Genomic DNA, 54672 nt, shown 5'->3' with positions numbered 1-54672 from the left:
CGATGCATGTAAAACTTTGCCGTCGCTGTCACAAATGCCTTGCATTCGCGGGGGCTTCGACATAGGTAGACCGCACCGGAGAGGTGGCCGAGTGGTCGAAGGCGCTCCCCTGCTAAGGGAGTATACGTCAAAAGCGTATCGTGGGTTCGAATCCCATCTTCTCCGCCATTTCATGGCCCACCGGGACGGCCCCGGGCCCTTTCAGACCTTCCCCCGACGAAACAAGGCGCCGCGCGAATACGTCCAGGCGCGCCTGCGAATCTTCCGGCCGTGCGATTCTCCCCGGGGAGCCGGTTTCAGCCGCTAAGTGGCTGCATGATAAGCTCTTTCTTAACAAAGCGTAAAATAATGGCCGGGGTCGGGGCCGGCTTTGTGTCCTTTCGGCAACAGGCCTTGGGGAAGCGGGTTTCGGAACTGCGTCCGGCTGAAGTTCCAGATTGCATGGCCTTTGCCGTCTTGTATTTTCACATTCGGAAGCGAGGCGGTGGATCGTCCTTCTTCTGGCAATCGACGGGGATGGGGCAGGGAACGCTGTCCTTCAGCAAAAAGAACCCAAACCCACACGAAACTTTGACTGGAGGTCAAAAATGAACATCAAGAGCCTTCTTCTCGGCTCCGCTGCTGCCCTCGCAGCAGTAACCGGCGCTCAGGCTGCTGACGCCATCGTAGCTGCAGAACCGGAGCCCCTGGAATACGTTCGCGTTTGCGACGCTTTCGGCACCGGCTACTTCTACATCCCGGGCACCGAAACCTGCCTCAAGATCGGCGGCTACGTTCGTTTCCAGGTTGATATCGGCGACGCTACCAACAGCTACAACGGCAACGATTGGGATGCGTGGACCCGTGGTCGTCTCGAAGTGACGTCCAAGAGCGACACCGAGCTCGGCACGCTGACCGGCTTCATCGCCATCCATGGCGAATCTTCGCGTGACAACTCCGGTGCTTCCAGCTCGGATCGTTTCTACTTCGACGAAGTCTACCTGTCGCTCGGCGGCTTCAAGGCTGGTACCTACCTCAACTGGTGGGATAAGGGCATCAACGGTGAAACCGATGCCAATGCTGGCGGCGCCAACACTCGTTGGACCTCTGTTGCCTACACCTACACGGGCGATGCCTTCTCGGCTGGCCTTCAGCTTGATGAAATCACCGACACTATTGCTGGTCCCGGCGATAGCCAGGGCGTTGGTGTAGAAGCTATCGTAAGCGCCAAGTTCGGCTCTGTTGCTGTCGACCTCTTGGGTAGCTACGACATCGAAGCTGAAGAAGGCGCCGTCCGCCTTCTCGCCAGTGCGCCGGTTGGCCCGGGCACCTTGCAGGGCTTCGTGATCTGGAGCTCTGATGTGTCGGCCTACTACAACGGTAACCTCTCTGGCGAGTGGGCTGTTGCAGCTTCTTACGCTATCAAGGCGACCGACAAGCTCACGATCACCCCCGGCTTCCAGTACGTTTGGGATAGCTACCGCTTCAACGACGATGACTGGCGCGCTGGTGTGACCCTCGACTACGCGATCACTTCTGGTCTCGCATTCAAGGGCACGGTTAACTATCAGGATCAGCCGGACGCTTGGACCGGTTTCGTCCGCCTGCAGCGTACCTTCTAATTCTGCTTAGGCGAGAGCCTGACTTGAAGCCCGGACCTCGGTCCGGGCTTTTTGCTTTTTCAATGAGCGATTCGTTTGATTTCCTCTGTAGCCGGATATTCCGAGACGTTCGCAACCTTAAGAGTTGATTAACCAATGGGTTAAACCTTGCGGTTCGGTATCGATTTTGTGACAAAAAAGAGACTGCCGGTTTGCAATCGCACGTCTAACTGGTGTCCGTATGGGTGAACTTGCTTGTCACTCCACAGGAACGGCGGATAATCGGCCGGGTACTGGGGTTCACTTGCTTTTTTGATTTCTGACTGGAGGTCAAGTAATGAAGATCAAAAGCCTTCTCATTGGTTCGGTTGCCGCTCTTGCGGGTGTATCTGGCGCTCATGCTGCTGACGCGATCGTGGCTGCGGAACCGGAACCGCTGGAATATGTTCGCGTTTGCGACGCTTTCGGCACTGGCTATTTCTACATTCCTGGGACCGAAACCTGCCTGAAAATTGGCGGTTACGTTCGTTTCCAGGTTGACATTGGCGATAGCGTCAATGGTTTCAATGGCGGCGACTGGGATGCATGGACCCGCGGCCGCCTTGAAGTAACGTCCAAGAGCGACACCGAACTCGGCACGTTGACCGGCTTCATCGCCATCCATGGTGAAGCTTCCCGTGACGGTTCCAACAGCACCAGCAATGATGATTTCTACTTCGATGAAGTCTATCTGCAGCTTGGTGGCTTCAAGGCTGGTACCTACCTTAGCTGGTGGGATAACGATCTGGCCGGCGAGTCCGATCTGCTGAGCAACAATACCCGCTACACCTCTGTCGCTTATATCTACGAAAACGATGCGTTCCTTGCAGGCTTGCAGGTCGATGAAATCACCGACAGCATTGCTGCTCACGGCGACAGCCAGGGCGTAGGTATCGAAGCGATCGTCCGTGGCAAGTTCGGTGCCGTCAGCGCCGAGTTGCTCGGTTCTTACGACATCGAAGCCGAAGAAGGCGCGATCCGCGGCATGCTTTCGGCTGATGTCGGCCCGGGTTCGCTCCAGCTTGCCGCTCTCTGGTCCAGCGCGCCGAGCACTTATTACGAGGCAGCTGAATGGGCAGTCGCCGCGCAGTATGTCATCAAGGCAACCGACAAGCTCGAGATCATCCCGGAATTCAACTATTTCTGGAACACCGATCTTGACATTGATGGTGACTACACCGGCGACGACTTCTGGACCGCTGGCGCCACCATCAACTACCAGATCACCGAAGGCCTCAAGTCCAAGGTTGCCGTTGCTTATTCCGACGGCAGCGAAGACTGGGCTGGCTTCGTCCGCCTGCAGCGCGACTTCTGATCTGACCGAAGTTGAAATTAAGGAGCCCGGCGTTCGCGCCGGGCTTTTTTGTTTGAGGGAGCGGAGCGTTGGGAGAAGGCCTGCTTATCGTGCTCGCGTGGCGCTGATGATCGAAACCGCGCTTGAGGTGGATGTGCTTCCTCGAAGGTGGGACGCGGTTCCGGGATAGCGGGAAGAGACAGATCCCTGAAGCGCGTCGCTCCCCCTCGACTAACGGAATTGACGCGTGGGTTCCTCAGCCTCGGCGGTCATACCGGTGCAGCGAGCTGCGTCATATGTTTCCACGTTGTCGCCGGGAGATCGGGAGCGGGACCCACTACCCGTCAACGCCCTCTCGGACGGCTATTGCCGTCCGAAGCGCAGGTCCGTCTCGATATCGGCCTTCTGGCCGAGCCGGGTTTTGTAGACCTGATAGTTTTCCATCACGCGCTGCACGTAGTTGCGGGTTTCGGGGAAGGGGATGCGCTCGATCCAGTCGACCACGTCATCCAGCGATCTGCCGCGCGGGTCTCCGTAGCGGCCGATCCATTCCGGCACCCGCTTTGGGCCGGCATTGTAGGCGATGAAGGTGAGGATGTAGGAGCCGCCGAACGTGTCGATCTGCTCGCCGAGGTAATGCGCGCCGAGCGTGGCGTTGTAGCCGGCGTCGGTGGTGAGTTTCGTTGCGGCATAGGAAAGGCCGTGCCGTTTGGCGACGCCCTGGGCGGTGCCGGGCAGGAGTTGCAGGAGGCCGCGCGCATTGGCGGCGGAGACCGCAGCCGGATTGAACGCGCTTTCCTGTCGGGCGATGGCATAGGCAAGCGCCTTGCCGGAGCCGGCGATATTGGCGCCCGACGGAATGACGCCGATCGGGAAGGCCAGCGCCGCGACCTCGATGCCGCGGCCGAAGGCGGTCTTGCCGATCTGCAGCGAAAGGGCGTGGTTGTCTTTCGCCTCTGCACGGGCGGCGAGGATGGCGAGTTCACCGGGGCTGGTGATCTCGTCGGCCAGCGCCCGGTAAAGCGCGCCGGCCCGCTTCTCGTGGCCGGTAACCTCCAGCCGGGCGATGGCTTTCACGGCCTCGCGGTTTTCGAAATTCTGCCGGTCCGTGGAAGAGGGCGAGGGGTAGGTGACGTCGAGCGTCCTGATGTTCAGGCGGGCGGCGGCAAGCTGGCCGTAGAACGTGCCGGGATGGCTCGCCGCCTTGGCGAAGAACTCGCGTGCGTTGCCGGGACCGCCGTCTTCCGCGGCACGGCCGAGCCAGTACCAGGCGCGTGAGGCCGAAAGGGGCCGATTGGAACTGTCGAGGATCTTGCGGAAATGCTTCTCCGCGGCGGCGGGGTCGCGTAGCGCCCGCAGCGCATACCAGCCTGCGTGGAATTCCGCATCGACGATATCGGTGGAGGAGGTGGCGACATAATCCGCTGCGGTCCTGTAGGCGAGCTTGAAATCGCCCTGATCGGCAAGCCCGCGCGCCACGATGCGCCGTTCGTTCCACCATTCGGTCACGTTGACGAGTCTGGACGCTTCCCGGGGCGCTTTTCCGAGGAGGTCGGCGGCGTCGCGGTATTTGTCCTGCCGGCGGAGGTATTCGATCCGGGCGAAGAGATAGCCCGCGTCGCTCTTCCAGGAGCCATCCGCCGCATTGAGAAGAGTTTCGGCATTCTTTGCGTTGCTGATGACGGCGGCCCAGGCCTTGTAAAGCGACTGGGCCTTGCCGAGGTCGCCGAAGCGCTTCGCCTGAGCCGCGCGGCCCTTGTACATCAGGTAGTCCATGCGCGCCTTGTGGTCGGCGGGCGAGAGGAGCGACGGAAACTCGGCGAGGATCTTGTCTTCCGTCGGCTTGTCGAGCGGCTCCGAAAGCCAGAGCTGGCGCAACGGGCGGGCAGCTTCGGCCGTTCTGCCCGTGGCGGCCAGCGCCCGGGCAAGGATGATCGCGCCCTCGGTGGTTTCCGGCCGGGTCGGGCCGAAGGCCGCAAGCACGGCGGCGGCCGGCGGGTTTTCCCTATAAAGGGCACGTTCGGAATTGGCGCGCAGGTTTTTCAGGCCGGGCCAGCCCTTCAGTTCCCGCTGGGCGAAGGCGATTTCGCCTGAAGGCACGCCCGGTGCGCCCGAGGTGGCTATCGCCCAGGTGAGGATATGGCGGTCCAGCGAGCCTTCCGAAAGGCCGTTCCGGATGGCGAGCGCCGTTGCGATATCGTTGTCGGAAAGGGCATCGAGACCTTCCTTGAGCACGATCGCGGGCTGCAGCCGTCCGGTGCGGGGAATGGCGCCGGTCACGTCCGGCGAAGGCGCTGGCATGGGCATGGGCATGGCGGTGGGCACGGGTGTGGAGACCGGGTTTTCCGGCTTCACGAACGGCAGCGGGACGGCGCCGTCGGAAGGCGGCGCGGCAAGGCTCTGCATGCTCGCGGCGCCAAGCCCCAGAGCGGCGAGGATGAGAACGGACCTGTTCATCCGGAAACTCGCGAAAAAGATGTCTAACCCCTATTAGCCGCTGCGCAGATTAATGAAACCTTACCACCATTATGAAAATGCGCGATTTCTTATATGGAATTCCGCATGAAATCCCTTGCTGCCGCGCTTGTCGCCGCTTTCCCGCCGCTTTATGGTGCGCGACCTTATAGTCACGGATTGCGGCAGCAGAATGAAACGCTGCCGATTGGGAGCTTTGCATGTTCAAGGGATCAATGCCCGCGCTCGTCACCCCTTTCGCTACCGATGGTTCGGTGGATGAGGATGCCTTTGCCGCGCATGTGGATTGGCAGATCGGCGAAGGCAGCAGCGGCCTCGTGCCGGTCGGCACGACGGGTGAATCGCCGACGCTGTCCCATGACGAGCACAAGCGCGTCGTGGAACTCTGCATCGAGGTGACGAAAAAGCGCGTGCCCGTGATCGCCGGCGCCGGCTCCAACAACACGAGGGAGGCGATCGAGCTTGCCGTGCATGCGGAAAAGGCCGGCGCGGATGCCGTTCTGGTCGTCACGCCCTATTACAACAAGCCCACCCAGAAGGGCCTGATCGCGCATTTCTCGGCGATTGCCGAAGCGACGAAGCTGCCGATCATCATCTACAACATCCCGCCGCGTTCGGTCATCGACATGCTGCCGGAAACGATGGGCGCGCTTGCGAAGGCGCACAAGAACATCGTCGGCGTCAAGGATGCGACCGGCAAGATCGAGCGTGTCTCCGAACAGCGCATCACCTGCGGCAAGGATTTCGTCCAGCTCTCCGGTGAGGATGCGACTGCGCTCGGCTTCAACGCCCATGGCGGGGTCGGCTGCATTTCGGTGACCGCCAATGTCGCGCCGCGCCTCTGTGCCGAATTCCAGGCCGCGACGCTCGCCGGCGATTACGGCAAGGCGCTGGAATATCAGGACCGGCTGATGCCGCTGCACAAGGCGATCTTCATGGAGCCCGGCCTCTGTGGCGCGAAATACGGCCTTCACAGGACGCGCGGCATGAACCGCACCGTCCGCTCGCCGCTCATCTCGACGCTGGAGCCGGCAACCGAGGCGGCGATCGATGCGGCCCTGCGCCATGCAGGCCTCTTGAACTGACGTGAAGCAGGGCCTGTTGCCCCGCTTCACATTTTGCGCCTTGCGCATTACATAGTCGTCAACCCCGCTCATCGCCCATGGGCGGGGATTTGTTTTCGGATAAGGGCGGAACGGAATTCGGTCATGGCACCCAAAGGCAGCCAGCGCACGGTGAACAAGATTGTCGCGGAAAACCGCAAGGCCCGCTTCAACTACGAAATCGTCGATACCTACGAGGCCGGCCTGGTGCTGACGGGAACCGAGGTCAAGTCCCTGCGCGACGGCAAGGCGAATATCGCGGAATCCTACGCTTCGGACGAAGGCGAAGAGATCTGGCTGATCAATTCGCATCTGCCGGAATATCTGCAGGCGAACCGCTTCAACCATGAGCCGCGTCGCCGCCGCAAGCTGCTGCTTTCCAAGCGCGAGATCAACCGGCTGCGCGCCGCGATCAACCGCGAGGGCATGACGCTCGTGCCGCTGAAAATCTATTTCAACGAAAAGGGCCGCGCCAAGCTGGAACTTGCGCTCGCCAAGGGCAAGAAGCTGCATGACAAGCGCGAGACGGAGAAGGAACGCGACTGGAACCGCCAGAAGTCACGACTTCTGAAGGCGAACTGACCATGTCCTCGCCGTCTCCTGCCGTGGCCTTTTCGGTCGCCTGCGTCGCGGGTTCGACCTTTCTCAGGATGCCGCAGCAGCCAAATGGCCTTCCCGGCGGGCGGCCATGCGTCGCTCGTGTTCGATGAGCCAGCGCTTGCGCCACAGTCCGCCGCCGTAACCGGTGAGGCTGCCATCGGCCGAAAGCACCCGGTGGCAGGGGATGACGATGGCGATCTGGTTGGCGCCGTTTGCGCCCGCGACCGCGCGGGTGGAGGAGGGCAGGCCGAGTTCGGCCGCGATCGCGCCGTAGGTTCGCGACGTGCCGACCGGAATGGCGCGCAATGCGTCCCAGACCTGCCGCTGGAACGGCGACCCGTGGCCCGCGAGCCGCGTCCTGAAGCCGAGATCTTCTCCGGCGAAATAGGCTTTCAACTCTGCCTCGATCTCGTCGATCGGCGGGTGGCGGCCCATGACGATGCCGCTGCCGGTGAACGTCTGCAGCTTCCTGATTTCCGCCGGCAGGGCCTTGCGTTCGGCGAATTCGAGGAGATGCAGGGCATGCTGGTCGGCGATCGCCATCATCGGCCCGATCGGCGTCTCGATCCAGTCGGCCCGGAGCAGGGGCTTGTCGCGCAGGCTGGCGGGAGCCGCGCCGAAGAGTTTCGTCACCGCGCTGCGGAATCCGCTGCCGGATTCGTAACCCGCGTCGATCTGTGCGTCGATGACGCTGGCGCCGGATGTCAGCGTTTCGGCCGCCTTGCCCATGCGCCTCAGCCGCGCGACCTCCAGGAAGCTCATGCCGAACTGCCGCTTGAAGGCGCGCCGCGCGGTCGATGGATCGATGCCGAGGAAGCCCACATCCTCCTCGCTCCAGCGGCGGTGCGGATCGGCATCGAGCGCGGTGAGAAGCCTGGTCACCATCGGATCGGCCTCGCCGAGCTTCAGCATGGGCCGGCAGCGGCTGCAGGGGCGGAAGCCCGCCTCCAGGCATTCCGCGATGGTCTCGTAGAAGGTGGTGTTCTCGCGCTTCGGCTTGCGGGCCGGGCAGGTGAGGCGGCAGAAGACGCCGGTCGTCCTCACGGCCGCCCAGGCAAAACCTTCATAGGCTGCGTCGCGGGCGACCAGCGCGTCATAGAGGGTGTCGTCGGAAGGGCGTTCGAATAGCATGTCGCAAGTTCTAGCCCAAAATGAAGAAAGGCGCCGCCGAAAAACGGGCGCCTATTCTTCACCGCATGTCATGCAAGGTTGCGTGACGGTTTTCAAGACGGAATATGGAGACGGATCGCCGCCCGAAGGCTCACAGATCGGCCGGCTCCGTGTGCTCCGCCGGGCGGGGCGGGCGTTCGGAAGGATCGCGGCCGACTTCGGCTTTGAGCGTCATCAGGTCGATGAAATGATCGGCCTGGCGCCGCAGGTCGTCGGCGATCATCGGCGGCTGGGTCTGCATCGTGGAGACCACGGAAACCTTGCGTCCCTTGCGCTGCAGGGCCTCGACCAGCGTGGTGAAATCGCCGTCGCCGGAGAAGAGCACGAGATGGTCGACCGTTTCCGACTGCTCCATGGCATCGATCGCGAGCTCGATATCCATGTTGCCCTTGATCTTGCGGCGCCCCATGGAATCCGTGAATTCCTTGGCGGGCTTGGTCACGACCTTGTAGCCGTTGTAATCGAGCCAGTCTATCAGCGGGCGGATGGACGAATATTCCTGATCTTCGATCAGCGCCGTGTAATAATAGGCCCTCAACAGGTAGCCGCGCTTCTGGAAAGCCTTCAGCAGTTTACGATAATCTATGTCGAAGCCGAGGCTTTTCGATGCAGCGTAAAGATTGGCGCCGTCTATGAAGAGAGCAATCTTCTCTCTTGGATCAAACATATGGTCTCCATCCCCTTGTTCTTATGAGCCTGCTCGGCAGGTGGAGCCTCGGTCAATATAAATTGAACGAAAACTCCGGAATAATCCACTACATTACGAACTATTCATATATCTGTCATTTATGGCACGATTCGCAATAATCCAAGCATCTAGCGGTTGAATTTGTTTCCGTCCCCGGAAGACCTTCGTAGGGGGCAACGAAGGGCATCGTCAGGAAAAACTTGAATTTGCCGCACAATGGCTGTATCGGGCGTAGCAATCCCGGAAATCCATGACAAAGGACAGGCAATGGCCCGTGTCACAGTAGAAGATTGCATTGACAAAGTCGACAACCGTTTCGAGCTGGTGCTGCTTGCCAGCCACCGCGCCCGCCAGATCTCGCAGGGCGCGTCGATCACGGTCGACCGCGACAATGACAAGAACCCGGTCGTCGCCCTGCGTGAGATCGCTGACGAGACGCTTTCCCCCGACGACCTGAAGGAAGACCTCATCCATTCGCTGCAGAAGCATGTGGAAGTGGACGAGCCCGAGCCCGATCCGGCTTCGCTGATCGCCGCGGGCGGGGTTGCCGTGGCGTCCGACGAGGAAGAGGATCTTCCGGAAACCGTCACGTTCGACCAGATGTCGGAAGAGGAACTGCTGGCCGGCATCGAAGGCCTCGTGCCGCCGGAAAAGAGCGACGACTACTAAGAGCGGGGTACACCGGACGAAATCTTCATTTGGCAAGTTTTCGTTCATTCTCTCGCCCTAATCTGTTTGAATGTTTTATGATGGCTGCGCCAATCTGACGGTTGGCGCGCCATTTTCTTTTCGCCCGGAGCCGCTGCCTGCCATGGGAAAGCGGGTGGGAACCGGTCCCGGGCATCCCTGCATGTGTCAAGACGAGCGGTATCGAGGACTTTTTTCAGGATGATGCGGCAATACGAGCTCGTGGAGCGGGTTCAGAAGTACAAGCCCGACGCCAACGAAGCTCTTCTCAACAAGGCTTATGTCTATGCCATGCAGAAGCATGGCCAGCAGAAGCGCGCAAGCGGCGACCCCTATATCTCCCACCCGCTCGAAGTCGCCGCGATCCTGACCGACATGCATCTCGACGAGTCGACCATCGCCGTCGCCCTGCTGCACGACACGATCGAGGATACGACCGCCACCCGCGCCGAGATCGACGAGCTGTTCGGCGAGGATATCGGCCGCCTCGTCGAGGGCCTGACCAAGCTGAAGCGGCTCGACCTCGTTTCCAAGAAGGCGAAGCAGGCGGAAAACCTGCGCAAGCTGCTGCTCGCCATTTCCGACGACGTGCGCGTGCTCCTCGTCAAGCTCGCCGACCGGCTGCACAACATGCGCACGCTGGAGCACATGAAGCCGGAGCAGAAGGCGCGCATTTCCGAAGAGACCATGGATATCTATGCGCCGCTCGCCGGCCGCATGGGCATGCAGGACATGCGCGACGAGCTGGAGGAACTGTCCTTCCGCTACATGAACCCGGAGGCCTACGAGACGGTCACCAAGCGGCTCGTCGATCTCGAAGCCCGCAACGAAGGCCTCATCAAGAAGATCGAGGACGAACTGCGCGAACTGCTGATCGCCAACGGGCTGCCCGACGCCTTCGTCAAGGGGCGCCAGAAGAAGCCCTATTCGGTCTTCCGCAAGATGCAGTCGAAATCGCTTTCCTTCGAGCAGCTTTCGGACGTCTACGGTTTCCGCATCATCGTCGGCGACATCCCGTCCTGCTACCGGGCGCTTGGCATCGTCCACACCCGCTGGCGTGTCGTGCCGGGCCGCTTCAAGGATTATATCTCCAACCCGAAGCAGAACGATTACCGCTCGATCCACACGACCATCGTCGGTCCGTCGCGCCAGCGCATCGAGCTGCAGATCCGCACCCAGCTCATGCAGGAGATCGCCGAATACGGGATCGCGGCGCATGCGCTTTACAAGGACGGCCGGGCGGGGGAGCTCCTGCCGCGCGAATCCAACGCCTATTCCTGGCTCCGCCACACGATCGAATCCCTTGCCGAAGGCGACAATCCGGAAGAATTCCTAGAGCATACCAAGCTCGAACTCTTCCAGGACCAGGTCTTCTGCTTCACCCCCAAGGGCAAGCTGATCGCGCTGCCGCGCGGCGCCACGCCGATCGACTTCGCCTATGCGGTCCACACCAATATCGGCGACACGACGGTGGGGGCCAAGATCAACGGCCGCATCATGCCGCTCGTGACGCGGCTCAACAACGGCGACGAAGTGGAGATCATCCGCTCCGGCGTGCAGGTGCCGCCGGCGGCCTGGGAAGAGATCGTCGTCACCGGCAAGGCGCGCTCGGCGATCCGCCGCGCCACCCGCATGGCGATCCGCAAGCAATATGCCGGCCTCGGCCACCGCATTCTGGAGCGCACCTTCGAACGGGCGGGCAAGGTCTTCTCCCGCGAGGCGCTGAAACCCGCCCTGCACCGCCTGGCGCACAAGGATGTCGAGGATGCGATTGCCGCCGTCGGGCGCGGCGAGCTGTCCTCGCTGGATGTGCTGCGGGCCGTTTTCCCCGACTATCAGGACGAGCGCGTCACCGTGAAGCCGGCCGCCGACGACGGCTGGTTCAACATCGGCAATGCGTCGGGCATGATCTTCAAGCTGCCCCACCAGCGCTCCGTCACGCCGGAAGAGGCGGAGGCGGGACCGGACCCGCTGCCGATCCGGGGGCTTTCCGGTAACATGCAGGTGCGGTTCGCGCCGAGCGGGGCCGTGCCGGGCGACCGCATCATCGGCATCATGGAAGAGGACAAGGGCATCACGATCTATCCGATCCAGGCTCCTTCGCTGCAGCGCTTCGACGACCAGCCGGAGCGCTGGATCGACGTGCGCTGGGATCTCGACGAGGCGAACAAGTCGCGCTTCCCCGTGAGGATCGAGGTCAACACGCTGAACGAGCCCGGCACGCTTGCGACCGTCGCCCAGACGATCGCCCGTCTCGACATCAACATCCGCACGCTGGCCATGGGCAGCAACCGCGCCGACGATTTCTCCGAGATCACCATGCAGGTCGAGGTCTGGGACCTCAGGCAACTGAACCAGCTCCTGTCGCAATTGAAGGAGCTCGACTGTGTGGCGAACCTGAAGCGGGTGTATGATTGAAAGATGGCCGGTCCAGGCTCTCGGATTGAATGACTGCCTTTGGGCCGGAAGCAGTCGCAGACTCCCCGCCCATTTCCCTGCCATGCTCCCGATGCAACCCTGGCCGGCGCTTGTCGCGTTGGTAAAACATGAGGCCCTGTCTTATATTGCTGCAGTGCAATATGAGAAAGAAGGAAGAAACCCATGTTTGACTCTGTCCGCAGGATCGCCCGTGCGTTCCGCGTCCCGACCGTTCAGGACCGCGAGATCGCCTATCTGAACGAAGCCCGCGACCGGATCGACCTCGAATACCGGATGCGCCAGATCGACCGCGGCATGTTCCGCAAGTCCGGCTTCTGAGGCTTCGACCGTTTCCGCCGCGCAGGAAAAGAGCTGCGCGGCCTGTGCAAGGCTTTGCGCCCGTCGTGCAACGAAAGAGGGCGTTTCCCCGGTGGAAGCCGGTCCGGTCGGGGGCCGGGCCAATTTTCGCCATCATCTTCGGCTTGGGCTATGGCTGCTTGATTGATCGAAGAGTCCCGCAGCCGGCTGGATGAAAACCGGACTGCCGATGAACCAGATAGCCCCATGCCGTTCCGCCGCCGTACCCCGCCTGGATTTCGCGAAAGACTGCGCCATGCCCTCCTGCCCCGGAAGGGGTTCCGTCGCGTCCTCGGCTATTATCGTCTGAAAGTGATGCGCATCGGCGGTTCGCCGCATGCCGTGGCCGCCGGTCTGGCGGTCGGCGTCATCAGCGCCTGGACGCCCTTCCTCGGGCTGCATATCCTCCTGGCGATCCCGGTCGCCTATCTGCTTGGCGGCAGCGTGATCGCCGCCGCGTTGGGCACGACCTTCGCCAATCCGCTGACCTGTCCGTTCATCTGGCCGCTCACCTGGAAGATCGGCGAGATGATTCTCGGCAACAGCACGACCGGTCACGACCGTCTCGATCTCGGCGCGCTTTTCCACCATCTCGACGTTTCGCAGCTCTGGCGCCCGATCCTGGAACCGATGCTGATCGGCTCCATCCCGCCCGGGCTCTTATGCGGCCTTTTCTTTTATGCCGTCACCTATTGGGGCGTGCGCAGTTTTCGCCGTACGCGGCTGCAGCGCTTGACGGCGCGCGCCGGAACGCTCAAGTCAGTGTGAAGACTGACCGCGTTGGGAACCAGACTGCATGATCATCGGCTTGGGCAGCGACCTGATCGACATCCGCCGGGTGGAGAAATCCATCGAGCGCTTCAGCGAGCGCTTCACCCACCGTTGTTTCACGGAGATCGAGCGGGCGAAATCCGACCGCCGCAAGAACCGCGCCGCGTCCTATGCCAAGCGGTTCGCCGCCAAGGAGGCCTGTTCCAAGGCGCTCGGCACGGGGCTTGCGAACGGCGTGTTCTGGAAGGACATGGGCGTCGTCAACCTGCCCGGTGGCAAGCCGACCATGGTGCTGACCGGCGGCGCGGCCGAAAGGCTGGCCGAAATGGTCCCGGCCGGCCATGAGCCGGTGATCCACGTCACCATCACCGACGAATACCCTTACGCGCAGGCCTTCGTGGTCATCGAGGCAAGGCCTGTCCCGGCCTGATCAGCCACCCGTGACCCCATGGGCCATTGCCGCGGGTTCGCGAAGGGTTTAGAAAGCGGCACTCCGCCGGAAAGAGAAAGAAATTTGAACGTGTCCGAAAAAGCCGAGACGAAGCAGCAGAACAGCCTCTGGGAAAACATCAAGGTCATCATCCAGGCATTGCTGCTGGCAATGGTGATCCGCACGGTTCTCTTCCAGCCGTTCACCATTCCGTCCGGCTCGATGATGCCGACGCTGCTCGTCGGCGACTATATCTTCGTCAACAAGTTCGCCTACGGCTATTCGAAATATTCGCTTCCCTTCTCGCCGGATCTCTTCTCCGGCCGGATACTGGAATTCAACGAGCCGAAGCGCGGCGACGTCATCGTCTTCCGCCTGCCGAGCCATCCGGACGTCGATTATATCAAGCGCCTGATCGGCCTGCCGGGCGACCGCGTGCAGATGATCAACGGGGTCCTCCACGTCAACGGCAAGCCGGTGCCGAAGCAGGCTGACGGCACTTTCACGTCCGACTACAGCCTCGATCCGGGCACGGATGTGCCCGTCTTCCGCGAAACGCTGGACAACGGCGTCACCTATGACACGCTGGACCATTCGCCGGTCTCGCGCGGCGACAACACCCAGGAATTCGTGGTTCCGGAAGGCCATTATTTCTTCATGGGCGACAACCGCGACAATTCGCTCGACAGCCGCTTCGACGTGGGCATGGTGCCCGCCGAAAACCTCGTCGGCCGCGCCAGCGTCATCTTCTTCTCGCTCGGCAACGACACGTCCTTCCGTGAAATCTGGAAATGGCCGACCAACATGCGTTGGGATCGGATTTTCAAGGTCGTCGAGTGATGAAGGCAAGGGCGCTTTCGGCGGAGGAACGCGGCCAGCTTGAAAAAGCCATAGGTCATGAATTCGCCGACAAGCAATGGCTCGACCGCGCGCTCACCCATGCGAGCACCGGTTCGGCCAAGGGTGCCAATTACGAGCGGCTGGAATTCCTCGGCGACCGCGTGCTGGGGCTCTGTGTCGCCGAACTCCTGTTCAAGACGTTCCGCACCGCGACGGAAGGCGAGCTTTCCGTTCGCCTGAACCAGCTCGTCAGTGCCGAAAGCTGCGCCACCGTGGCGGACGAGCTGGAACTGCACCGGTTCATCCGCACCGGGGCCGACGTCAAGAAGCTCACCGGCAAGCGCATGATGAACGTGCGCGCCGATGTGGTGGAAAGCCTCATCGCCGCGCTCTATCTGGATGCGGGGCTGGAGGCCGCGCGCGCTTTCATCCTGAAGCACTGGGAAGGCCGTGCGACCCGCGCCGATGGCGCGAGGCGCGACGCCAAGACCGAACTGCAGGAATGGGCGCACGCGAAATTCGGCCTCACGCCCTCCTACAGGGTCGATGACCGTTCCGGGCCGGATCACGATCCGCGTTTCACGGTGACGGTGGAAATCCCGGGCGTCGCGCCGGAAACCGGCGTCGACCGCTCCAAGCGGGCCGCCGAGCAGGTGGCCGCGACGAAAATGCTCGAACGCGAAGGCGTGTGGCAGAAGCCCGCCCAACAATGATTGGATATCATGACGGAAAATGAGAACATCGCCGGCGACGACACCGGGGCCGGCGCGACCCGCTCCGGTTTCGTCGCGCTGATCGGCGCGACCAATGCCGGCAAGTCGACGCTGGTGAACCGCCTTGTCGGCGCCAAGGTGTCGATCGTCAGCCACAAGGTGCAGACGACCCGCGCCATCGTGCGCGGCATTGCGATCCACGACAACGCGCAGATCGTCTTCATGGATACGCCCGGCATCTTCAAGCCGCGCCGCAGGCTCGACCGTGCCATGGTGACGACCGCCTGGGGCGGGGCGAAGGACGCCGACCTCATCATGCTCCTGATCGACAGCGAGCGGGGCATCCGGGGCGATGCCGAGACGATCCTCGAGGGGCTGAAGGAGGTCCATCAGCCCAAGATCCTCGTCCTCAACAAGATCGACCGGGTGAAGCCGGAAGACCTGCTGAAGCTTGCCGCCGCCGCCAACGAGTTCGTGACCTTCGAGCGCACCTTCATGATCTCGGCCACCACCGGCTCGGGCTGCGACGACCTGATGGACTATCTGGCGAAGACGCTGCCGGAAGGGCCGTGGTATTATCCCGAGGACCAGATATCCGACCTGCCGATGCGCCAGCTCGCGGCCGAGATCACCCGCGAGAAACTGTTTCTCAGGCTGCACCAGGAACTTCCCTATTCTTCGCATGTCGAGACGGAGAAATGGGAGGAGCGCAAGGACGGCTCGGTCCGCATCGAGCAGGTGATCTACGTCGAGCGCGAGAGCCAGAAGAAGATCGCGCTCGGCAAGGGTGGCGAGGCGATCAAGGCGATCTCGACCGCGTCGCGCAAGGAACTGGCCGAAATCCTCGAACAGCCCGTGCATCTCTTCCTGTTCGTCAAGGTGCGCGAAAACTGGGGAGACGACCCGGAACGCTTCCGCGAGATGGGACTGGAATTCCCGAAGGGCTGATTGCCAGATTTGCCCCATTCGTCCCGGTGAGGGCCGGATAGCCGCATATGCCGGTCTGTGGTCAGATCCTCGGACCCGTTACTTCTTCGCCCGGTCCATCAGCGCCTTGACTTCCTGATAGCGCCGCCGGTTCTCCGGTTCCTGCTCGTTCGGGCCGTAGCAGGTTCTCGATATGCAGAAGCGCAGCAGGCTGAAGGGCGGCTGCGCCTTGTCGAACTGGCATTCGATCTCGTTGCTGAAATCGGTCGGCTTGGCGTCCTCGCGGGTGGAATAGGTCAGCCGCGCGCCCGGCGGGTCGAGTTCGGGGAAGGACTGCACGATGCCGGTCTTGATGACCGGCGCCAGCAGGAAATTCCTGGCGACCGCGATGCAGGCCTGTTCGAGCTGCGGCGACTGGGCGGCCGCGGGGGAAGCGGTGAGAAGCGCGGCAGGCATGGCCGGAAGAATGGGGGCGGCAAGGGTGAGGGCGGCGAGAAGGGCGTGTTTCATGGGGGCTCCCGGGCGCGTCGTGCGGCATTGTGAACTTTCCGCACAGGAATCCAGATGGAGCCCTTTTTGTTCCAGGCAAGCCGGCGCATCGTCACGTTTGCGGGAAGGACCGCGGGAGCAAAAAGCGATTCAGTCTGAACCCCTTATGGGGTAGTGTTGAATCGTTCCGGAAGGATGTTGAATCATCACATGCAGTGGCAGGACGAAGGGATCATCATCGGCATCAAGCGCCACGGCGAGACGAGCGTCATCGCCGAACTGATGACCCGTGAGCGCGGCCGGCATCTGGGCCTCGTGCGCGCCGGCCGGTCGCGGGCCATGCAGCCCGTCCTGCAGGCGGGAAACCGGGTGGAGGCCGTCTGGCGGGCCCGGCTCGACGAACATCTCGGCGAGTTCAAGCTGGAGCCGATCCGGCTGCGTGCGGCAAAGCTCATGGAAACCGCGACCGCCGTCTACGGCGTGCAGGCGATGGGCGCGCTTCTGCGGCTTCTTCCCGAGCGCGATCCGCATCCGCATCTGTTCGAGGCGCTCGACGTCATCCTCGATGCGCTGGACGATCCGGCCGACGCAGGCGAGCTTTTCGTGCGCTTCGAGCTGGCGGTCCTGAACGATCTGGGATTCGGCCTCGATCTTTCCGAATGCGCCGCCACGGGGGCGAGGGAAGAACTCGTCTACGTCTCGCCGAAGACTGGCCGCGCCGTCTGCCGCGAGGCCGGGGCTCCCTATGCCGACCGGATGCTGGCTCTGCCGGCCTTCCTGGGAGAAGGGGCGGCGCGTGCGGCGGATCGGGAAAGCATGGCGTCGGCCTTCCGCCTGACCGGCTTTTTCCTGCACCGGCATGTCTACGAACCCCGTGGCCTGACGGAAAACGCCGCCCGCGACGGTTTCGTGCAGGCGGCGTTGAAGGCCCTGTCCCGGGCGGCCGAGCGTCAGGCGGGGTGATTTCCTATTCGGCCGGCTGCGCGGCGATGAGCGCCGTCCTGTCGACCGGCCTTTCCTGGATCGGCCAATGCACGACCGCGGCGAAGACGCCGAGCGCGACGCCCAGCCACCAGACCGGATCGTAGGAGCCGAACCGGTCGTAGAGGAAGCCGCCCATCCATACGCCCAGGAACGATCCCACCTGGTGCGACAGAAAGACGATGCCGCCGAGAAGCCCGAGATGCCGCGTGCCGAACATGATGGCGACGAGCCCGTTGGTCGGCGGCACCGTGGAGAGCCAGAGCAGCCCCATGACGATCGCGAAAACGATGACCGAAAGGGGCGTCTGCGGCAGGACGAGGAAGACGGTCACCGCGACCGAGCGGGCAAGGTAGATATAGGCCAGGAAATAGGGCTTCGAATAACGCTGGCCGATCATCCCGGCGCTGAACGAGCCGATGACGTTGAAGAAGCCGATCAGCGCCATGGCGATCACCGCGTAGCGGGCGTCTATGCCGATATCGCCGAGATAGGCCGGGAAATGCGCGGTGATGAAGGCGACCTGGAAGCCGCAGACGAAGAAACCCGATGTGAGCAGAAGATAGCTCTGGTGGCTGAAGGCCTCGCGCAGCGCCTGGCCGACGGTCTGGTCGACCTCGCTTCTGGACTGCGTGCCGGAGCGGGCGTTGCCGCGCAGGGGCCAGGCGAGCAGGGGGATGGCGAGCATCATGAAGCCCATGATGACCAGGCTGTCCGACCAGCCGTAGGTGCTGATCAGCGCCTGGCTCAGGGGCGCGAAGAGGAACATGCCGGCGGAACCCGCCGCCGTGCCGATGCCGAAGGCCACCGAACGCTGTTCGGGCGTCACGTTGCGGGCGAAGGCGGAAAGGATCGTGCCGAAGGAGCCGGCGCCCACGGCAAGCCCCACCATCACGCCGCCGGAGAGATGCAGGATGGGGATCGAATGGGCCGAGGACATCAGGAAAAGGCCGGCGGCATAAAGCAGGCCGGAGAATGTCAGCACCCGTCCCGTGCCGTATTTGTCGGCGAGCGCCCCGAAGAAGGGCTGGCCGAGGCCCCAGGCGAGGTTCTGGATCGCCATGGCAAGGCCGAATGTGGAGCGGTCCCAGCCGGTATCGGCGAGCATCGGAAGCTGGAAGAAGCCCATTGCGGAGCGCGGGCCGAAGGTCAGCATGGCGATCAATGCGCCGGCGGTGATGATCAGCCAGGGCATGGAAGCGCGGGCAGCCAGGGGCTTGGATTGGCTCATGGGTTTCCTCCTCTACACGATTGGGGCGCCGTGCGTCCTTTGGGGCGCACAAAGGATGCTTTAATCTATTGAAGCGACGTATCGTGCTTTCCGAAAATCGATTCCGGTTTTCGGGCCGATGCTGTGGGAAATCATACTGTCTGCGCGGCGATTCATAAAACAAGTTTTGCTCAATCAACCCATCACCGCATTTGATGTGCGGATGGCGGTCACGGCGTGCCGGGCGGGTCGATGGCCGGCGGCGGCGTGCGTCCGAGCCGGGCCTCGCGCCAGATGGTGAAGATGCCGGCGCCGATGACGATGGCGCTGCCGGCGATCATGTTGACGGTCATGACCTCGCCGAAGACGAAGACGCCGATCAGGCAGACCAGCACGGACTGGATGTAGGACATCGGCTGCACGACGACCGCGTCGAGCAGGTCGAAGGCGCGGATCAGGAGGTAGTGGCCCGTCATGCCGGTTATGCAGAGCACGAGCATCCAGAGCCAGTCGCCGGGCGTGATGTTCGTCCAGTAGAACGGGCCGATGAGCGTGATGGCGGCGGCACCCGCCACGCCGGTGTAGAAGAAGGACGTGTCCGCCGTGTCCGTGCGGCTCGCAAGCCGGGTCATCACCGAATAGAGCCCGAACATCAGCGTGGCGACGATCGGAATGACGATCTTCGCATCGAACGTCGCATGCAGCGGATTGACGATCAGCAGGATGCCGACGAAGCCGATGCCGATCGCCGTCCAGCGGCGCCAGCCGACCTTTTCTCCGAGCAGCGGCACCGAGAGACAGGCGACGACGAGCGGCGTCGCGGCGAAGATCGTATGGCTGGCGGCCAGCCCGACCCGGGAGAACGAGGTGATCGACACGACGATCTGCAGGGCCAACAGAACGCCGCGGGCGATCTGCAGCCAGAGCCGCTTGGCCGTGACCGCGCCTTTGAGGCCGACGGGCGAGCGGCTGGCGAGAACGAGCGCGAAACCGGCAAATGCCCAGTAGCGGACCATCGTCACGAAGATCGGCGGGTAGGCGGTGCCGAGATGTTTCGAAATGCCGTCCTGCACGGAGAAGATGGTCACGGCCGTCAAGGCGCACAGGAGGCCGGTGGACCGAGATGTCATGTGGGCAGTCTCTTTCGGGGCGCGTGTGCGGCCGGCCGTAGGGCAGGCCGGCTGGAGCAGGGATGGACAGGAGGGATGCTATGCTTCGTTTTGACTATTCGCAAACTGGGCGGACAACCGGTTTTTGGGAATAGCTGCCATGCGTGACGCGGGAGTGTCGCGGCGAGGGAGGCCGGCGGGGCGGCTCCCGGCGGAAATCTCAGGAGGCGTCATCGTCGGCGGCGATATAGCCGCCGGTCTGCCGTCTCCAGAGACGGGCATAAAGGCCATCGCGCGCAGCCAGTTGATCGGGCGTTCCCTCCTCTATGATGCGTCCCTTGTCGAGAACGATGATCCGGTCCATCTTCGCGATCGTCGACAGGCGGTGCGCGATGGCGATCACTGTCTTGCCTTCCATCAGCATGGCCAGTTTCTCCTGGATCGCCGCTTCCGACTCGCTGTCGAGGGCGGAGGTCGCCTCGTCCAGCACGAGGATCGGAGCATCCTTGAGAAGCACCCGCGCGATCGCCACGCGCTGCCGCTGCCCGCCGGACAGCTTCACGCCCCGGTCGCCGACGAAGGCGTCATACCCCTTGCGCCCTTCGCTGTCGGCGAGGTCTGCGATGAAGCCATCGGCCTGTGCGGCCTTCGCGGCCTGTTCGATCTCCTGCTGCGACGCGGCCGGCCGGCCGTAGCGGATGTTGTCGCCGACCGAACGATGCAGCAGGGCGACCTCCTGGGAAATGACGCCGATATTTTCCCTGAGGCTTGCCTGCGTCACCGACCGGATGTCCTGGCCATCGATCAGGATCGAGCCGCTCTTCAGGTCATAGAACCGCAGCAGCAGATTGACCAATGTGGTCTTGCCCGCCCCGGAAACCCCGACCAGTCCGACTTTCTCGCCCGCTTGAACGGTCAGGGACAGGGCGTCGATCACCTTTCTCTCCGGCCGGTATGCAAATCCGGCATTCTCGAAGCGTATCTCGCCGCGTGAAACGGCGAGCGGTGCTGCGTCCGGCGCGTCCGTAATCGCTGGCGGCGTGGTCATCACCGGCATGGCGTCGCGGATGGTGCCGACGGCCTGGAAAACCTGCTGGCCCATCTGCAGAAATGCCCGGGCGTTCCCAGACAGGCGCTGGGTGATGTAGAGCGCGGCGACGAACTGGCCGGTGCTGATGAAGCCCGCCACCATGCCCCGGAAGCCGATGGTCAGCATGGCAAGCCACAGGAGGACGTTGAGCATCAGAATGCCGGTGTCGGTCGTCAGGTAGATACGCCGCTCCTTCTGCTGGGTTTCCACCGCCTTCGCGAAAGCGTGGCGCAACGCACCGGCTTCGCTGTCTTCCGCGGCGAACTGCTTCACCATCTGGATGTTGCTGTAGAGGTCGGTCATCGAACCGACCAGAAGGCTGCGCTGGCGAGCCGAACGGCGGGATCGTTCGGTGAAGTGCGGGACCGCTACGACGGCGATGACGATGCTCGCGATCACCCAGATGAAAACCGGCAGCGCCAGTGGCCAGGCGACCGTCCCCAGCAGGAACAGCGACCCGGCGAACTGAACCAGGAAATGCGGGATCGTGTGAAAGGCGACGACTACCTGCTGCTGGACGGCTGAGGCGACCTGTGACAGGCGCGAGGCCACCTGGCCGGCGAAAAGATCATGAAAAAAACCAAGATCCTGTCGTTCGACCGCCTTGTGCCCCTGCCACTGGATCGCCGCCGGCATGCACACGGCAATCGCCTGTGAGGCAAGCGCATTGGCGAGAAATGCGAAGAGGGGCAGGATCGGAAACAGCAGGGCGGCCATGACGGCGAGCAGATGCCAGTCGTCCTGCAGGAAGGCCGCCGCGCCCTTCGCGACGACCCCGTCGACGATGATCGACAGGCTCCAGATCAGGAAAAGGTTGATGCCTTCCACCAGCATGGCAAAGACCGCGATGGAAACGAGAATTCCCCGGAACATCCTGATGAAGTGCAGGAGAAGCGTGAAGGGACCGCGGGAAGGCAGGCGCCGAAAGGGAATGTCGAGCGGACGGATCAGCGTTTCGAAGGGGCGATAGACGAAATCTGAAAAGGACATGGCAGATGAAAAACCGGCATCGGATTGAATCGTGAAAGGGAATCCGTCAGCCATCTAACCACAGATTGACGACGGCCGGCACGAAATCTTCCCGACGTTGCGGTCCGGTCGTTCGCGGCGCCCTCAATCCTCCGCCTTCTCCTTGAGCAGTCCGGAGACCATCACCAGAAATGTCTCGACCGCCTTTTTCGACACCGCTTGCGGATTTTCGGCGCCGGCGATCCACAGCGCGGCGCTGAGCGTCGTGCCGTTGATCAGCCGCGCAGCCGCTTCCGGGTCGACCTCGCGGATCGTATTCTCGTCGATCAGCTTCTGGATGCTGGCGGTCATGGTGCGGACGCAGGCGTTCTGGTTCGGCCATTGCGACGGATCGCCGAGCACGGCCGGCCCGTCGAGCAGCATGATGCGCTGGATCTCGGGCTCCAGCGCCATCTCGATATAGGCCACGCTTTCGTCGAGCAGACCCTGCCATGCGGTTTTCGCCTGGCCGGAAATGGCGCAGAGCCGGGCTGACATTTCCGCGTCGATCTCGGCGATCACCGCCTGAAGCAGGCCCTTCTTGTCGCCGAAATGATGGTAGAGGGCGCCGCGCGTCAGCCCCGCTTCCGCGGTGAAATCGTCCATGGAAGCGTCGGCATAGCCTTTGGCGGCAAAAGCGTGCCGTCCGGCGGCAATCAGCTTGGCCCGGGTTTCGGCGATCATTTCCTTGCGCGGCCTGGGGAGGGTCTTGGGCGCCATGTGGACTCCGGAAATATTGGCATACGCGACGTATGTGAATTGACATACGTCGCGTATGCGTCTATTCAACTCTCATACGCGGCGTATGTAAAGGTCATCCCAAGATAACGCAAGGAATCCGACATGCCCAATCCCTACCGTGAAATATTCCGGCGACCGGGAACCAGGGGTTTTTCCGCTGCAGGCTTCGTAGCCCGTCTCCCATTGCCGATGACGACGATCGGCCTTGTCGCCATGCTGTCCCAGACCCACGGCGAATACTGGATCGCCGGTGCGGTTTCCGCCACGTTCGCGCTTGCCAACGCCTTCATCGCGCCCCAGGTCTCGCGCTGGGTGGACAGGAAGGGCCAGTCGGCGGTTCTTGTGCCGACGACGGTCGTCACCTTCGTCGCCATGCTCGGGCTTGCGGCGGCCGCCTGGCTGCGCTGGCCCAACTGGATGCTCTTCGTCTTCGCGGTGATCGCCGGCCTGATGCCGAGCATGATGGCGCTGGTGCGCGCCCGCTGGACGGAAATCTATCGCGACCGGCCGGAACTGCACACGGCCTTCGCCTTCGAATCCGTGCTGGACGAAGTGGTCTATATCTTCGGTCCGGTGCTGGGCATCGGTCTCAGCGTCACCTTCTTTCCCGAGGCGGGCGTGCTCGCCTCCGCGGCCTTCCTGGTGATCGGGACTGCGCTTTTCGTCGCCCAGAAATCCACCGAGCCCCGGGTCGATCCGCGGCGCCAGACGGGCGGCGGCTCGGTCATGCGGCTTGTTCCCATGTGGTTCGTGGTCGCCGTCTTCGCCGGCATGGGCGCGATCTTCGGCACGGCCGAGGTCTCCGTGGTCGCCTTCGCGGAAGCCATGGGCAACAAGGGAGCGGCGAGCTATGTCCTGTCGGCCTATGCCGCGGGCTCTTTCATCGTCGGCCTCGTCGTCGGCGCCATCAGGTTCGAGACGCCGCTGGCCCGCCGCCTCGTCTTCGTGAGCCTCATCGCCGCCGTCACCACGCTGCCCATGCCTTTCGTCGGCAATCTCTGGACGTTGACGCTGGTGGTCTTCTTTGCCGGCGCGGCGATCTCGCCGACCTTCATCACCGGCATGAGCCTGATCGAGCGCATCGTGCCCGCCTCGCAGCTCACGGAAGGCATCACCTACGCGATGACTGGCGTCGGCATCGGCTTCGCGGCCGGCTCCTCCGTCGCCGGATGGACGATCGATGCCTATGGCGCCTCGAACGGCTTCTGGGTGGCGGTCGCCGGCGGCGCGGTGGCGTTTGCGACCATGCTCATCGGCCACGGCCGCCTGAGCCGCCCGTCGCGGCAGGTAGATACCCCGTCTGCCGCCCCAACTGCGACATTGAATCCGGCGGAGTGACCCGGATCAGACCCCGCCGGGTTCTCCGAAGCGGCATTTTCCGGCAGTTGCAACAGGAGAGGTGATCGGGGCTCCATGCGAAGGCGATCAAGATCGCCTGATCCGCTTATCCCCGCCGCTTGATCGCCCAGGCCTCGCGCTCCGCGATGACCGTTGCCCCGTCTCCGATCCTGATCCGCCCGGTGCTGCGCGGCACGGCGTTCCAGCCGAAGAGGGGACCGGGCACCCGCCGGTCCGCCGACATGCGGATGCGGCCCATGGCCGGCATCGGGCTCGGCACCTCGCGCGAGCCCGTCTTCTGGTCCTGCGTCGTCATGATGCAGCGGGCGCAGGGTTTGGCAAAGTCGAAGCGGATGCCGGCGATCTCGATGCCTTCCCAATTGTCTTCCGCCCAGGCCTCGTCATGGTCGAGCACGATGTTCGGCCGGAAGCGCTCTATGCCGACCGATCCCTCGCCGTGTTTCGCCATGTCCGCATTGAGCGCCGCGAGCGATCCGGTCGTGGTGACGAGAACCTGATAGCCGTCGGCAAACGTGACGGGCATGTCCGGCCCGGCCCATTCGGGGCTGGCCGTGCGCTCTGCCTGCCGGTCGAAAAAGACGAGCCGCACGTCGCGGCCGAGCCACCCGGACAGGGTGTCGTTGACCGCTTCGTCCGCCACTGCGGCATTCACGATCGATCTCCACACCGCCACATCCATGCGCCGGTCAGCCGGCGGCTGCGCCACATGGAGCTCACCCCTGCCGTCCATGGCAAAGCGGAAGCCGCCGTCTTCCGGCGTCACCTGGATCTGCGCCAGGGCCTGCAGTTCCCGCTGGGTGATGAAATGGCCGGATGCGTCGGTCACCATCATCCGCCGGTCGCCGGGAATGCCTTCCGGGGCGATCTCGGCCTCGGCAAGCGCGATGCCGCGGCCGCTCTTCAGGGGATAGAAGTTCAGTTCACTGACGCGCATGAGGGTATCCTTCAGATTTCGTCGATGAAGAGGTCCCGGATCTGTTTCAGCCGCTCATGCCGCTCGGCCGCAAGCGTCCGGCCGGTCGCGGTCCCGAACCCGTCGGCGAGCTTGAACAGCTTCACCTCGAAATGGTCGATCGCAAAGCTCTTGTCGTCGAGCGGCCGTTCCCTGGCAAGCGGATCGGCCGGATCGTAGAGGCTCGATCCCATGCGGCCGGCGATATAGAAGCACCGCGCCGCGCCCACGATGCCGATCGCATCCAGCCGGTCCGCATCCTGCAGGATTTTCGCCTCCAGCGTTTCGGGCGTTATGTTCGCCGAAAAACTGTGAGCCGCGACCGCGTGGGCGACGGCGGAGACATCCGCCTCCGGCCATCCGAGTTCGGCGAGGATCGCCGAGGCCTTTTCCGCGGCGAGCCGCGAGGCCTGGGACCGCAGCGGCGAATTCTTCTCCACCGCGACGCAATCGTGCAGCAGGACGGCTGCCGCCAGCACCGTGCCGTTGCCGCCTTCGCGCGCGTGGATGCGCATGGCGTTCTTGAAGACGCGCAGGATATGGGCGATGTCGTGCGAGCCGTCGTCGCCTTGCGTCGCGTGGGGGATCAGGGTTCCGGCAAGCGTTTCGAAGGGCGAGAAGGCGGCGGCGAGCGATGCTGTCACGAGGCTGGTTCCTCAGAATCGGTGGTGGCGGGTGCGCCGTTCTTCTTTACCAGAATGCGCTGGTAGAAAAGCCCGATCCCGATCAGCACCGCGCCGAGTCCGATGAAGGACAGCGCCCTCAGGATTCCTTCGAGGTTCGACATGTCGATGAGGAACACCTTGACCACGGCGATCAGCACGAGGCCTGCCGAGGCAAGCCGCAGGCTGCGCGCGTCGAGCCGCGAGCCGAGCACGAGCAGCGCCACGCCGATCAGCAGCCACACGACCGAATAGGTATAGGTCTCTCCCTGCAGGAAACCCTTCCAGTCGGCGATGTTCTCGCCCTGCCAGAAACGGCGCACCGACAGCGTCGCCCACAGGAAGCCGAGCACCGCGCCGGCCAGCGCCAGCATGACGACATAGGGCATCGGCCGGCGGCCGCGCGCATGAAAGGCGACGAGGCCATAGGCGAGTGCCGGCAGGAGATAGCCGAGGAGCAGCAGGTTGAAGAAAGGCCAGGGGCCGGTGTTCTCGCCGCTGAAATAGGGGTTGAGCGCGAAGAGATGCAGCGACAGGACGTTGATGGTCGCGATCACGCCGGCGATCATCGAGCCGAAGCGGAGGACCGGGCTCGGCGACCTCAGGTCGAGTGTCATGAGAACGCCCGAGAAGCCGACGGTGACCAGCGTGTAGATCGACTGCTCGCCGAGCGTCGGAACCCGGCTGTCCAATACGCCGCCGTTCATCGCGTGGCGGATGAGCACGGCGATCGTCATCAGCGCCGCCAGCGAGGCGAGCGCCTGCATGACGTTGCGGATGCGGAAATCCGGGGAATTCCGGAGTATCCAGGCGGTGGCGATCGCAAGCAGCGTCGGAATGCCGTAGCCGGGCAGGAGCGCGTTGAGGAAGGGCGTCGTGCCGAGGCTGTTCGGGCCGATCAGCGTCGGTTCCCAGGCGATGCGGCCGAAGACGATGAGGGTCGCCGCCGCCATCGCCCACGGAAGGGCCGGCCATGGCCTGACCCGCATCGCCAGCACATAGGCGAAGCCGAGCACCGAGACGAGGATGGTGGTGACGATGCCGTTGCTGAGCGCATGCAGCGCCAGCGTGAAGCCCGCGAAGGAGCCGGCAACGATGAGGTTGGCGGGCCAGTCGATCCGCCCCTGCGCCGTCTCGTCGCTCCGCCGGAACAGCCATTCGGCGCCGGCGAGCAATGCGAGGCCAAGCCCCAGTCCGTAAAGCCCGTGCGTCCAGTCGCGGCCGAGATTGCCGAAGTTGAGGAAGCTGATCGTCGCAAGCGCCACCGGCACCGCAGGCATCAGCACGGCCCAGACGGTCGAAAACTCGGGCTCTGCCCTGCGGAACCGCTTCAGGAAGGCGAAGCCGAGAAGCGTGAAAACGGCGCCGAGAAGCAGGGCGACGATGATTTCGTTGGTGAAAGCGAGGGTCTGGATCGGCTGGCCGTCGGTTTGTTCGGGCAGGACCGACGGCACGACATAGTCGAGCCAGGAAAGCGCGGTCAGCGTGATGCCCAGTACCGCGCCGGCCGCCGCGATCATCGCCGGCCAGACCGCATAGGCGCGGCTGGCCCCGAGCGCGCCGAGCACGGCGGCAAGCGCTCCGAAGGCAAACAGCGCCATGCCGGAGCCTTCGGTATGGCGCAGCACCATGGCAAGCGCCGGCAGCAGCGTCATGATCGAAACCGACAGGGTGATCTGCAACGGCGGCCGGCCGAGAAGCCCGCTCCAGCCGGAAGCGGCCGGCCGCTCGGCGCCATGGCGCGCTCCCGGCCAGAAGAACCCGGTGCCGCCGATCATGACGATCAGGGCGAGCGTTACAGGCATGGCGGAGAAATCGTCCGAGCCGAATATATAGGCAAGCGCCCAGAGCCCAACGCCGACATTGGCGAGCGTCGGCACGATAGTCCACTGACGGAAGCGCGAGGCGGCGTTGACCGCGAGCCAGGTCAGGCCGAGGAAGAGGAAAAGCGCGTTGGCGTTCGGTTCCTCGGTCGCCACCAGCGCCGGGGTGACCAGCGAGGCGAGCAGGCCGAGGCCCGCCAGCGCCTGCCCGTGCAGGAGCGACAGCGCAATCGTCGCGAACGAGACGAGTGCGAGCAGCAGGAAAGCCGTCGTGGGGCCGATGAATTCGTAGATGGCATAGGCGGCATAGGTCGCGCCGAGCAGCGTCACGGCGCCGGCCGCCGTCAGCGCGCCGGGGATCATCGCATTGCTGAAGCGTTCGGACATCTGCGGCATGGCGCGGCGGCGCACCAGTTCTCCCGCAGTCAGCAGGATCAGGCCGAACAGGGCGGCGAGCGTCAGTCGCGCGGCAGGCCCGAGCAGCCCGGCCTCGATCGAATAGCGCACCAGGAAGATGCCGCCGAAGGCGAGCGCCACGCCGCCCACCCAGACCGGCCAGCGGGCGCCGAGATAGCTTTCGAGGCTCTCGCGCGGCCTTTCCGCCGCCGCCGGCTGGAGAACGGGACCGGGCGCCACGGTCTCGTGGCCGGTGCCCGCATCCTTCATGGCCTCTGCCGTTTCGGTCTTCGCCAAAGCGGGTTCCCCGGCCGCCTCGCGCGCCGCAAGCTCGACGGGCGGCACCGGCTCCTCCCGGCTCGTCTCCGCCAGAGCCTCCGCCCGGACCGCTTCCGTCGATGCCGCCAGAGGAATGGCCGGCCGCCTGAGCAGATCGGCCTTGACCGCTTCCACTTCCTTTTCGAGCGCGGTCAGCCGGTTCGCCGTCTTGCGGTTGATGCCGATCATCACGACGACAAGGACGAGGAGTAGGATTTCGATCATCGGCATGCTCTGGGGTCCAAAGGGCGATCTTGCGGTTATACAATTGCCGGAGGAGGAAAGGGAAGGGCCTGCGGCCTGCGGTTCAGCGCTCGGAAGTATTGGAAACCATTGCACTTAATGCTTACGCGTCCCGGGATTTCCGGCTGCCCGGCCGGATCGGCGCCGCAGGCGGGTCCCGGCGGACGGTCCACCGGTCGTTTCCGCTGCCGAAAACGACGGCAGTTTTTTGTGTGCAAAACAGGCTTTTGATTATTTATTGATCAATACTAAAATATGATGACTTTATGTGCAATTTTGGCTTGCGTGGGGGCTGAAGAAAGGTTTGGATGCAACTCATCCGAACAAGAAACCGTTGAGGGGACGACCTTTCATGATCTCGCGCAGACGATTGCTTTCGAAACTTTCGGCCGTGGCGGCGCTGGCGCTGGCCTCCGGCTTCTCGATGCCCGCCGGGCCGGCGCTGGCGGATACGGCGATCAAGTTCACGCTCGACTGGAAGTTCGAGGGCCCCGCCGCCGGCTTCCTGCTCGCCCAGGACAAGGGTTACTTCAAGGCCGAAGGCCTGGACGTGACGATCGACACCGGCAACGGCTCGGTCGAGGCGATCCCGCGCGTGGCGACGGGCGCCTACCAGATGGGCTTCGGCGATATCAATTCGCTGATCAAGTTCCTGGACGAGGACCCCTCGCAGAAGATCAAGGCGGCGATGATGATCTACGAGCGTCCGACCTTCGCTGTCGTCGGCCGCAAGTCGCTCGGCATCACCGCCGATCCGAAGTCGCTCGAGGGCAAGAAGCTCGGCGCTCCGCCGCCGGATGGCGCATTCGCCCAATGGAAGGCCTTCAAGCAGGTCGCCGGGATCGACGACAGCAAGATCACCATCGAATCGATCGGCTTTCCCGTCCGTGAGCCGATGCTGGCGCAGGGCAAGGTCGACGCGGTGTTCGGCTTCGCCTTCTCGGTCATCCTCAACCTGAAGGCGCAAGGCATCAAGGACGAGGATATCGCCACGATCCTGATGGCTGAGCATGGTCTCAACCTCTATGGCAACGCCGTCCTCGTGAACACCGATTTCGCCGCCAGGAACCCGGATGCGGTGAAGGGTTTCCTCAAGGCGCTCGCCAAGGGCTTCGCCGATGCCGTCGCCAAGCCGGAAGAGGGTGCCGCCGCCGTCCTGAAGCGCAACGAGACGCTCAACAAGGATATCGAGGTCGAGCGCCTCAAGATGGCGAATTCCATGAACATCAGGACGCCCTATGTCGTCGCCAACGGCTTCGGCGGCATCGATCCGGCGCGGCTTGCCGCCTCGATCGATACGCTGAAGGTCTCCATGGGCCTCAAGGGCAATGTAAAGGCCGATCAGGTGTTCGACGCCAGCTTCCTGCCGCCGAAGGCGGAGCGGATGTTGCCGTAACCGGAATTCTCTTCTCCCCGGCGGGGAGAAGGGACCCGACAGGGCAGATGAAGGGGGAGGAGCGAAGCGACGCCTTGAGCGGAAAGCGAAAGGCGGAACCTGCCACAAAAACCCTCATCCGGCTCTTCGAGCCACCTTCTTCCCGTCGGGGAGAAGAGGGAGCAAGCCGCCAGAACGGAGACCCCATGCCTCACCTCGTTTCCATTGACAGTGTCGACATGCGCTATGGCGGCGCGAACGGCACGCTCGCCGTCGCCGGCCTCAGCCTCAAGGTGGACAAGGGCGAGTTCGCGGCCGTCGTCGGTCCGTCCGGCTGCGGCAAGTCGACCTTGATGAAGCTCGTCACCGGCCTGCATATCCCGCAGAGCGGGGTGGTGATCGTCGCGGGCAGCCAGGTGACCGAGCCTGTCTCGATCGTCGGCATGGCCTTCCAGAACCCGACCATGCTGCCCTGGCGCACGACGCTCGACAACATCCTGCTGCCGCTGGAGATCGTCGAGAAGCACCGCCGCCGGCTGCGCGCCCACAGGCGGGAATATGTCGAGAAGGCCGAGCATCTGCTGGAGATCGTCGGCCTGAAGGGTTTCGGCTCGAAATTCCCCTGGCAGCTTTCCGGCGGCATGCAGCAGCGCGCCAATCTCTGCCGCGCGCTGATCCACGAGCCTGAACTGCTGATGCTCGACGAGCCCTTCGGCGCGCTCGACGCCTTCACCCGCGAGGAACTCTGGTGCGTGATCCGCGACCTGCATGCGGCGCAGGGGGTGACGATCATTCTCGTCACCCACGATCTTCGCGAGGCGACCTTCCTCGCAGACCGGATCTTCGTCATGAGCGCGCGGCCCGGCCGGGTGCTCAAGGAGCATGTCGTGCCCTTCGCCCGCCCGCGGGAGCTCGACGTGATGTACGAGAAGGATTTCAACGACATGGTGCATGAGCTGCATGGCGAGATCGCCAAGGCGAGGGTGGCCGCATGAGCGCCGTCGCCGAAAACACCGCCGCCGCCCCTTCGAGGCCGCCCGGCCGGCGCATCAACTGGGTCAGGTTCGCGCCCTGGCTTTATACGATCGGCCTCTTCGCCCTCTGGGAACTGCTGGTGATCGCGCTCGAAATGCCGCCGACCATCCTGCCCGCGCCCTCCCGCGTCTTCCAGGCGATCCTGCAATACTGGTCGCCGATCTGGAAGAATTCGCTCCAGACCCTTTACACGACCACGGTGGGGTTTGCGATCGCCGTGGCGGCGGGGCTGGCGCTCGGTCTCTTCATCGGCTGGTCGAAGACGATCTATGCCGGTCTCTATCCGCTGATGATCGGCTTCAACGCCATCCCCAAGGTGGCGCTGGTGCCGATCCTCGTCATCTGGTTCGGCATCGGCACGATCCCGGCGGTGCTGACCGCCTTCCTGATCTCCTTCTTCCCGATCGTCGTCAATGTCGCGACGGGGCTCGCCACCATCGAGCCGGAGACCGAGGACGTGCTGCGCGCGCTCGGGGCGAAGAAGATGGATATCATGCTGAAGGTCGGCATTCCGCGCTCCATGCCGTATTTCTTCGGCTCGCTGAAGGTGGCGATCACGCTCGCCTTCGTGGGCTCGGTCGTCTCGGAGACGGTCGCCTCGAACTACGGACTGGGCAACATGATGAGTTCGGCGCAGAGCCAGTTCAACGTGCCGCTCGTCTTCGCCGGCCTCCTGGCACTGGCCGTCGAGGGTATCGCCATGTACGCCCTGATGGCCTGGATCGAGATGCGTATGACCGGTTGGGCGCATCGCTCGTCCATGTCCCATTGAGGTGGGCCTGTCGAGGTGCGCATCGGGTCCGGCTTCCTCGTAAAGCCGGACCCGATGCATCCTTTCCTTCAGGTTCCGCCACATCGCCGGCTCGTCCGCACCATGAGGAGCCGGAGGTCCGCTCTTGCCGGGAATGCTGCGGGAAATGACCTGAGGGTCTGGAATCTCTTCCCGTTATTGGCAGCCGTAATTGGCGCAGCGGGCGAAGAGGTCAAGACAAAAATCGACCTTTTCGACGGAAACCTAAATAATGAGGAAAATTCAGCTTTCGGTTTCAGCAAGAGGTTTTTAGCGGAAGCACGAAGGATGCCCTGCCATCCGTCTCCGCCCCGCGCCCGATGCCCTTGATCGCCGCGATCAGGCGGCCGTCGCGGCCCAGCATGCGGTCGCCGATCTCGATCAGGCGGGGGTTCGGCGTCGCATGCGGCGCCGCTTCGCGCAGCCGCGCGGCGAGTGCGAAGTCGTCCTCCTCGGGATGCAGCGACAGGGCGGCGATCACGGCCGCTGCCGGGGAGCGGGAAACGCCCATCCAGCAATGGATGAGGATGGGGGCGGACCGGTCCCAGTCGCGCGCGAAGGCGATCAGGCTCTCCACATGGCTTTCGCTCGGCGCCACGAGGTCGCCGGTGCCGGCAAAACCGATGTCGTTCATGGCAAGCTTCAGGTGGCGGCTCGCGGAAATCACGCCCGGCCGGTGGAAATCCTGGCGTTCGGCGATCAGGCTCACCATCTCGCGGGCGCGATGCCTGACGGCCATTTCGGCGATGCTGGCGAGCGGGCAGACGACGATGGCTGTCATGATGCCTTGCTGGTCCCTTCGCCCGCTACGCGCTCGGCTTCTATTTCATGGAAACGAAGAAGGAAGCGCTCCTGCGCCTCCAGCGCCGGCATGGGCTCGATCGGCAGCATGTCGCGGGTGATGCCGCGCGGCTGGCCGAAGAACTTCCGCGCCTCGGCGACGGAGAAGCCGGCAAGCTCGGTCGCTTCGAAAAAGGCGGCGACCGTATCGGCCTTCTTGATCAGCACCTTCAGTTCGCGGGTGGCATGCGGCGGCAGGCCGAAACGCAGGTGGATCGCCGCTTCCAGCCGCTGTTCCACCGTCTTGTAGCCGCCGCCGACCACGGATTTGAACGGCGAGATCATGTCGCCGATGACATATTCCGGTGCGTCGTGCAGCAGCGTCATCTGCAGCGCCTGCGGCGTGCAGGCCGGATTGCAGCGGCGGAAGATCTCTTCGACGACGAGGCAGTGCTGGGCGACGGAAAAGGCATGGTCGCCGCGCGTCTGGCCGTTCCAGCGCGCGACGCGGGCAAGCCCGTGGGCGATGTCGGAAATCTCGACATCGAGCGGCGAGGGGTCCAGCAGGTCGAGCCGGCGTCCCGAGAGCATGCGTTGCCAGGCGCGGGCGCCGGGCGCAGGGGGCATGCCCGCGCTCACGGCTCGGCCTCTTCCGCCTCGACAGGGAACGAAAGCCCGGTCCATTCGGGCAACGTCAGCGTGACCGTCATCCCGCCGGCCACAAGCGGCAGGCCGCGGGCCAGAGCATCGCCGACGCGATCGGTGCGGACGATGGCAAGCCCCTTGTTGCCGGAAACCGAACCGAGCGCACCGACCGGCTTGCCGCCGGCGGTGATCTCGGTGCCGGAGGCGGGCAGGTGGGCTTCACCCGAGACGATCGCCACGCGCCGCCGCGCCGTGCCGCGGTGCTGCATGCGGGAGACGACTTCCTGGCCCACATAGCAGCCCTTGCGGAAGGAAAGCCCGCCGGCCTTGTCGAGCAGCACGTCGTGCGGGAAGGCATCCTGCAGCGCATAGTCATGGCCCGACATCGAGATGCCGGCCTGGACCCTGAGCGCGTGGTAGGCCTCTTCGGGGCCGTCGGCCTGCCGGCCCGGCACGCGGGCGAGCGGAATGCCTGCCTGCGCGAAGGCGGTATCCTTCACCGAGCCCCGGCCTGCCTCGTCGCCCCAGAAGACGGTGACGCCGTCCTCCGTCGTGGCGGCGATATCGACCGCGGCACGCAGCTTGTACATGGTGAGCCGCCGGATCAACGCATCGCGCTGCGACGAATCGGCCTCGATCAGGAAGCCTCCGTCGTCCCGCCAGATCAGGAAGTCGAAGAGGATCTTTCCCTGCGGGGTCAGCAGCGCGCCGGGACGCGCCTCGTTTTCCGGCAGCGAATCGATATCGGTGGTGATCAGCCCCTGCAGGAAATCCTGGGCATCCTTTCCGGAAATACGGATCAGGCTTCGCGTTGGAAGATGGGTGGCGGGCATGGCGCGGGAATCCGGTTGTTCTGAGACTGAGAGTTAAGTCTTCCGAGGAGCGGGGACAAGTCTCGTTTGAGGAGAGCCTTGCGATGCGGCAGGCTCTTTGCTCCCCCCGCGAGCGGAAGGAGACGCCATCATTGCCCGCCGTGCTTCCTTCTCAATCTCCGCCGGCGAAGAACTTCCACTTTCCGTCCGGGCCGATGCCGATGCGGAAGAAATTGTAGTTGCCGTTCTCTTCCATGCCGGCCAGATCGCCGGCGGTGACGATGCGGAGCAGGTCCACCCGTTCCGGCGGGGTGAGGGATGTGAGCGACTTGCCGGTGAAATAGGGCCAGACATAGGCTTCGTCCGGCGTGCCGGCATCGAAATGCGCGGCCCCGGTCGACAGGATGTCGAGCAGGATCGCGAGGATTTCCTGGCCGTCCGCATCTCCGGAAAAGCTCTTCAGCGTCTCGATCGGATCGTCGCTCTCGCCGTTCATGACCTGCGCCTGGTTGTCGCCGGTCCCGATCAGCGGGCGCAGCCGCTCGATATCGCCGGAGGCGGCAGCCTCGACGAGCTGCTCGCGCATGCGTTTGACCGGCGCCGGCAGCTTCGACATGTCGCGGATGATCTCCAGCGGGCTGGCGTCATCCCCGCCTGCCGCCTTGCCGGCGTCGGGATCGGGCGACGGGGCGGGCTTCTCGTTGGCCTGCGCGGCCGGACGGTCGATGGCCGGACCCGGCTGGGGCAGCGTCGTGCCCTCGAAGGCTTCGAGGGTCTCCACCCTTGGGGGTCGCGGCGTCCCGCGGGGTGATTCGATGGCGGGAGAGAGTTCGGAGAGGGCGAAGGCTCGGCTGCCCGCGCCGGCGGTCAGGACGCCGACGGCAGCGAACACCGTCGCCATTGAGAGGCGGGTGAGGATCTGGGACATGGTTGTTTCCGCCGCGTCGCGCATGGGAAACCTCGGCTGGTTACTGGATGGTCCGCTCGGGGGAAAATTCACCGGCGAGCATGCGGCTTCTGAGCGACTCGAGCATGGCTTCGGCACCGTTCTCGCCGTGAATACGGATGGTTTCCCGCATCGCAAGCACCAGGGCCGCGTCGGCGATGATTTCCGGTTCGATACCGTCCGCCCGGCCATCGGCCCAGGCTTCGCTCTGATATTCCAAGGCAGCCTGCATCTTCTCATGCACAATCATGTCGTCGATGTCGTTGCGGCCTGTCTGCATTCTCTCGTCCTCGGTGCCCGTTTGATTACTAGCCCGTTAAAAACTTTATCAGCCTTTTATCAAAACGACACGGGCTCCCGTGAAAAGAGGTAAATAATCCGCTAATTTCCGAAGCGCGTGGCAATTTCTGTGGCAAGTGTTGCGCCTTCGTTACGGTATCGCTCCTCCGCCGTCCTCGCGGCATCCGTGCAGGATGTGTGGACGGCGGCGAACGACCTGTATCCGCGGTTGAACGCAGCCGTCAGCTTCTCGCGGCGCTTGGGTTCGTTCGCCGTATCGGCGTCCAGCAATTGCCGCATGGACGCTCGCCAGTCCGAGCCGGGCACGCCGCAGAGCGCCCTAAGATATTGGATCGAGCCGAGCACTTCCGCAAGACGGGTGAGCTGCGTTTCGTAGGGGGCCGGTTTCTCCTCGGCGGGCGGCGGCGGGGCCGGCTGCTGTTTCGGCGCCGTTGGCTTGCTCGTCTGCGCGGCAAGCGGCGTCGCGGCCAGCAGCGAGGCGAGGGCCAGTATGGAAATCGGCGTTGAAAGAAGGCGAAGTCGCGAAATGAAGCTCATGAACGGGTTCCGGCGCGGCGCATCGGCAATGTCTTACCGGGCGTTCGGCTTCGCCGCCAGCCTTTCGGCGCATTCCAGCACGCTCGGCGGAACGGGCAGGGTGCGAATCTCCTCGACCGTGTACCAGCCGGGATCGGCGGCATCGTCGGCGGCGACCGCCTCCATATCGGCATCGGCTTCGATCCGGAAGACCGACAGGAGGAAATGCATGCCGTCCTCCTTCTCGCTCACGAGATCGTAGGTGGCGAAAAGGACCGGGTTGCGGGCCGGAATACCGGTCTCCTCGAAAAATTCCCTGAGCGCCGTCTCGTCCGGCGTTTCACCCGGCTCGGCCCGCCCGCCCGGAAAGGCGAAGAGATCGGCCGACGGCGGGTTCATGCGGCGAATCAGCAGGAACCGGCCTTCCCGTTCGAGGATGGCGGATGACGCGGCTTGATGGGAGGAGGGCATGGTCATATGTCCAAACTCGTCTGCGAATGCCGTTCTGAATTCCGATATTGTAAAAGTATTGTAATTTACCGTACGGTGCAAGCGAAGGAGCAGGTGATGGCACGCGCGAAAACATTCTCTCTTGGTGATACATACGACGGGATTTTATCCGATCTGGTCAAGAGCGGCCGTTTCGGTACGGAAACGGAAGTCGTTCGTGCCGGCATTCGCATGCTTGCCGATTACGAGATGCGGATGCAATCGCTGCGGCAGGCGATCCATTCGGCGGATGCCGAGATCGAAGCGGGGCTCGGCAAGGAATATGCTTCAGGCGCCGATCTGCTCCACGATGTCATGAATGAAGACGCCGACAATTAGCAGTCCGAAGCGCCTCATTGTCGCACCGCTGGCACGCGCGGATCTGCGCGATATCCATCGCTATATCGCGGAAGGCAGTATCTTCTACGCCCGGGAATTCATGGCGGATATCACGGCCAAGATCGCCTGGATCGCCGAAGTGGATTTCACGGGCTCACCCCGTGACCATATTTCTCCGGGGTTGCGCGGTTTCCCGTACCGGCAGCGATGCATCTATTATCGCTCCTATCCTGACCGTATCGTGATCCTCCGCGTCATGCACATGGCGCAGGATGTCAAACCGCGGGACTTCGAATAGGCACGTCATGAAAACCTACGCCCTTTACGCCTTTGCCGCCCTTGCCGAGATTTCCGGCTGTTTTGCCTTCTGGGCCTGGCTCCGGCTTGGAAAACCGGTCTGGTGGCTTGCACCGGGCATGGTCTCACTCGTCCTCTTCGCCTGGGCGCTGGCGCTGGTGCCGAGCGAGGCTGCGGGGCGCACCTATGCCGCCTATGGCGGTATCTATATCCTCGCCTCGATCGTCTGGCTCTGGGCCGTGGAGGCGCGCGTGCCGGACCGCTGGGATGTCCTGGGCGTTGCCGTCTGCCTTGCCGGCGGGGCGATCATCCTGTTCGGTCCCCGGGGCGCCTGAGCATTCCTGACGAAGCGCGGCGAAGCCGCCGGTGCGAATGGACGGGAGGGCGGTGTCGAGCCCGTAAAAAGGCAGCGCTTGACCGCTTCCGAACCCGATGCCATGAAGATCCGCATGTGCGGACGTTACGCCCTGACGGCGACCCCCAAAGAGATTTCGGAATTCTTCGACCACCTGGATATCGACGATTTCCCGGCCCGCTACAATATCGCCCCGACGCAGCCGATCCTTGTCGTCGCCGCTTCGGAAAAGACCCGGCCGGGCAGCAATCTGCCGGAGCGCCGTGCCTTCCTGGCCCGCTGGGGTTTCATTCCCGGCTGGGTGAAGGACCCGAAGGATTTCCCGCTGCTCATCAACGCCCGGTCCGAGACCGCAATCGGCAAGGCTTCCTTCCGGGCCGCCATGCGTCATCGCCGCATCCTGATTCCGGCCACCGGCTTTTACGAATGGCGCAGGCCGCCCAAGGAAACCGGCGTCAGGCCGCAGGCCTACTGGGTGCGGCCGAAAAAGGGCGGCGTCATCGCCTTCGCCGGGCTGATGGAGACCTGGTCTTCCGCCGACGGTTCCGAAGTCGATACCGCGGCGATCATGACGACGGCGGCCAACGCCACCATCCGCCATATCCACGACCGCATGCCGGTCGTGATCCAGCCGGAGGATTTCGAACGCTGGCTTGACTGCAAGACGCAGGAACCGCGCCATGTGGAAGGCCTCATGCGGCCGGCGCAGGAGGATTTCTTCGAGGCGCTGCCCGTGTCCGACCTCGTCAACAAGGTTTCCAACATGGGGCCGGAGCTGCAGAAACCGGTTGCCGTGGCCGTGCCGGAAGAAAAGCCGCCGAAAGACAGGAAGCCCGACTCCTCCCAGATGTCGCTTTTCTGATCCCTCGTTTCCCTTCAGTCGGATATTCCATGAACCTGCTTTCCGCCGGCCTTTCCGGCCTCGCGCTCGGCGCTTCCCTGATTGTCGCCATCGGGGCGCAGAACGCCTTCATCCTGCGCCAGGGATTGATCCGCAGCCATGTCTTCCTGCTTTGCCTGATCTGCGCGCTGTCGGACGCGTTGCTGATCGCCGCCGGCGTCGGCGGTCTCGGCACGGTGGTCGCGCAATCGCCGATGCTGATCCGGGCGGTGACGGTCGGCGGTGCGATATTCCTCGGCACCTATTCGGTCATGGCCTTCCGCCGCGCGGTCAAGCCCGGCGCCATGGTGGCCGGGGCTCCGGAGCCGATGGGGCTGAAGGCGGCGGTGCTGAGCTGCCTCGCCTTCACCTTCCTCAATCCGCATGTCTATCTGGATACGGTCGTGCTGCTCGGCAGCCTGTCTGCGGCGTTCGAAGGGGTGGAGCGGGTCGCCTACGGTCTCGGCGCCGCGCTTTCCTCGTTTCTCTGGTTCTTCGGGCTCGGCTACGGCGCCCGTTTCCTGGCGCCGCTCTTTGCCAGACCCGCCGCCTGGCGGGTGCTGGATGTCGTCATCGGCGTGGTGATGGGCCTGCTGGCGCTGGGGCTGCTCCTGAGCTTCCCCGGCGGGGAATGATCAGCCGGCGGGGGTGAGCTTCGGCTTGCGCCTCACCATCAGGGCCGCGGCGACCACGGCCTTGAGCGCCAGCGGGCGGTGGGGCGGGGCGATGTCCTGCTTGGCATCGGTCTTCTTGGCTGGCTTTTCGGTGCTCATGGTGTCTCCTCACACACGCGAATCTTTTGTTTGCCTGTTCGCGATCGCGGCTCTTCCCATAAAAGCAGGCGGAATCGTGGCCGACGGTTCGACGCTATCGCCACCCTTTCATAGAACTGTCATCTTGCGGGAAACTGTTGCGCGGAAGTTGCGATTCGGGTGGAGCGCGAGGCCTTCAGACGTTCGCGCTCTCATCCTCGATTGTAATCGTGCCATAGCGCCGGTGCCAGGCGCGCGCGCTGAACGGCAGCACGCAGAGATAGGCGATGACCGTGATCGACAGAACCTGCCAAGTGTAGCTCATCAGAAGGGTCACGTAGAGCACGACGCCGAGCAGGATGGGCAGCATGAGATCGCGGCGGATGCGGCTCGATTTGCCGGACCAGACGGGCAGGCGCGAGACCAGCAGGTAGCCGATCAGCACCGTATAGACGACGCTCGCATAGACGAAGACGGGCGTAGGCTCGACGCCCAGGAAACCGAGATAGACCGGCAGCAGCACCAGCATGGCCCCCATCGGGGCCGGCACGCCGACGAAGAACTCCGACTGCCAGGGGGCCTTCACCTCGCGTTCCGCCATGACATTGAAGCGGGCAAGCCGCAAGCCCGCGGCGATGGCATAGAGAAGGGCGGCGATCCAGCCCGGCGAACGGGCGTTGTCGAGCAGGAAGGCGTAGGAGACGAGCGCCGGGGCCACGCCGAAATTGATGATGTCGGCGAGCGAATCCATCTGCACGCCGAATTTCGAGGTCGCCTTGAGAAGCCGCGCGATCCGCCCGTCGATGCCGTCCAGGAAGGCGGCGAGCAGCACCATGGCGACGGCAAGCTCGTAACGCCCCTCGAAGGCGAGCCGGATGCCGGTCAGCCCCGCGCAGATGGCCAGCGCGGTGATGAGGTTCGGCACCATCAGCCGGAGCGGGATTTCACGAAGCCTCGGGCCTCGGGCCTCGTCGTTCGGGCGGTTCGGTTCGGCGGGGGAAGCGGGCGTCTCCATGCTGCTCTCTCGTCCTTCGCTCAGGTGCGGCGGCTGATGGTCGGGCCCTTGGACGAGCCGAATTCCGCAAGCACCGTTTCGCCGCCGATCGCGAGCTGGCCGATGGAAACCCGCGGCTGCGCGCCGGCCGGCACGAAGACGTCGAGCCTGGAGCCGAAACGGATGAGGCCGAAGCGTTCCCCCGCGTTGACCGGCTCGCCGGGCTTCACCCAGCAGACGATGCGCCGCGCCACGAGGCCGGCGATCTGCACCACGCCGATCTTCCCGTTTCGGCTTTCGATGACGAGCCCGTTGCGCTCGTTGTCCTCGCTTGCCTTGTCGAGCTCGGCGTTCACGAACTGGCCGGGCCGGTATTCGATGCGGGAGACCTGGCCGCGCACCGGCGCGCGGTTGATGTGGCAGTCGAAGACGTTCATGAACACGGAGATGCGCAGCATCGGTTCGGAACCGAGTTCGAGCTCGGCCGGCGGCACGACCATGGCGACATGCGAAATCTTCCCGTCGGCGGGGCTGAGCACCAGGTCGTCGTCCTGCGGCACGGCGCGTTCGGGATCGCGGAAGAAATAGGCGCACCAGAGCGTGAGGACGAGCCCGATCCAGAACAGCGGCTCGGCGATGTATCCGAGAACCAGCGAGGCGACGAAGAAGGCCGCCACGAAGACATAACCCTCCTTGTGGATCGGCACGAGCGTGTTGCGGATGGTGTCGAAAAGATTGTTCAACCCTGTTCTCCTCAGGCATGTCGCGCAAAAGCGCCGGGCGGTCTTGCGACAACGACATGCGAAACACAAAGACTTGAAGCGCGCCGCCCAAAGATCGGGGTGCGCCTCAGGCGGTCAGTGGGGAACTGACTACAGAAAAACCGTTTTAGCGGCAATGCGGTTCCGACGATGGGGCCTGTGGGGCTGGGGATAGCCGGATCATTTTGCGGGGCGTCCGGCCTCCTATCCTTCCACCAGCCCCAGCCACCGTGTCAGCGCCAGCAGGGGCGAGCCGAAGAAGATGAGCACGAGCATGTAGGCGAGCGCCAGCCCCCCGAGCACAAGCATTCGTCTGTTGAGATATCGTTTCATGTCAGCGCCCGTTGTCCTGAAGTTCATTACGCCGCCGGCTGGCCGCGCCGCACGATGCCGAGTTCGTCGCTTTCCCGCACCTTCCGAAGCTGCTCCTCGGCCTGCACCGCCTCGCGCTGGCGGTTCCACATGGAGGCGTAGAGACCGTCTGCCGCGAGCAGCGAGGCATGGGTGCCCCGCTCGGCGATCAGGCCGTCCCGCAGCACGATGATCTCGTCCGCGTTGATGACGGTCGAAAGCCGGTGGGCGATGACCAGCGTCGTGCGGTTCTTCGAAACCGTGTCGAGTGCGGCCTGGATCTCGTGCTCGGTCGTGGTGTCGAGAGCCGAGGTCGCCTCGTCGAGGATGAGGATCGGCGGGGCCTTCAGGACCGTGCGGGCGATCGCTACGCGCTGTTTTTCTCCGCCCGAAAGTTTCAGGCCGCGCTCGCCCACCCTGGTGTCGAACCCTTCCGGCAGCGCGCGGATGAAATGGCCGATCTGAGCGATCTCGGCGGCCGCGAACACCTCCTCTTCCGTGGCCGAAGGCCGGCCGTAGCGGATGTTGTAGGCGACCGTGTCGTTGAAGAGGACTGTATCCTGCGGCACCATGCCGATCGCGTCGCGCAGCGATTTCTGCGTGACCGCCCGCACGTCCTGCCCGTCGATGGTGATCGCCCCTTCCTGCACGTCATAGAAGCGGTAGAGCAGGCGGGAGATGGTGGACTTGCCGGCGCCCGAGGGACCGACGATCGCCACAGTCCTGCCGGCCGGCACGTCGAAGGAAATCCCCTTGAGGATCGGCCTTGCGGGATCGTAGGAAAAATGCACGTCCCTGAACGCGATCGCGCCCCGGCCGACCGCGAGTTCCCCGGCATCCGGCCTGTCGACCACTTCCGGCTCGACTTCCAGGAGATCGAACATCTGCTCGATATCGGTGAGGCCCTGTCGGATTTCGCGGTAGACGAAGCCGATGAAGTTGAGCGGCACGGAAAGCTGCATGAGCAGCGCGTTGACGAAGACGAAGTCGCCGATCGTCTGCTCGCCACGCTGCACGGCGAGGGCGGACATCACCATCATCACGGTCGTGCCGAGGCCGAAGATGACGCCCTGGCCGAAGTTCAGCCAGCCGAGCGAGGTCCAGACGTCGGTCGCGGCCTTTTCGTAACGCGCCATGGACGCGTCGAAGCGGCGGGCCTCCATCTCCTCGTTGCCGAAATACTTGACCGTCTCGAAATTGAGGAGCGAGTCGATCGCCTTGGTATTGGCGTCGGTGTCGCTGTCGTTCATCGAGCGCCGGATGGAGATGCGCCAGTCGCTCGCCTTGACGGTGAACCAGATATAGAGCCAGACCGTGACGGCGGTGACGGCGACGTACCAGAAGCCGTAGGCCGCCCAGAAGATGATGGCGGTGAGCAGGAATTCGATGAGCGTCGGCACGGAGTTCAGGATCGTGAAGCGGACGATCGTCTCGATTCCCTTGGTGCCGCGCTCGATGATGCGGGAAAGTCCGCCGGTCTTGCGCTCCAGATGGAACCGCAGCGAGAGCCGGTGCATGTGCACGAAAGTCCTGTAGGCGAGCTGGCGCACCGCATGCTGGCCGACCGACGCGAAGAGCGCGTCGCGGAGCTGGTTCAGCCCCACCTGCAGAATGCGGGTGAAGTTGTAGGCGACGACGAGGACGACGGCGCCGAGCAGGAAGGCGGGCAGCAGCCCCTGCATGTCCAGCCTGCCGTTCAGCGCATCCGTCGCCCATTTGAAGAAATAGGGCACGGCGAGCAGCACGAATTTGGCAAGGACGAGATAGAAGGTCGCCCACAGAACGCGGGCCTTGAGGTCCGTACGCCCCTGCGGCCACATATAGGGCCACAGGTTGACGAGGGTGCCGAGCGGATTGCTGGCATCCGCCGATACGGTCTTTTTGGGTCCTGCCATGAATGTCTCCGCGGGGCGCGTCAAAACGCCACCCGGCACATAAGGGGCCGCGGAGCATGTTGCAATGACGGTTTGGTGAAAGTTGGAGCCCGCCGGCGAATACGGTGATGGGAGCGGGCCGTCCTTGCCGGTGAAACGGAGGCGTTGTCTGGGGCGCGGCCTGACGCTACAGGAGGCGTGACGTCGCAGGATATGCCGGGCGGTTTTGTCCGGGCGTGAGCCTCATCCCGGCATCAGCACGCCGGAACCTTGCACTTGTCGGCGACCTCCGCCTGTTTGCGCGGGAAGAGCACGTAGATGACGGCCGATTCCCGATTGGCATCGGTGTCCTCGATCCTTGGCTTCGATTGCTTCTTGAACGGCTTGCGCGGCCTGCGCCGGGCGGTTGCCCTGAGGGTTCGCAATGAGCTTGCTCGCTTCGACATGTATATATGCCCCCTGAATGGCGTCTCGAATGCTATCAAAGCACGTTCAGGTGACAGACACACTACGTCGAATGCCCTATCTTTCCACTTATACTAAGTCTTAAGGTCACTGTGTGCCGGCAAGGGGATGTTTGTATCATGTCCCATGATCCGTCGCTTTCGAAACCTCTTGCTGATTCTTGCGATCTCACTGGCGATGTGGGTGGCCATTATTTATGGGGCGTTCGTCTTTCTGCATGGCGCATCGTAGGCAAGCGCCGTTGTCCGCGCCGGATGGCGTTCCGGCGCGGTCGGGATCGGGAATGGGGCAGGCGGGTGTTTCGGGGTATTGGGTATTCAGGCTTTCCGCCTGCCCCGATCGCCGCAGGCATTCCGGGAGGTATAGTCAGGTCTCCCATGCCGCCTGCCGTCGATCATCACCGGAACCGAGCCTCTGGAACCCGATGAGGAGGCCGGTTCCAGAAGCCGGTTTCCCATCCGATGACGAAGCGATTGTCGCGCATTCCAGGAAGAGGGGGATGTGGCGGGGATGAAAAACAGGCCAAGTGCCTGAAAAAACGGAGAAGGAATTTTCGGGGGGCAGGAAATTTTCCCCCTCCCGGCGTGCGGGAGGGGTGAAAAGGCAGCCGCTTACGACCGCTTGTGCTGCATGCGCTCGCGATGCAGCTCTTCGGAGTCCGGCCGGTATTCTTCCGGCACGCCGAAGATCTGGCCGGGCTGGATGATGTCGGGATTGCGGATCTGGTCCTCGTTGGCGAGGTAGATCGTCGTGTAGCGCACGCCCTGGCCGTAAAGCCGGCGGGAAATCTGCCACAGCGTGTCGCCGCGGCGGATGATGACCGAATTGCGGTCGCTCGGGTTGAGCGGCTCCTGCTGGATCGTCCTGGCGCCGTTTGCGTCGGGGGCGGTCGCGGCGATCTCCACGCCAGTGAGCTCGCGGGCGATGACCGGCCCGACGGCGCGGGCGATCATCTCGCCGATCCGCTTCAGCCCGGCGCCGACGGAGGCGACGTCCTTCGGCAGCGCATCAAGCGCGGCGAGCGCCGTTGCCGCGTTCCTGGCGGTGGTTTCGGCAATGGTGCGGGAGGCCGCGGCGGCGTCTGCCGGCAGCCGGTATTCCGCGAGCGATTTCAGCGCGATGCTGGTCGCGGAACGGGCGGCGACCATCTGTTCCAGCGAGGGAACGCGGCCGCCGTCATAAAGGCCGCGCAGCAGGTTGAAGGCGCGCACCGTCTCGTTGCGCAGCTTGTCGAAGGCGCCGGCATCGAGCGCAGCCATCACGTCGCCGTCACGGGTCGCGGCAATCGCGGCGACCTGATCGCCGGCCGGCCGGTTGAAGGGAACTTCGACGCGCACCAGTACCTGGCCGCCGGCGCCGAGGGCCTCGACCGCGATCTTGTGGTCGCCGACTGCAAGGTCGGTCGTCCCCTCGATGACGAAGCTGCCGTCCGGGCCGGCCTGCGCGGTGCCGATCGGCTTGCCGTCGGCCTGTCCGCGCAGCGGCATCCCGGCCTTGGAGACACCGGCGACGAAAATCTTGCTGCCCTCGATTTCCACCGCGGTCACCCGCAGCTCGGAGGCCGTCGCCGCAGGCGCCGGTGAATTCGGCCCGGAGGCTCCCAGGGCCGGTGTTCCCATGACTGGTGCCCCCATGACCGGTGCCCCCATGACCGGTGCCCCCATGACCGGCGCGGAGGAGGCGAGGCCGGAGGAACCGGCCGGCAGGGAAGGCAAGGCGGTCTGGGCTTCCGCCGCCGGCGCGACGGGTGCGGAGGACGGCGAAACAGCCGTAGTTTGGGAGGGCGCCGCAGGCTGGCCGGGCATGGCGATCACACGGCTCGCCTTGCCCGGCTTGGTGACCATGGCGAGAAGCTTGCCGCCCTTGTCCGCCGGGACGGAAACGGTGGCGGTCTCCTCGGACATCGTCGCCTTGCCGTCCTTGCCGGTGGCCTTCAGCACGAGCTCATGGTCGCCGGGCGGCAGCGGATTGTCGAGAACCGCGGCGAAATCTCCGCTCGGGCCGACATTCACCTTGGCGACGACGGAAGCGCCGTTGGTGATTTCAAGCGTGGAATTGGGTTCGGCGCGGCCGGCGATCACGGTCGAGCCGTTCGGCTCGACACGCAGCACGTCGAAGGAGGGCGAGGTGGCCGCGGTCGCCTGCTGCTGCGCGGCCTGGCCTGCCGCCTGCGGGGCCGCGGCCTGTCCGGCGGGTTTTGCGGTGTCCGGCGTCCCGGCGGCCTGCTGCGCGCCGGTCACGGCGTCCTTGACGGTGCTGCCCGCGGCATTGATCGCATCGGCAACCGGCTTCGCATCCTGATTGATCCTCGGCAATACGAAGAACACCATCAGCAACGATGCGATGGCGAGTACGATCAGGGCCAGCCAGCCGGCGCGGTTTCTCATCATCATGCCTCTCCCGACGGGGTCCGAAGTCCTTGCTCCTCAGGGATTCGGATCAAAAGAACGATGCCTGCCGTCGTATAACCGGATTAACCCTTTCCTCCTGCATTCACAAGCTTTTCACACGATAAACCCTTGCTCTTCCGGGCATTTCCCGTCAATTTCGGCGTTCGGGCCTGTTCCCGCCCCGCCTTGGAATGCCTTACGGAGAAAACTCTTGCCGATTCGATCCATCTGCGTTTATTGCGGCTCGCAGCCGGGGCGCGACCCTGCCTATATCGCGGCGGGCCGCGCGCTTGGAAAATCCATCGCCGCCCATGGGCTTCAGCTTGTCTATGGCGGAGGCACCAAGGGCATCATGGGTGCGGTCGCATCCGGCGTTCTGTCGAACGGCGGCCAGGTCACCGGCATCATCCCCGAATTTCTGGTCGACATGGAAGCCACGCGTCATTCGCTGGGCCAGCTCAACGAGCTGATTGTGACGGAGGACATGCATGCGCGCAAGCACAAGATGTTCGAGCGCGCTGACGCTTTCGTGACCCTGCCCGGCGGCATCGGCACGCTGGAGGAGATCGTCGAGATCATGACCTGGGCGCAGCTCGGCCAGCATCGGAAGCCGATGGTCTTCGCCAATATCGGCGGTTTCTGGGACCCGATGCTCGATCTTATCCGCCACATGCGCGAACAGGGTTTCATCCACCGCGCCCATCTCGTCCAGCCCATGGTCATCTCGCAGGTGGACGACATCATCCCGGCGATCCTGGAAAAGGGCGAGGAGCGCCCTCCGTCCGACGGCGAGGATGCGGTGATTTCCAAGCTATGAGGCGCGGCATGCATGAAGACGGCAAGCTGAAGCCTGCCGGGTAAATCTCTTTTCACGCGACGGGCTTCAGCGCCCGCGCGTCTGGGCCAGCATCGACCAGGTGTAGAGAACGAGCGCGGCCCAGATCAGCACGAAGGCGCCGAGCTTCGTGGTGCTCAGCGGTTCGTGGAAGACGAACACGGCGATGAGGAAGATCATCGTCGGGGCGATGTATTGCATGATGCCGATCGTCGAGAGCTTCAGGAGCTTTGCGCCATTGGCGTAGATCATCAGCGGTCCGGCGGTGACGATGCCGGCGGCGCTCAGGATGAACGTGTCCCAGCCGGTCGAATGGAGAAGATGGCCCTGGCCGGTCGCCTCCAGCCAGATCACGTAGGGCAGGCAGGGGATGCTGATCAGCAGCACTTCCAGGAAGAAGCCCTGGTTCGGGCCGATCGGCAGTGTCTTGCGCAGGAGCGCGTAGATGCCCCAGGTGACCGTCAGCCCGATCGACACCCAGGGCAGGCCGCCGGCATCGATGGTCAGGATCGCGACCGCGGCGGCCACAAGGCCGATCGCCGCCATCTGCGCCGGCGCCAGCCGCTCCTTGAGGATGACGGCGGCGAGGAAGATGCTGAAGAGCGGATTGATGAAATAGCCCAATGCCGCATCCAGCGCGCGGCCGGCGGCGACCGCCCAGACGTAGATGCCCCAGTTGGCGCCGATGATGACGGCCGTGAGCGCGGCCATGGCGAGCATGCGCGGGTTCCGGAGCGCGGCCTTGAGGTCGCCGGTGCGGCCGAGCAGCAGGAGCACGACGCCCGCAAAGGGCACCGACCAGATGGCACGGTGCGCCAGCACTTCCAGCGAGGGAATATGGGCGACGGCCTTGAGATAGAACGGCAGGAAACCCCAGAGGAAATAGGCCGCGAGCCCGAAGGCGAAACCGCGCGGCGTGTCCTCGTTCCTGACGATATCCGGAGCGGTGTCGGTGGCCATGTGGGTGTTTCCATATATTGTTCTGTTTATTTCCGATCTAAACGAATAGGTTTAGCCGAACCAATTCATTTCGGTGAAGGAACCATCGCGTGTCGCGATGCTGTAACCTTGCGGATGCAGGTTGGTCGTTTGTTGCGGTGGAGGGTCGAATGGCGTTCGAGGATGAGCCGGCGCACCGGCAGATTTATGCCCGGCAGATATTGGCGAAGGCCGGAATTGCAAGGAACGACAGGCTTCTCGGCGCTTTCGCGAAGGTTCCGCGCGAGGATTTCGTCGGGCCGCCGCCATGGGTCTACAACGACTTCCGCAATTATCGCGAAATGGCATCCGCCGATCCCGTCGTCCTCTACCAGGATGTCCTGATCGGGCTCGACACGAAGCGCGGCGTCAACAACGGCATGCCCTCGCTGCATGCGGCGGGGCTCGATGCCCTCGGCGTGCGGGAGGGAGAGACCGTCGTCCATCTCGGCGCCGGGGCGGGTTATTACACGGCCATCATCGCCGAACTGGCCGGGCCTTCTGGCCGGGTGATCGCGATCGAATATGACGAGGCGCTGGCGGCGAGGGTGCGAAAGAGCCTCTCCGTTTATCCGAACGTGGAGGTGGTGCAGGGCGACGCGACCGAATGGCCGAAAGAGGACGTCGACGTCGCCTATGCCAATTTCGCGCTCGACCATCCGCCGGCCGCCTGGATCGACAATCTGGCGATCGGCGGGCGGCTGCTGTTCCCGCTGGGCATCCCGGCGGTCGAGAACGGCCGGCCGACCGGCTTCACCCGCCGGGCCGGCTTTCTGATGATCGACAGGCGGCGCGCGGAGAGTTTCGGCGCGAAATTCCTGCAGCCGGTCTCTTTCGTCTGGGCGGAAGGGCAGGAGCCGGCGCCGGGAGGGCGGCATGAGGCGCTGGCCGAAGCCTTCCGCAGTCGCCGGGGATATCAGGTGCGCAGTCTCCGCTGGCGGAAGCCGCCGGGAGAAAACGAGTGGTACGCCGAGGAGGATTGGGGGCTTTCGTTCGAGGAGGCGTGAGCGGAGAGGGGCGCATGGTCCGCCATGGAGGCGTCCGGAGACATCGGTCTCGTACGAGTTCGCGCACGGGACAAGCTCGACGCAGGGTTTGCATGCGATGTGATGGCTCCACTTCAGGGAGAGATAATCATGACAACAATTGGCTCAACGTCCTATTTTTCAGCATTGCAGCGTTACACCGGAGCGGATCGGACGAAGTCTGGCGCCGATTCCGCCGATCGGACGGCACAACCGGCCGCATCGTCAAGCCAGACGCAGTCCGCCAGGCTGACCAGCCTGCTGAAAGAGGCAGAGGATCTCCAGAAGAAGCAGGCGCGCATGTCAAACCGGGACTACCTGCTGGCCAGTTTCACGCTTCAGGAGCAGATAGCGGGCGAAAGGCTCAAGGCCGGCGAAGACCTCGACACGATCCGTGTGCAATTCGAAGGCCGCACTTTCAACCTCGCAGGGAAGATACTGGACACGGCCTCGCTCGAATTCACGAAAGTGTCCGGCACCGAGAAGGTGCAGCTCGCCAGGCCCAGGAGCTTTACGATCTAGGCCGGCTGCCTGCCTCCCCTGCGCGGCGGCCATGCCCGTCGCGCCGGCATGGCCCGGGGGCCGCGCCAGCCCAGCCTCACTCCGCCGCGATCTTGCCCGCCAGTTCGCGGTTCTTCATCAACTTGTAGATGACGGAATCCATCAGCGCCTGGAAGGAGGCGTCGATGACGTTCTCCGACACGCCGACCGTCCACCAGCGCGCGCCGCTGCTGTCGGTGGATTCGATCAGGACGCGGGTGATCGCTTCCGTTCCGCCATTGAGGATACGCACCTTGAAATCGGCGAGTAGCAGGTCGTCGATCTCGTGCTGGTATTTGCCGAAATCCTTGCGCAGCGCCCGGTCGAGTGCGTTGACCGGGCCATCCCCTTCCGCGACCGACATCAGCGTCTCGCCGTCGACCGCGATCTTCACGACCGCTTCCGAGACGATTTTCAGGCGGCCGTGGGAATCGAAACGGCGCTCCACCATCACCCGGAACCCTTCGATCGAGAAGAATTCCGGGATCGTGCCGAGCGTGCGGCGGGCGAGCAGCTCGAAGCTCGCATCGGCGCCTTCATAGGCATAACCGGAAGCCTCGCGCTCCTTGACGATGGAGATCAGCCGGTCGAGCTTGGGGTCGTCCTTGGCAACCTCGATGCCGCGTCGCTTGAGCGCGTTGATGAAGTTCGACTTGCCACCCTGGTCCGACACCATGACCTTGCGGAAATTGCCGACGCTTTCCGGCGTCACATGCTCGTAGGTACGCGGGTCCTTCAGAAGCGCCGAGGCATGGATGCCGGCCTTGGTGGCGAAGGCCGACGCGCCGACATAGGGGCTCTGGTGGTTCGGCGAGCGGTTCAGGAGTTCGTCGAAGGCGTGGCTGAGATTGGTGAGCCCGGTCAGCCGTTCGGTGTCGATCGCCGTCTCGAAGCGGCTGGAATAAAACTCTTTCAGGGCGAGCGTCGCGATCAGCGTCACCAGGTTGGCATTGCCGCAGCGCTCGCCGATACCGTTCAGCGTGCCCTGGATCTGACGACAGCCCGCCTCTATCGCCGCGAGCGAATTGGCGACCGCCTGGCCGGTATCGTCATGGGCGTGGATGCCGAGCGACGAGCCCGGTATGCCCGCGGCGATCACCGCCTTGACGATCTTGCGGATTTCGTCCGGCTGCGTGCCGCCGTTGGTGTCGCAGAGCACGACCCAGCGGGCGCCGGCCTCGTGGGCCGTGCGCGCGCAGGCAAGCGCATAGTCCGGATTGGCCTTGTAGCCGTCGAAGAAATGCTCGCAATCGACCATGGCCTCCTTGCCCGCCTGGCGGGTGGCCGCGACGCTGTCGCGGATCGATTCCAGGTTCTCCTCGTTGGAACAGCCGAGCGCGACGCGCACATGGTAGTCCCAGCTTTTCGCGACGAAACAGACCGCATCGCTCTCGGCCTGCAGCAGCACCGCAAGACCCGGATCGTTGGACGCGGAAATGCCGGCCCGCTTCGTCATGCCGAAGGCGACGAAGGCGGATTTGTCCGTGCGCTTCTGGGAGAAGAAGGCTGTATCGGTCGGGTTCGCGCCGGGATAGCCACCCTCGACATAATCGATGCCGAACGCGTCCAGCATGTCGGAAATGGCGATCTTGTCCTCGACGGAGAAATCGACGCCGGGCGTTTGCTGCCCGTCGCGGAGCGTGGTGTCGAAGAGATAGATGCGTTCGCGTGTCATGGGTGCTCCTCCTGGAGCGGCATTATTCTTCTGTCGGCGGCGTCACCCCCTCTGCACGGCAGGGCAGAGGGGGTATCCCTGGTCACCATCGGGATCAGGCCTTCCCCGCAAACCGGTCCGTAGCGCGGATCAGCCTGTCGGTGATGCCCGGCTCCGAGACCGCATGGCCGGCGCCTTCGATGATGTGGAAATCCGCGTCCGTCCAGACCTTCGAGAGCTGCCAGGCGTATTTCAGCGGGCAGGGCATGTCGTAGCGCCCGTGCACGATGACGCCCGGAATGCCCTTGAGCTTCACCGCGTCGCGCAGAAGCTGCCCATCCTCCAGCCAGCCCGCATTCATGAAGAAATGGTTCTCGATGCGCGCGAAGGCGAGCGCATAGCGATCCTCGTCGTGGGTTGCAGCAAGCTGCGGGTCCGGGAGCAGCGTGATGGTGGAGCCCTCCCAGACGCTCCAGGCCTTGGCGCAGCGGATCTGCTCGGCCTTGTCCTCGCCGGTGAGCCGGCGGTGATAGGCGGCCATCATCTCGTGGCGCTCGGCTTCCGGAATGGGCGCGACGAAGGCCTCCCACTTGTCCGGGAACATTTCCGAGACGCCGAACTGATAATACCAGTCGAGCTCGGGCCTCGTCAGCGTATAGATGCCCCGCACCAGAAGCTCGGTCACGCGCTCGGGATGGGTTTCCGCATAGGCGAGCGCCAGCGTCGAGCCCCAGGAGCCGCCGAAGACCTGCCATCTTTCGACGCCGGTCATCTTCCTCAGCCGTTCGATATCGGCGACCAGATGCCAGGTCGTGTTGGCTTCCAGGCTGGCATGCGGCGTGGAGCGGCCGCAACCGCGCTGGTCGAAGAGCAGCACGTCGTAAAGCGCAGGATCGAAGAGCCGCCGTTGGTTCGGATTGCAGCCGCCGCCCGGTCCCCCATGCAGGAAGACGGCGGGTTTTGCGCCGCGCGTGCCGACCCGCTCCCAGTAGATCGCATGGCCGTCGCCGACATCGAGATGGCCGGTCTCGAAGGGTTCGATCTCGGGATAGAGGCCACGCAGTGATTCAGTCATCAAAAAATCCTTCGTCAATCTCTCCGCCCTGCCGGCGGTGTAAAAAAGAGGCGACCCGTCACCTCAGGAATGCATAGGCCAGGATCGCCCCCGTGATCAGCACGACGAGGATGCCCTTGGCGATCAGTCCGTAGAGCAGCCATTTCGGCATCTTCAGGTTCGGGTCGCCCGTCATCTCACAAGCCTTTCGAAGGCCATGCATCCGTGTCGTGGTCCGGATGCTGGAAGGAGATGATCTGCTCCTGCCGCACGTAATAGTCCGCGTCGTTGTGGACGGGCTGGTCGAAGATCGTTTCCACCCACGGTATGCGGGACGCGTAGTTCACCTGGATCTTCGGCGCCAGGTCGTCACGATTGTCGAAGGAGCCGATCGAGAGTTCCAGCCCGCCCGGATGGCGATAGGTGAGGGGCGTGCCGCAGTTCTCGCAGAAGCCGCGGTCGATATTGACCGAGGACTGGAAGTATTTGGGTTCGCCGCGGGTCCATTCGACGCCGTCCTTCGGGGCGCTGACGAGCGGCCCGAAGAAACCGCCGAAGGCCTTCTGGCACATGCGGCAATGGCAGATCGAGGCGCGCCCGAGTTCGCCATGGATGCGGAAGCGCACGGCGCCGCACTGGCAGCCGCCTGTTTTCGGGGTTTCGCTCATTGCCTCTTCTCCTTCTGCCAATCCATTGGCTGCCAGTCTTCCGGCGGCCAGGTTTCCGTGTCGTGATCGGGATGCTGGTACGAGACGATGTCGCTCAGGAAGGGAGCGGAATCGATATCGTCCATCGTGTGGCGCTGTGGCAGCGTGTGCAACCGGTCGACGAAGGGCAGCTTGCCCTCCACGCCGAACTGGATAACCGGCGGCAGCGAGGCGGGATCGTCGAAACTGCCGGCGGAGATCGCGATGCCGTCATCCGCCTCATAGGTCATCGGCGTGCCGCAATCCGGGCAGAACCCGCGCCGCACATGGTTCGACGACTGGAAATACTTGAGCGCGCCGCGCGTCCAGGCAAGGTTGGCCTCGCCGACCGCGACCAGCGGCGCGTAATAGGCGCCGAAGGCCTTCTGGCACATGCGGCAATGACAGATCGAGGAATCCAGCGGCTCTCCCTCCAGCCGGAAGCGGATGCCGCCGCACTGGCATCCGCCGGTTCTGACGATTGCGTTCATGACCTTGCCTCCCGTTCCTCAGGCGGCCAGCTTTCCGTGTCGTGATCCGGATGCTGGCGGCTGCTCGCCGCCACCTTCTTCTCCTCGTCCGGCGTCATGTCCATGCCGGCATCGTGCGGCAGGCCGTCGAGCGCGCCGAACCAGAACATCTTGTGCGCAAGATTGGTCTGCAGCGCCGGCCTGACGCCCTGCGGCGCGTCCAGCGAGCCCAGCGTGATGCTGATATGGTCGCTGCCGCCGTCATAGAAGAGCGGCGTGCCGCATTGGACGCAGAAGCCTCGCCGCACGGTTTCGGAGGAGTGGAACCACGCCGGCTCGCCGCGGGTGAAGGAGAAGTTCTCCCATTTCACGCCGCCGAGCGGCATGAAATAGCTGCCCGCCGCCTTCTGGCACATGCGGCAATGGCACAGATGCGGAAACCCGATCTCGCCGGTCGCCCGGTAGCGCACCGCGCCGCACTGGCACCCGCCGGTAAGGATGATGGTCATGAGCCGGCCTCCTCAACGGTTCTCACGATATGAAGACAAACGTTGTCCACGTCCTTCAGAACGTCGTCGGTCCAAAAACGCAGGACCGTCCAGCCATCCTTTTGCGGACGTCGGGTACGATTGTCGTCGTAGCGAAGATCGACATCGTTACCGTGCTGCGATCCATCGACTTCCACGATCAGATGATGGGTAGGGCAGGCGAAATCGACGATATAGCCGGCGACCGGCCTCTCGCGCCCGTAGCCGCAGACCTTCACGCCATGGGTATATTCGGTTGGCACCATGTGGAGAAGCGCGGCGCCGGGCGGCGCGAAGGCTGCGTCGCAGAAGGTCCTGGCCCGGTCGAAATTCCCGACCCTGATGCCCATGTGATCGATCATCGCTCTTCTCCTCCAGGCAACAGGTGAAGCGCCCTAGCGCTTCACCTCCCAGGTCGTGACGCGTTCGCCGGTTGCCGGGTCCTTGCCGTCCTTGAGCTGGATGCCCTCGGCGACGAGTGTATCGCGGATCTTGTCGGCCTCGGCGAAGTTTTTCGCCTTCAGCAGTTCAAGCCGCGCCTTGACGCGCGTGTCGATCTCGGCGGCGACCGCCTCGTCGATTTCCGTCTTCTGCGGCAGCACGCCGATCAGCGCGGCGCTGGCCGCAAAGACCGGTAGCAGCGCCTTGTCGGCATTGGCTTCCTGGGCCAGGCCGTGCAGCGCCTGAACGGCGGCGACCGTATTGAGATCGTCCGCCAGCGCTTCCAAGACGGTGTCGCAGGGCGCGGCGTCCGACAGGTCCGCGGCGGGCCATTTGGCGAGCAGCCGCTCGGCCTCCTCCAGCCGCTTCACGGAAAAGTCGATCGGCTCGCGATAATGCGTCATCAGCATGGCAAGCCGCAGCACCTCGCCCGGCCACTTGCGGCCGCCGAAGGTTTCCGTGTGCAACAGGTCGTATATGGTGATGAAGTTGCCTTCCGACTTCGACATCTTGCGGCCTTCGACCTGCACGAAGCCGTTGTGCATCCACACATTCGCCATCACCTCCGTGCCATGGGCGCAGCGCGACTGGGCGATCTCGTTTTCATGATGCGGGAAGATGAGGTCGAGCCCCCCGCCGTGGATGTCGAAAACCTCGCCGAGATAACGCCCGCTCATGGCCGAGCACTCGATGTGCCAGCCCGGACGGCCGCGGCCCCATGGGCTTTCCCAGCCGGGCTCGTTGTGGCTGGAGAGCTTCCAGAGCACGAAATCGCCGGGATTCCTCTTGTGCGCATCGACGGCGACGCGGGCGCCGGCCTGCTGCTCGTTGAGCGGGCGCTTG

58 protein-coding genes and 1 tRNA gene (1 of these 59 cut by a window edge) are annotated in these 54672 nt (G+C 63.9%); 26 read left to right on the top strand and 33 right to left on the bottom strand.

All coding sequences use genetic code 11. From position 1 onward, the window contains the following. Positions 1 to 77 precede the first annotated feature (77 nt). The 3 genes from ACFFP0_RS20680 (at position 78) to ACFFP0_RS20670 (ending at position 2934) form a co-directional block, all read left to right on the top strand. Positions 78 to 168 (top strand) — tRNA-Ser (locus tag ACFFP0_RS20680). A gap of 419 nt (positions 169 to 587) precedes the next feature. Continuing rightward, positions 588 to 1601 carry a porin gene (locus tag ACFFP0_RS20675; RefSeq protein WP_377264083.1) on the top strand — a complete coding sequence of 338 codons (1014 nt, stop codon included), beginning with the start codon at positions 588 to 590 and terminating at the stop codon, positions 1599 to 1601. Positions 1602 to 1917: 316 nt separating this feature from the next. Then, entirely contained in the window at positions 1918 to 2934 is a 1017-nt protein-coding gene (locus ACFFP0_RS20670; RefSeq protein ID WP_377264082.1) for a porin, read from the top strand. 342 nt (positions 2935 to 3276) lie between these two features. Here the strand turns inward: ACFFP0_RS20670 and ACFFP0_RS20665 are convergent, their stop codons facing one another. Then, positions 3277 to 5370 carry a lytic transglycosylase domain-containing protein gene (locus ACFFP0_RS20665; RefSeq protein WP_377264081.1) on the bottom strand — a complete coding sequence of 698 codons (2094 nt, stop codon included), beginning with the start codon at positions 5368 to 5370 and terminating at the stop codon, positions 3277 to 3279. Between the two features lie 218 nt (positions 5371 to 5588). Between ACFFP0_RS20665 and dapA the strand changes: the two genes are divergently transcribed. Next, on the top strand, positions 5589 to 6473 hold the full coding sequence (gene dapA / locus ACFFP0_RS20660) for a 4-hydroxy-tetrahydrodipicolinate synthase (protein ID WP_377264080.1): 885 nt from the start codon (positions 5589 to 5591) through the stop codon (positions 6471 to 6473). 123 nt (positions 6474 to 6596) lie between these two features. Then, positions 6597 to 7073, top strand: coding sequence for an SsrA-binding protein SmpB (smpB, locus tag ACFFP0_RS20655; protein ID WP_377264079.1), 477 nt, complete (start codon positions 6597 to 6599; stop codon positions 7071 to 7073). Between the two features lie 63 nt (positions 7074 to 7136). Here smpB and ACFFP0_RS20650 read toward each other — a convergent pair whose 3' ends face one another. Together ACFFP0_RS20650 and ACFFP0_RS20645 are read right to left on the bottom strand one after the other, a co-directional pair. Next, the gene (locus ACFFP0_RS20650) at positions 7137 to 8222 is read right to left on the bottom strand and encodes a bifunctional transcriptional activator/DNA repair enzyme AdaA (protein WP_377264078.1); all 1086 of its coding nucleotides are present in this window, start codon (positions 8220 to 8222) and stop codon (positions 7137 to 7139) included. Positions 8223 to 8352: 130 nt separating this feature from the next. Beyond that, positions 8353 to 8928 (bottom strand): LabA-like NYN domain-containing protein, encoded by a 576-nt coding sequence (locus ACFFP0_RS20645; RefSeq protein ID WP_377264077.1) that lies wholly within the window; start codon positions 8926 to 8928, stop codon positions 8353 to 8355. 288 nt (positions 8929 to 9216) lie between these two features. Here ACFFP0_RS20645 and rpoZ point away from each other — a divergent pair, with 288 nt between their 5' ends. The 8 genes from rpoZ (at position 9217) to era (ending at position 16113) form a co-directional block, all read left to right on the top strand. Continuing rightward, entirely contained in the window at positions 9217 to 9618 is a 402-nt protein-coding gene (gene rpoZ / locus ACFFP0_RS20640; protein ID WP_377264076.1) for a DNA-directed RNA polymerase subunit omega, read from the top strand. 219 nt (positions 9619 to 9837) lie between these two features. Beyond that, positions 9838 to 12054 carry a RelA/SpoT family protein gene (locus ACFFP0_RS20635; RefSeq protein WP_377264075.1) on the top strand — a complete coding sequence of 739 codons (2217 nt, stop codon included), beginning with the start codon at positions 9838 to 9840 and terminating at the stop codon, positions 12052 to 12054. Between the two features lie 183 nt (positions 12055 to 12237). After that, positions 12238 to 12393, top strand: a complete 156-nt coding sequence (locus tag ACFFP0_RS20630; RefSeq protein WP_377264074.1) for a DUF3563 family protein — start codon at positions 12238 to 12240, stop codon at positions 12391 to 12393. Positions 12394 to 12618: 225 nt separating this feature from the next. Next, positions 12619 to 13179 carry a DUF2062 domain-containing protein gene (locus ACFFP0_RS20625; RefSeq protein WP_377264073.1) on the top strand — a complete coding sequence of 187 codons (561 nt, stop codon included), beginning with the start codon at positions 12619 to 12621 and terminating at the stop codon, positions 13177 to 13179. Positions 13180 to 13207: 28 nt separating this feature from the next. Then, the gene (gene acpS, locus ACFFP0_RS20620) at positions 13208 to 13612 is read left to right on the top strand and encodes a holo-ACP synthase (RefSeq protein WP_377264072.1); all 405 of its coding nucleotides are present in this window, start codon (positions 13208 to 13210) and stop codon (positions 13610 to 13612) included. Positions 13613 to 13702: 90 nt separating this feature from the next. Continuing rightward, on the top strand, positions 13703 to 14452 hold the full coding sequence (gene lepB / locus ACFFP0_RS20615; protein ID WP_377264071.1) for a signal peptidase I: 750 nt from the start codon (positions 13703 to 13705) through the stop codon (positions 14450 to 14452). Further along, positions 14452 to 15165 (top strand): ribonuclease III, encoded by a 714-nt coding sequence (rnc, locus tag ACFFP0_RS20610; RefSeq protein ID WP_377264347.1) that lies wholly within the window; start codon positions 14452 to 14454, stop codon positions 15163 to 15165. The genes lepB and rnc overlap by 1 nt, the downstream gene beginning before the upstream one ends. A gap of 9 nt (positions 15166 to 15174) precedes the next feature. Then, on the top strand, positions 15175 to 16113 hold the full coding sequence (gene era, locus ACFFP0_RS20605) for a GTPase Era (protein WP_377264070.1): 939 nt from the start codon (positions 15175 to 15177) through the stop codon (positions 16111 to 16113). Positions 16114 to 16191: 78 nt separating this feature from the next. Here the strand turns inward: era and ACFFP0_RS20600 are convergent, their stop codons facing one another. Then, the gene (locus ACFFP0_RS20600; protein WP_377264069.1) at positions 16192 to 16602 is read right to left on the bottom strand and encodes a hypothetical protein; all 411 of its coding nucleotides are present in this window, start codon (positions 16600 to 16602) and stop codon (positions 16192 to 16194) included. A 189-nt stretch (positions 16603 to 16791) separates the two neighbouring features. On the opposite strand from ACFFP0_RS20600, the gene recO reads away from it, so the two are divergent. After that, positions 16792 to 17544 carry a DNA repair protein RecO gene (gene recO / locus ACFFP0_RS20595; RefSeq protein WP_377264068.1) on the top strand — a complete coding sequence of 251 codons (753 nt, stop codon included), beginning with the start codon at positions 16792 to 16794 and terminating at the stop codon, positions 17542 to 17544. A 4-nt stretch (positions 17545 to 17548) separates the two neighbouring features. Here the strand turns inward: recO and ACFFP0_RS20590 are convergent, their stop codons facing one another. The 4 genes from ACFFP0_RS20590 to ACFFP0_RS20575 all read right to left on the bottom strand — a co-directional run bounded on the left by ACFFP0_RS20590 (position 17549) and on the right by ACFFP0_RS20575 (position 22699). Further along, a complete protein-coding gene (locus ACFFP0_RS20590) occupies positions 17549 to 18793 on the bottom strand; it encodes an MFS transporter (protein WP_377264067.1) in 1245 nt (414 codons plus the stop codon). Between the two features lie 209 nt (positions 18794 to 19002). After that, a complete protein-coding gene (locus tag ACFFP0_RS20585) occupies positions 19003 to 19902 on the bottom strand; it encodes a DMT family transporter (RefSeq protein WP_377264066.1) in 900 nt (299 codons plus the stop codon). A gap of 199 nt (positions 19903 to 20101) precedes the next feature. Then, complete coding sequence (locus tag ACFFP0_RS20580) at positions 20102 to 21961, bottom strand: ABC transporter ATP-binding protein (RefSeq protein ID WP_377264065.1); 1860 nt, start codon at positions 21959 to 21961, stop codon at positions 20102 to 20104. 123 nt (positions 21962 to 22084) lie between these two features. Then, entirely contained in the window at positions 22085 to 22699 is a 615-nt protein-coding gene (locus ACFFP0_RS20575) for a TetR/AcrR family transcriptional regulator (protein ID WP_377264064.1), read from the bottom strand. Between the two features lie 123 nt (positions 22700 to 22822). On the opposite strand from ACFFP0_RS20575, the gene ACFFP0_RS20570 reads away from it, so the two are divergent. Next, positions 22823 to 24058 carry an MFS transporter gene (locus tag ACFFP0_RS20570; RefSeq protein WP_377264063.1) on the top strand — a complete coding sequence of 412 codons (1236 nt, stop codon included), beginning with the start codon at positions 22823 to 22825 and terminating at the stop codon, positions 24056 to 24058. 106 nt (positions 24059 to 24164) lie between these two features. Here the strand turns inward: ACFFP0_RS20570 and ACFFP0_RS20565 are convergent, their stop codons facing one another. Genes ACFFP0_RS20565 through ACFFP0_RS20555 form a run of 3 tightly spaced genes read right to left on the bottom strand, consistent with a single transcriptional unit; the run spans position 24165 to position 28455 of the window. Then, complete coding sequence (locus ACFFP0_RS20565) at positions 24165 to 25013, bottom strand: MOSC domain-containing protein (RefSeq protein WP_377264062.1); 849 nt, start codon at positions 25011 to 25013, stop codon at positions 24165 to 24167. Positions 25014 to 25024: 11 nt separating this feature from the next. Continuing rightward, positions 25025 to 25675, bottom strand: coding sequence for an HD domain-containing protein (locus ACFFP0_RS20560; protein ID WP_377264061.1), 651 nt, complete (start codon positions 25673 to 25675; stop codon positions 25025 to 25027). Then, positions 25672 to 28455: a DUF2339 domain-containing protein gene (locus ACFFP0_RS20555; protein WP_377264060.1), complete on the bottom strand. Its 2784-nt coding sequence runs from the start codon at positions 28453 to 28455 to the stop codon at positions 25672 to 25674. The genes ACFFP0_RS20560 and ACFFP0_RS20555 overlap by 4 nt, the downstream gene beginning before the upstream one ends. 370 nt (positions 28456 to 28825) lie before the next feature. Here ACFFP0_RS20555 and ACFFP0_RS20550 point away from each other — a divergent pair, with 370 nt between their 5' ends. The 3 genes from ACFFP0_RS20550 to ACFFP0_RS20540 all read left to right on the top strand — a co-directional run bounded on the left by ACFFP0_RS20550 (position 28826) and on the right by ACFFP0_RS20540 (position 31655). Next, positions 28826 to 29869, top strand: a complete 1044-nt coding sequence (locus ACFFP0_RS20550) for an ABC transporter substrate-binding protein (RefSeq protein WP_377264059.1) — start codon at positions 28826 to 28828, stop codon at positions 29867 to 29869. Positions 29870 to 30054: 185 nt separating this feature from the next. Next, entirely contained in the window at positions 30055 to 30843 is a 789-nt protein-coding gene (locus ACFFP0_RS20545) for an ABC transporter ATP-binding protein (RefSeq protein ID WP_377264058.1), read from the top strand. Further along, positions 30840 to 31655 (top strand): ABC transporter permease, encoded by an 816-nt coding sequence (locus tag ACFFP0_RS20540; protein WP_377264057.1) that lies wholly within the window; start codon positions 30840 to 30842, stop codon positions 31653 to 31655. Before ACFFP0_RS20545 ends, ACFFP0_RS20540 begins: the two co-directional genes overlap by 4 nt. Positions 31656 to 31929: 274 nt before the next feature. On the opposite strand, the gene ACFFP0_RS20535 is transcribed toward ACFFP0_RS20540, so the two are convergent. From ACFFP0_RS20535 to ACFFP0_RS20505, 7 genes are all read right to left on the bottom strand, one after another. Continuing rightward, positions 31930 to 32454: a tyrosine phosphatase family protein gene (locus ACFFP0_RS20535; RefSeq protein WP_377264056.1), complete on the bottom strand. Its 525-nt coding sequence runs from the start codon at positions 32452 to 32454 to the stop codon at positions 31930 to 31932. Then, positions 32451 to 33080, bottom strand: a complete 630-nt coding sequence (locus tag ACFFP0_RS20530; RefSeq protein WP_377264346.1) for a YfbR-like 5'-deoxynucleotidase — start codon at positions 33078 to 33080, stop codon at positions 32451 to 32453. The genes ACFFP0_RS20535 and ACFFP0_RS20530 overlap by 4 nt, the downstream gene beginning before the upstream one ends. 8 nt (positions 33081 to 33088) lie before the next feature. Beyond that, a complete protein-coding gene (gene ygfZ / locus ACFFP0_RS20525) occupies positions 33089 to 33931 on the bottom strand; it encodes a CAF17-like 4Fe-4S cluster assembly/insertion protein YgfZ (RefSeq protein WP_377264055.1) in 843 nt (280 codons plus the stop codon). A gap of 151 nt (positions 33932 to 34082) precedes the next feature. After that, entirely contained in the window at positions 34083 to 34862 is a 780-nt protein-coding gene (locus ACFFP0_RS20520) for a hypothetical protein (protein ID WP_446692715.1), read from the bottom strand. A 16-nt stretch (positions 34863 to 34878) separates the two neighbouring features. Then, on the bottom strand, positions 34879 to 35136 hold the full coding sequence (locus ACFFP0_RS20515; RefSeq protein ID WP_377264053.1) for a hypothetical protein: 258 nt from the start codon (positions 35134 to 35136) through the stop codon (positions 34879 to 34881). 101 nt (positions 35137 to 35237) lie between these two features. Beyond that, the gene (locus ACFFP0_RS20510; protein ID WP_377264052.1) at positions 35238 to 35693 is read right to left on the bottom strand and encodes a TIGR02301 family protein; all 456 of its coding nucleotides are present in this window, start codon (positions 35691 to 35693) and stop codon (positions 35238 to 35240) included. Positions 35694 to 35726: 33 nt separating this feature from the next. Next, a complete protein-coding gene (locus tag ACFFP0_RS20505) occupies positions 35727 to 36143 on the bottom strand; it encodes an NUDIX hydrolase (RefSeq protein WP_377264051.1) in 417 nt (138 codons plus the stop codon). Between the two features lie 6 nt (positions 36144 to 36149). On the opposite strand from ACFFP0_RS20505, the gene ACFFP0_RS20500 reads away from it, so the two are divergent. The 5 genes from ACFFP0_RS20500 to ACFFP0_RS20480 all read left to right on the top strand — a co-directional run bounded on the left by ACFFP0_RS20500 (position 36150) and on the right by ACFFP0_RS20480 (position 38667). Then, the gene (locus ACFFP0_RS20500; protein WP_377264050.1) at positions 36150 to 36500 is read left to right on the top strand and encodes a type II toxin-antitoxin system ParD family antitoxin; all 351 of its coding nucleotides are present in this window, start codon (positions 36150 to 36152) and stop codon (positions 36498 to 36500) included. Beyond that, positions 36481 to 36798: a type II toxin-antitoxin system RelE/ParE family toxin gene (locus tag ACFFP0_RS20495; protein ID WP_377264049.1), complete on the top strand. Its 318-nt coding sequence runs from the start codon at positions 36481 to 36483 to the stop codon at positions 36796 to 36798. The genes ACFFP0_RS20500 and ACFFP0_RS20495 overlap by 20 nt, the downstream gene beginning before the upstream one ends. A gap of 7 nt (positions 36799 to 36805) precedes the next feature. Then, positions 36806 to 37132 carry a YnfA family protein gene (locus ACFFP0_RS20490; RefSeq protein WP_377264048.1) on the top strand — a complete coding sequence of 109 codons (327 nt, stop codon included), beginning with the start codon at positions 36806 to 36808 and terminating at the stop codon, positions 37130 to 37132. A gap of 114 nt (positions 37133 to 37246) precedes the next feature. Beyond that, positions 37247 to 38014, top strand: coding sequence for an SOS response-associated peptidase (locus tag ACFFP0_RS20485; protein ID WP_377264345.1), 768 nt, complete (start codon positions 37247 to 37249; stop codon positions 38012 to 38014). 35 nt (positions 38015 to 38049) lie between these two features. After that, a complete protein-coding gene (locus tag ACFFP0_RS20480; protein ID WP_377264344.1) occupies positions 38050 to 38667 on the top strand; it encodes a LysE/ArgO family amino acid transporter in 618 nt (205 codons plus the stop codon). Here ACFFP0_RS20480 and ACFFP0_RS20475 read toward each other — a convergent pair whose 3' ends face one another. The 7 genes from ACFFP0_RS20475 to ACFFP0_RS20445 all read right to left on the bottom strand — a co-directional run bounded on the left by ACFFP0_RS20475 (position 38668) and on the right by ACFFP0_RS20445 (position 45619). Beyond that, complete coding sequence (locus ACFFP0_RS20475; RefSeq protein WP_377264047.1) at positions 38668 to 38805, bottom strand: hypothetical protein; 138 nt, start codon at positions 38803 to 38805, stop codon at positions 38668 to 38670. Between the two features lie 175 nt (positions 38806 to 38980). Then, positions 38981 to 39799 carry a CDP-diacylglycerol--serine O-phosphatidyltransferase gene (gene pssA / locus ACFFP0_RS20470; protein ID WP_377264046.1) on the bottom strand — a complete coding sequence of 273 codons (819 nt, stop codon included), beginning with the start codon at positions 39797 to 39799 and terminating at the stop codon, positions 38981 to 38983. A gap of 20 nt (positions 39800 to 39819) precedes the next feature. After that, complete coding sequence (locus ACFFP0_RS20465) at positions 39820 to 40521, bottom strand: phosphatidylserine decarboxylase (RefSeq protein WP_377264045.1); 702 nt, start codon at positions 40519 to 40521, stop codon at positions 39820 to 39822. A 222-nt stretch (positions 40522 to 40743) separates the two neighbouring features. Next, positions 40744 to 40872: a hypothetical protein gene (locus ACFFP0_RS20460; RefSeq protein ID WP_377264044.1), complete on the bottom strand. Its 129-nt coding sequence runs from the start codon at positions 40870 to 40872 to the stop codon at positions 40744 to 40746. A gap of 26 nt (positions 40873 to 40898) precedes the next feature. After that, positions 40899 to 42785 (bottom strand): ABCB family ABC transporter ATP-binding protein/permease, encoded by a 1887-nt coding sequence (locus ACFFP0_RS20455; RefSeq protein WP_377264043.1) that lies wholly within the window; start codon positions 42783 to 42785, stop codon positions 40899 to 40901. A 233-nt stretch (positions 42786 to 43018) separates the two neighbouring features. Further along, on the bottom strand, positions 43019 to 43210 hold the full coding sequence (locus ACFFP0_RS20450) for a hypothetical protein (RefSeq protein WP_377264042.1): 192 nt from the start codon (positions 43208 to 43210) through the stop codon (positions 43019 to 43021). A 630-nt stretch (positions 43211 to 43840) separates the two neighbouring features. Then, entirely contained in the window at positions 43841 to 45619 is a 1779-nt protein-coding gene (locus ACFFP0_RS20445; protein ID WP_377264041.1) for a LysM peptidoglycan-binding domain-containing protein, read from the bottom strand. Positions 45620 to 45830: 211 nt separating this feature from the next. Between ACFFP0_RS20445 and ACFFP0_RS20440 the strand changes: the two genes are divergently transcribed. Continuing rightward, positions 45831 to 46436: an LOG family protein gene (locus tag ACFFP0_RS20440; RefSeq protein WP_377264040.1), complete on the top strand. Its 606-nt coding sequence runs from the start codon at positions 45831 to 45833 to the stop codon at positions 46434 to 46436. A gap of 66 nt (positions 46437 to 46502) precedes the next feature. Here ACFFP0_RS20440 and rarD read toward each other — a convergent pair whose 3' ends face one another. Further along, positions 46503 to 47414, bottom strand: coding sequence for an EamA family transporter RarD (gene rarD / locus ACFFP0_RS20435; protein WP_377264039.1), 912 nt, complete (start codon positions 47412 to 47414; stop codon positions 46503 to 46505). Between the two features lie 149 nt (positions 47415 to 47563). Here rarD and ACFFP0_RS20430 point away from each other — a divergent pair, with 149 nt between their 5' ends. Both ACFFP0_RS20430 and ACFFP0_RS20425 read left to right on the top strand, forming a co-directional pair. Continuing rightward, positions 47564 to 48439, top strand: coding sequence for a protein-L-isoaspartate O-methyltransferase family protein (locus tag ACFFP0_RS20430; RefSeq protein ID WP_377264038.1), 876 nt, complete (start codon positions 47564 to 47566; stop codon positions 48437 to 48439). Positions 48440 to 48568: 129 nt separating this feature from the next. Further along, positions 48569 to 48979 carry a hypothetical protein gene (locus tag ACFFP0_RS20425; protein WP_377264037.1) on the top strand — a complete coding sequence of 137 codons (411 nt, stop codon included), beginning with the start codon at positions 48569 to 48571 and terminating at the stop codon, positions 48977 to 48979. A 76-nt stretch (positions 48980 to 49055) separates the two neighbouring features. Here ACFFP0_RS20425 and cimA read toward each other — a convergent pair whose 3' ends face one another. From cimA to cysS, 7 genes are all read right to left on the bottom strand, one after another. Then, the gene (cimA, locus tag ACFFP0_RS20420; RefSeq protein WP_377264036.1) at positions 49056 to 50672 is read right to left on the bottom strand and encodes a citramalate synthase; all 1617 of its coding nucleotides are present in this window, start codon (positions 50670 to 50672) and stop codon (positions 49056 to 49058) included. Positions 50673 to 50766: 94 nt separating this feature from the next. Beyond that, positions 50767 to 51726, bottom strand: coding sequence for a prolyl aminopeptidase (gene pip, locus ACFFP0_RS20415; protein WP_377264035.1), 960 nt, complete (start codon positions 51724 to 51726; stop codon positions 50767 to 50769). A gap of 176 nt (positions 51727 to 51902) precedes the next feature. Further along, positions 51903 to 52373 carry a GFA family protein gene (locus tag ACFFP0_RS20410; RefSeq protein WP_377264034.1) on the bottom strand — a complete coding sequence of 157 codons (471 nt, stop codon included), beginning with the start codon at positions 52371 to 52373 and terminating at the stop codon, positions 51903 to 51905. Then, positions 52370 to 52882: a GFA family protein gene (locus tag ACFFP0_RS20405; protein WP_377264033.1), complete on the bottom strand. Its 513-nt coding sequence runs from the start codon at positions 52880 to 52882 to the stop codon at positions 52370 to 52372. Before ACFFP0_RS20405 ends, ACFFP0_RS20410 begins: the two co-directional genes overlap by 4 nt. Next, positions 52879 to 53370: a GFA family protein gene (locus ACFFP0_RS20400; protein ID WP_377264032.1), complete on the bottom strand. Its 492-nt coding sequence runs from the start codon at positions 53368 to 53370 to the stop codon at positions 52879 to 52881. The genes ACFFP0_RS20405 and ACFFP0_RS20400 overlap by 4 nt, the downstream gene beginning before the upstream one ends. Next, the gene (locus ACFFP0_RS20395) at positions 53367 to 53750 is read right to left on the bottom strand and encodes an endonuclease domain-containing protein (protein ID WP_512699795.1); all 384 of its coding nucleotides are present in this window, start codon (positions 53748 to 53750) and stop codon (positions 53367 to 53369) included. Before ACFFP0_RS20395 ends, ACFFP0_RS20400 begins: the two co-directional genes overlap by 4 nt. A gap of 33 nt (positions 53751 to 53783) precedes the next feature. Next, positions 53784 to 54672, bottom strand: partial view of a cysteine--tRNA ligase gene (gene cysS / locus ACFFP0_RS20390; protein ID WP_377264031.1) — the 3' portion only. Its footprint extends 497 nt past the window's final position; 889 of the gene's 1386 nt are visible here — the last part of the coding sequence; its start codon lies beyond the right edge, outside the window; its stop codon occupies positions 53784 to 53786.

This window comes from Neorhizobium puerariae (assembly GCF_042429745.1).
Classification (GTDB): Bacteria; Pseudomonadota; Alphaproteobacteria; order Rhizobiales; family Rhizobiaceae; genus Neorhizobium; species Neorhizobium puerariae.
This window is presented reverse-complemented; position numbering and strand designations above follow the sequence as displayed.

Coding starts and splice junctions, on each gene's coding strand:
- ACFFP0_RS20675 (WP_377264083.1), top strand. CDS start 588: ATGAACATCAAGAGCCTTCTTCTCGGCTCCGCTGCTGCCCTCGCAGCA.
- ACFFP0_RS20670 (WP_377264082.1), top strand. CDS start 1,918: ATGAAGATCAAAAGCCTTCTCATTGGTTCGGTTGCCGCTCTTGCGGGT.
- ACFFP0_RS20665 (WP_377264081.1), bottom strand. CDS start 5,370: ATGAACAGGTCCGTTCTCATCCTCGCCGCTCTGGGGCTTGGCGCCGCG.
- dapA (WP_377264080.1), top strand. CDS start 5,589: ATGTTCAAGGGATCAATGCCCGCGCTCGTCACCCCTTTCGCTACCGAT.
- smpB (WP_377264079.1), top strand. CDS start 6,597: ATGGCACCCAAAGGCAGCCAGCGCACGGTGAACAAGATTGTCGCGGAA.
- ACFFP0_RS20650 (WP_377264078.1), bottom strand. CDS start 8,222: ATGCTATTCGAACGCCCTTCCGACGACACCCTCTATGACGCGCTGGTC.
- ACFFP0_RS20645 (WP_377264077.1), bottom strand. CDS start 8,928: ATGTTTGATCCAAGAGAGAAGATTGCTCTCTTCATAGACGGCGCCAAT.
- rpoZ (WP_377264076.1), top strand. CDS start 9,217: ATGGCCCGTGTCACAGTAGAAGATTGCATTGACAAAGTCGACAACCGT.
- ACFFP0_RS20635 (WP_377264075.1), top strand. CDS start 9,838: ATGATGCGGCAATACGAGCTCGTGGAGCGGGTTCAGAAGTACAAGCCC.
- ACFFP0_RS20630 (WP_377264074.1), top strand. CDS start 12,238: ATGTTTGACTCTGTCCGCAGGATCGCCCGTGCGTTCCGCGTCCCGACC.
- ACFFP0_RS20625 (WP_377264073.1), top strand. CDS start 12,619: ATGCCGTTCCGCCGCCGTACCCCGCCTGGATTTCGCGAAAGACTGCGC.
- acpS (WP_377264072.1), top strand. CDS start 13,208: ATGATCATCGGCTTGGGCAGCGACCTGATCGACATCCGCCGGGTGGAG.
- rnc (WP_377264347.1), top strand. CDS start 14,452: ATGAAGGCAAGGGCGCTTTCGGCGGAGGAACGCGGCCAGCTTGAAAAA.
- era (WP_377264070.1), top strand. CDS start 15,175: ATGACGGAAAATGAGAACATCGCCGGCGACGACACCGGGGCCGGCGCG.
- ACFFP0_RS20600 (WP_377264069.1), bottom strand. CDS start 16,602: ATGAAACACGCCCTTCTCGCCGCCCTCACCCTTGCCGCCCCCATTCTT.
- recO (WP_377264068.1), top strand. CDS start 16,792: ATGCAGTGGCAGGACGAAGGGATCATCATCGGCATCAAGCGCCACGGC.
- ACFFP0_RS20590 (WP_377264067.1), bottom strand. CDS start 18,793: ATGAGCCAATCCAAGCCCCTGGCTGCCCGCGCTTCCATGCCCTGGCTG.
- ACFFP0_RS20585 (WP_377264066.1), bottom strand. CDS start 19,902: ATGACATCTCGGTCCACCGGCCTCCTGTGCGCCTTGACGGCCGTGACC.
- ACFFP0_RS20580 (WP_377264065.1), bottom strand. CDS start 21,961: ATGTCCTTTTCAGATTTCGTCTATCGCCCCTTCGAAACGCTGATCCGT.
- ACFFP0_RS20575 (WP_377264064.1), bottom strand. CDS start 22,699: ATGGCGCCCAAGACCCTCCCCAGGCCGCGCAAGGAAATGATCGCCGAA.
- ACFFP0_RS20570 (WP_377264063.1), top strand. CDS start 22,823: ATGCCCAATCCCTACCGTGAAATATTCCGGCGACCGGGAACCAGGGGT.
- ACFFP0_RS20565 (WP_377264062.1), bottom strand. CDS start 25,013: ATGCGCGTCAGTGAACTGAACTTCTATCCCCTGAAGAGCGGCCGCGGC.
- ACFFP0_RS20555 (WP_377264060.1), bottom strand. CDS start 28,455: ATGATCGAAATCCTACTCCTCGTCCTTGTCGTCGTGATGATCGGCATC.
- ACFFP0_RS20550 (WP_377264059.1), top strand. CDS start 28,826: ATGATCTCGCGCAGACGATTGCTTTCGAAACTTTCGGCCGTGGCGGCG.
- ACFFP0_RS20545 (WP_377264058.1), top strand. CDS start 30,055: ATGCCTCACCTCGTTTCCATTGACAGTGTCGACATGCGCTATGGCGGC.
- ACFFP0_RS20540 (WP_377264057.1), top strand. CDS start 30,840: ATGAGCGCCGTCGCCGAAAACACCGCCGCCGCCCCTTCGAGGCCGCCC.
- ACFFP0_RS20535 (WP_377264056.1), bottom strand. CDS start 32,454: ATGACAGCCATCGTCGTCTGCCCGCTCGCCAGCATCGCCGAAATGGCC.
- ACFFP0_RS20530 (WP_377264346.1), bottom strand. CDS start 33,080: ATGCCCCCTGCGCCCGGCGCCCGCGCCTGGCAACGCATGCTCTCGGGA.
- ygfZ (WP_377264055.1), bottom strand. CDS start 33,931: ATGCCCGCCACCCATCTTCCAACGCGAAGCCTGATCCGTATTTCCGGA.
- ACFFP0_RS20520 (WP_446692715.1), bottom strand. CDS start 34,862: ATGCGCGACGCGGCGGAAACAACCATGTCCCAGATCCTCACCCGCCTC.
- ACFFP0_RS20515 (WP_377264053.1), bottom strand. CDS start 35,136: ATGCAGACAGGCCGCAACGACATCGACGACATGATTGTGCATGAGAAG.
- ACFFP0_RS20510 (WP_377264052.1), bottom strand. CDS start 35,693: ATGAGCTTCATTTCGCGACTTCGCCTTCTTTCAACGCCGATTTCCATA.
- ACFFP0_RS20505 (WP_377264051.1), bottom strand. CDS start 36,143: ATGCCCTCCTCCCATCAAGCCGCGTCATCCGCCATCCTCGAACGGGAA.
- ACFFP0_RS20500 (WP_377264050.1), top strand. CDS start 36,150: ATGTCCAAACTCGTCTGCGAATGCCGTTCTGAATTCCGATATTGTAAA.
- ACFFP0_RS20495 (WP_377264049.1), top strand. CDS start 36,481: ATGAAGACGCCGACAATTAGCAGTCCGAAGCGCCTCATTGTCGCACCG.
- ACFFP0_RS20490 (WP_377264048.1), top strand. CDS start 36,806: ATGAAAACCTACGCCCTTTACGCCTTTGCCGCCCTTGCCGAGATTTCC.
- ACFFP0_RS20485 (WP_377264345.1), top strand. CDS start 37,247: ATGTGCGGACGTTACGCCCTGACGGCGACCCCCAAAGAGATTTCGGAA.
- ACFFP0_RS20475 (WP_377264047.1), bottom strand. CDS start 38,805: ATGAGCACCGAAAAGCCAGCCAAGAAGACCGATGCCAAGCAGGACATC.
- pssA (WP_377264046.1), bottom strand. CDS start 39,799: ATGGAGACGCCCGCTTCCCCCGCCGAACCGAACCGCCCGAACGACGAG.
- ACFFP0_RS20460 (WP_377264044.1), bottom strand. CDS start 40,872: ATGAAACGATATCTCAACAGACGAATGCTTGTGCTCGGGGGGCTGGCG.
- ACFFP0_RS20455 (WP_377264043.1), bottom strand. CDS start 42,785: ATGGCAGGACCCAAAAAGACCGTATCGGCGGATGCCAGCAATCCGCTC.
- ACFFP0_RS20450 (WP_377264042.1), bottom strand. CDS start 43,210: ATGTCGAAGCGAGCAAGCTCATTGCGAACCCTCAGGGCAACCGCCCGG.
- ACFFP0_RS20445 (WP_377264041.1), bottom strand. CDS start 45,619: ATGATGAGAAACCGCGCCGGCTGGCTGGCCCTGATCGTACTCGCCATC.
- rarD (WP_377264039.1), bottom strand. CDS start 47,414: ATGGCCACCGACACCGCTCCGGATATCGTCAGGAACGAGGACACGCCG.
- ACFFP0_RS20430 (WP_377264038.1), top strand. CDS start 47,564: ATGGCGTTCGAGGATGAGCCGGCGCACCGGCAGATTTATGCCCGGCAG.
- ACFFP0_RS20425 (WP_377264037.1), top strand. CDS start 48,569: ATGACAACAATTGGCTCAACGTCCTATTTTTCAGCATTGCAGCGTTAC.
- cimA (WP_377264036.1), bottom strand. CDS start 50,672: ATGACACGCGAACGCATCTATCTCTTCGACACCACGCTCCGCGACGGG.
- pip (WP_377264035.1), bottom strand. CDS start 51,726: ATGACTGAATCACTGCGTGGCCTCTATCCCGAGATCGAACCCTTCGAG.
- ACFFP0_RS20410 (WP_377264034.1), bottom strand. CDS start 52,373: ATGAGCGAAACCCCGAAAACAGGCGGCTGCCAGTGCGGCGCCGTGCGC.
- ACFFP0_RS20405 (WP_377264033.1), bottom strand. CDS start 52,882: ATGAACGCAATCGTCAGAACCGGCGGATGCCAGTGCGGCGGCATCCGC.
- ACFFP0_RS20400 (WP_377264032.1), bottom strand. CDS start 53,370: ATGACCATCATCCTTACCGGCGGGTGCCAGTGCGGCGCGGTGCGCTAC.
- ACFFP0_RS20395 (WP_512699795.1), bottom strand. CDS start 53,750: ATGATCGATCACATGGGCATCAGGGTCGGGAATTTCGACCGGGCCAGG.